This is a genomic window from Kocuria soli (assembly GCF_003797835.1).
GTDB classification, from domain to species: domain Bacteria; phylum Actinomycetota; class Actinomycetes; order Actinomycetales; family Micrococcaceae; genus Kocuria; species Kocuria soli.
Window position 1 is genome coordinate 1 of the sequence record NZ_RKMF01000013.1, and the last position, 57,671, is coordinate 57,671.

Consider the following 57,671-nt stretch of genomic DNA (forward strand, 5'->3'; position numbering starts at 1 on the left):
GTATCACCGGCAGCGAGCGCAGGACACGCTCGGCGGGTTGACGCCCATCGAGTTCGAAGCGAAACTAACCGAGCCGCTCACACTCGCGGCCTAAACCGAATCTGTCATCAGTTCGTTCCTCACGCCCACGCTCCTAAAGAGCAGGGAATACTTAGCCGGGGTATGTTGGGGCTCGGGCGAGTTGCTCCTGGCAGTCGTTCGGACAAGTTCCCCCCCCGATTGGAGGACCGCCATGTATTCGGGGCTGGTGTCTATGGCGTTGGTGGCTATGCTCGTCGTGGTGTTTCTCTATGCCCTGCACCGGCGCACTGCCGTTGCGGCTCGTCTGATCGTCTCTCTGCCCTTCCAATCCGGCTGGATCCCGAATGAGCACGCTCTCTCCCGGTTCCACGTCCGGTGGTACTTGGCTTCTCTGGTGTTTCTTGCCTTCGACGTCGAGATGTTGTTCATGTACCCATGGGCGGTGGTTGTGCTCGAGAAGGGCGCCTCCGCGGTGGCAGAGATGTTCCTGTTCCTGGGTGCCCTGCTCGTCGCCGTGCTGTGGGCGTGGAGGGAAGGAGCCTTCCGATGGGTCTGACCGACGCCCTGGCCAGGTATGCCCTTCGCGCTACCCATGTTCTCGTGGTCGAGGTGCCCGGCGAGTGGCGGACCCGTGTCGGATTGGAACAGCAGATGCTGCGCCGAGGCTGGCGCCCCGCCTGGACACCAGCAGACGCGGACGTGCTTGCCGTGTGCGGCATCCCGGGCCCCGCGCTGGCTGAGAACGTGGGTCAGCTTTGGGAGCAGATGCCCGGCCCGCGTGTGCGCGCCGACATCGGCTCTCTCTCCCACGTGAGCTCCGCCCTCGACGACGCTGCCACCTTGCTGCTCGACACCCCGCACCATCGGGCGGACGCCCAGAACCGACCAGAGAGACCTCAGCTCCCCGAGCCCCACGGCCAAAGTGACGACGACGGCATGGATCACGGCGGCCACGGCCATCACGGGGAGCACCAGAGCGCAGATCACAGCGACATGGGCCATGGTGGCCACGACGGCATGGACCACGGCGGGCATGGTGGGATCGACATGGCCCCGGAAGGGATCCCACTCGCGACAGGAGGTCAGGACCGCGACGGCCTCGAGATGGATGTTCTTCATCTGCCGTGGGGTCCTGTGCTGCCGTTCTGGCCGGCCGGCCTGGTATTACGTTGCGCGTTGCAGGGTGATGTCGTAGTCGAGGCGGGGGCGTCCGTCATTGACGATGCGCACCACCATGGGCCCGGCGAGGGACACCCCGCGCAAGCGCCGTGGGCTGCGGTGCGATGCGACAACGCCATGGCCTTGTTGGCACTGGCCGGGGCCGAGGACGTTGCCGTCCGTGCGCGCCGGGCTCGGGATGCGCTGCTCGACGGTAATGGGGATGCTGCACGAGACGCCGTCACACGGCTGCACCGGGCAGTGCGGCGGTCCCGGTTGCTGCGCTGGTCTTTGCGAGGCGTGCTGCCGCTCACGGCGTCCGACCTGGAAGATCACGGCCTGCCAATGTCCTGCCTCGGGGACGCCCACGACCGCCTGGTGTCGCTCGTAGAGCGGGTGCGGGCCCAGGTGCATGACCGTGGCCCGATGAATCCGTCCGGGACAGGTGCGGTGGTCTGGGACGAGCTACCGCACTTGATGACGGGACTGGAGCTGGCGACTGTGCGCTTGGCGGTGGCCAGTCTTGACCTGGACCCGCTCCCGGGTGCCCGGGAGGTGGCCCGTGCCTGAGGCCGTGGTGATGACCGTGCCCGGTTACTGGGCTGTCCTGGCAGCTGTGCTGCTGGGCGGTCTGGCCGTGTTTGCGGCTGCCCTGGACGCTGGTCTGTCCGACCGGGCGCAGGGCCTCGGCGGTGGCTGGGGGGCGCCTTTGGCCGGCACCGCCCGACTGCTGCGCCAGCGGCGGCGCACCACAGTGGCCGCTGACGCCGTGCTGTGGCGGGTTGGGAACGCTGGGATGCTGATGGGTGCGCTGCTGATGGTGGCTGTGGTGCCCCTGGGATGGTGGGCCCTGGCAGATCTCGATGTGGGCGTGGTGTGGTTCAACGCGGTCGACGTCATGGTCTGGGCACTGGTGTGGTTAGCGGGCTGGGGAGCGAATTCGACCCACAGCCTGGTGGGCGGCTACCGGTTCCTGGCCCACGGGCTGGCCTACGAGCTGCCGCTGATGTTCGCCCTGGTGGCCCCGGCGATCGCGGCCGGTAGCCTGAGCGTCGGGGACGTCGTCGCGGCCCAGGAGGGGCTGTGGTTCGTGGTGTGGATGCCGGTGGCGTTCGTGGTCTTTCTCGTGGGTGTCACGGGTTTTTCCGTGTGGGGGCCGTCCGCCCCGGCTCTGGGCGCTGACATCGCCGGCGGGGTGCTATCCGAGCTTTCGGGGGTGGACCGCCTCGTCTTCCTGGCCGGGCGCTATGCGTTCCTGGCCGCGGGTGCTGCGTTCTCAGTGCCGCTGTTCCTGGGCGGGGGCGCCGGCCCGGTGCTGCCGGGCTGGGCGTGGTCGCTGGTGAAGACCGCGGCGGTGCTGGGCGTGCTGGTGTGGTTGCGACGGAAGCTGCCCGCGCTCCGGCCGGACCGCTTCATGGAGATCGGGTGGGTGGTGATGTTGCCGGCCGCGCTCCTGCAGGACCTGGTCGTTGCTCTCATCGTCGTGGGGAAGGCCTGAGATCATGCTGATCGGTATCGCGTTCTGGGTGCTGGCCGTGGTGGCGGTGGCCGCCGGGGTGGCCGTGTTCGTGGTGGACTCGATGGCCCGGGCCACCTATGCCCTGGCACTGTCCTTCATTGCTGTAGGGGTGCAGATCCTGCTGCTGGGCCAGAGCTATCTGGGGGTCATCACGATCTTGATGATGGTGATGGAGATGGCGGTGATGGCCGTGTACATGGTGATGTTCATGGGCATGAACCCGGCGCTGATGCCCATGGACATGACGCACGGGAAGAAGACCGCCATCGGCGCCTCCGCCGGTGTCTTCGTGCTCCTGGCCGCCGGAGCGCTGTTGATCCCGTGGCCGGAACGACGCGGGGTCCCGCCCGAGGACGTCACCGCCGCCCTGGGTCTGGAGATCATGGGGGAGAAGATGCTGGTCATGGCGGTGATCGGCCCCGTCATGGTGGCCACGATCGTGGCCGGGGTGGTGTTGGCCGCCCACCGCAGCCGCTACGACCGGTTCGGCGACGACCTGCGCCGGCGCCCTGCGGACGATCCTCAGGCCGGGGGTGTGGGTCGATGACGCTCCAGACCGTGCTGGTCGTGGCCGCCGCGCTGTTCGCGGTGGGCCTCTACGGGGCGCTGTCCCAGCAGGTGGTGGTGATGGTGATGATGGGCCTGGAGCTAATGATCAATGGGGTGCTGCTGGCCGCGGCCGGGTTCTGGTGGTTCTTGGCCCCGGACCCGTCCGGGCAGGTGCTGCTGTTGGTGGTGCTGGCGGCGATGACCGTAGAGATGGCTATGGGCTTTGCCGTGGCCACGCTGGTGCACCGTCGTCGGCGCACCGACATGACCGACATGGCTGAGGACCTCGCCCGATGACCGGGGGGCAGGCGGCCCTACTGGCGATGGTGGTGCTCCCCGCTGTGGTCGGCGCCGGACTGTCTTTATCCCGCCGGGCCGAGGCAGCATCGGCACCCATCGCGGTGGCTACTGCCGTGCTGACCACCGCCCTGGGGGTCGTGGCTGCCCTGGCACGCCCGACGCTGGCGGTCCCGTTCGTGGCGGGGGCCGAGTTCGCCCTGGAGGTCGACGCCCTCGCCGCGCTGATCGTACCGATGGTCACCACGGTGACCCTTCTGGTGCTGGTCTTTGCCGCCGGAAACATCCGGTCCTCCCGGGCGCGGTTCCACGGGTTGATGCTGGTCTTCGCCGCCGCGGCGCTGACTACCGCGGCGGCAGCGAGCCTGCCGGCGTTGCTGTTCGCCTGGGAGATCATGGGGGCGACCTCCTACGCCCTGATCGGCTTCTGGTGGCGGGAGCCCCACCGGGTTTCCGCGGGGCTGACCGCCTTTATCACCACCCGCACCGCCGACCTCGGCCTCTACGTGGCGGCGGGGGCGGCACTGGCCGGTGGGGCCGGCATGGCCCTGGCCGACCTGCCGGATGCCGCCGCCCCATGGCGGGATGTGCTCGCCGCCGGGATCTTGGTGGCGGCCTTGGGCAAGGCCGCGCAGTTACCGTTCTCTTTCTGGCTGTCCGGGGCGATGAACGGTCCCAGCCCGGTGAGCGCGCTGCTGCATTCGGCGGCGATGGTGGCGATGGGCGGCTACCTGCTGTTGCGCATGCAGCCGTTGCTGGCCGCGACCGGGTGGGCCGGTCCGGCGGCGGCCTGGATCGGGGTGGTCACCGCGGTACTGCTGGGGGCCGTGGCCTTGGCACAGCGGGAGCTCAAGCAACTGTTGGCCGCCTCCACGGTCGCCCAGATGGGTTTCGTGGTGCTGGCCGCCGGTGTGGGCGCCGTCAGTGGGGGCACGGCCCATCTGGTGGCCCACGCGGCGACCAAGGCGCTGTTGTTCCTGGCGGCCGGGGCGTGGCTGAGCGCATTGGGCACCGAGAAGCTCCATCGGCTGCGGGGGGTGGCCCGTCGCTGGCGGCTGGTGGGCGTCACCGCCACCGTCGGGGCGCTGGCCCTGGCCGGGATCGCCCCGCTGTCGCTGTGGGCGACCAAGGACGCTGTGCTGGCCGGGGCGCTGGAGGCCTCCCCGTGGCTCTATGCCGCCGGACTCCTGGCGGCAGCCCTGTCGGCGGCCTATGCGGGCAAGGCCCTGTGGACGGTCTGGCGACGCGGCGTGCCGGTGCAGGCGCAGCAGGGCGGCACCGGAAAGGTGGGGGTGCTGGAGCAGGCCCCGCTGGTGGTGCTCGCCGTCGGGGCGGCGGTGCTGGGTGTGCTGGCCCTGCCGCCGCTCGGCCCGGTGCTCGCTGAGGCGCTGGGCGGCCACGGCGGGGTGTCCCCGCTGGGGCTGCTGGTCTCGGCCGGGCTCGCCCTGGCCGTGCTGCTAGCCCTGCTGCACTGGCGTGCCCCCGAGCCGGGGTGGGCTCTGCACTGGCTGGGCCTGGAGGCCGCCGCGCACGCCGTGGTCGTCCGCCCCGCCTTCACCGTGGCACACGCCCTGGCGCGGTTCGACGACCATGTGCTCGACCGCGCCGTGCACGCCGTGGCCGGGGCCGTGCCCAGGATCGCCCGGGCAGCTGCACAGGTCGACGATCGGGTCCTCGACCCTGGGATCGAGACCACTGCGGCCGCCGCCGAGGCCACTGGGCGCGCCGCCGCCCAGATCGACGACGCCGGGATCGACGCCACCGTCGAGGGTGTGGCCGCCCGGATCCGCCGGCTCGGACAGCTGGCCCGTGCCCCGCAGACCGGGGCGATCCACCAGTACCTCTTCCAGGCCGTCGCGGTCCTCGCGATCGGCGTCGCCGCCTACTCCGTCTATGCCGTGATGGGATGAGCATGCTCAGTACGATCGTCTTCCTGCCCCTGGCGGCCGCCGCCGTCCTGGCCGCGGTCCCCGCGATCCGGCCCGCCGCCGCTCGCTGGATCTGGGTCACGGTGAGCGTGGCCGAACTGGTGCTCATCGGTGTGCTCTGGGCCAACTACGAGACGCCGGGGGCGAACGAGTTGGCGTTCGAAGAGCAGATGCCCTGGATCCCGGGGGTGGGCAGCAGCTATCACGTGGGCGTGGACGGTCTGTCGTTGCCGTTGCTGGCGATGACCGCGGTGGTCTTTTTGGCCTGCGCCGTCTACGCCTTCCGGGACAACGACCGGCCCCGGGCGCAGGCGGCCCTGTTCCTGTTCCTGCAGGGCGTGAGTCTGGGTGTGTTCGTGGCGGCCGATCTCATCCTGTTCTTCGTCTTCTTCGACCTCTCCATCGTGGGCATGTACTTCGTGATCGCCGGGTGGGGGCACGGCAGCTCCGCCCGTTCGGCCCTGAAATTCTTCCTCTACACGTTCCTGGGCTCCCTTTCCCTGCTGCTGGGTTTCATCGGGCTCTACGTGGCCTCCACCCCGCACACCTTTGACATCCCGGAGCTGGTCGCGGCCACCCCGCTGGACGGGAACCCGCTGGCCGGAGGCTTGGTGCTGGCAGCGATCCTGGTGGGTCTGGCCGTGAAGACCCCCACCGTGCCCTTCCACACCTGGTTGCCGCCCGCGCACACGGACGCCCCGGCCACCGGATCGGCGGTACTGGCCGCGGTGCTGCTGAAAATGGGGACCTACGGGTTCGTGCGCATCGCCATGCCGATGCTGCCGGAGGCCTGGCGGGCGTGGGCATGGGTGATCGTGGCCGTCGGTGTGGTCTCGGTGCTGTACGGGGCGTTCGTGGCTCTGGCCCAGACGAACCTCAAGCGCATGATCGCCTACACCTCGGTTAACCACATGGGCTACATCGTCCTCGCCCTCGGGGCCGTTGGGCTGGTGGTCGACGATGCCGCCCAGGCTCGTTCCGTGGCGGTGACCGGCGCGGTCACCCAGATGGTCAGCCACGGGCTGATCACCGCCGCGCTCTTCCTGCTGGCCGGGGTGATGCAGAAGAGGGCGGGCACCTACGACATGGGTTCCTACGGTGGGCTGGCCGGCCCGGCCCCGCGTTACGCGGCCCTGTTCGCGATCGGGGCCTTCGCATCCCTGGGCCTGCCGGGGTTCTCGGGGTTCATCGCGGAGTTCCAGATCTTCGCCGGCAGTGTGGCCGTCGCCCCAGTCACCGCGATCGCGCTGCTGGGCATCCTCGTCACCGCCGCTCTGTTCCTGCGGGCCCTGCAACGGGTCTTCACCGGACCCACGGAGGGTCGATCCGCCGGATTCGCCGACGTCCGCGCTGAAGAGCTGTGGTCGGTGGTCCCATTGCTGGGTCTATCGGTGCTCATCGGCGTGCTGCCCCGGGTGCTGCTCGATGTGCTCGGGCCGGCCTCGGCGGCGCTGGTCGGCCTGGTGGGGAGGTAGTTCGGTGGAGGCCGGGATGTCCGGGATGCAGATGCGGCCCGAGCTGCTGCTGCCAGAGATCATCGTCTTCGTCGGCGGTCTCGTGGTGCTCCTAGGGGGGTCCTTCCTGCCCCGGGATCGACAGTGGATCGCCCGAGTCCTCGCCGCCGCCGTCCTGCTGGGCGCTACAGGGGCCGCCACGCTTGCCATGGCCGGTTCGACACAGGCCGCGTTCAGTGGCACCTTCGCCGTGGACATCGCCACCAATGCCGCCCGGGTAATCGCCGCTTTCACGACCCTGCTGGTCCTGGGTGTGGCCGCCGGCGAGATCGGCGGCTCCGCCCGGGAGTCCGACACCTACGCGCTATTGCTGTTCGCGACCACCGGGGTCATGGTGCTCGCCGGGGCCACCGACCTGGTGGTGCTGATCGTCGGGTTCCTGCTGGCGAGCATCCCGCTCTACGGGATCGTTGGGCTGGGGGGTGGGGCCGCCGGGGCGGAGGCGGCCCTGAAGACCTACTTGCTGGGCGCGCTCTCCGGGATCCTGCTGATGCTCGGGGTCACCGTGCTCTACGCACTGGCCGGCAGCACAGACTATGCCGCGCTCCGGGAGGCGCTTCCCGCCGCACCGGGCGCAGCCGTGGGGGCCGGTGTGCTGGGTGTGCTTGCGGGCCTGCTCTTCAAGGCCGGCGGGGCGCCCCTACACTTCTGGGTGCCCGACGCCGCCCAGGGTGCCGGGGTCACCGCCGCTACCTTCCTCACCACTGTGCCCAAGGTCGGGGCGATGGTGGCCGTGTACCGGCTCGTGGCCATGCTGCCCGACGGCGACGGGACCTGGCTGCTCATCGCCGCGCTGCTGGCCACCGCCTCAATGTTGCTGGGCAACCTGGCCGCCTACTGGCAAGCCGACCCCCGCCGACTGCTGGGCTGGTCTACGGTCAGCCAGGTCGGCTTCCTGCTGGTGCCCGTGGCCGCCGCCGGGCGCAGTGACCTGGCCCTGCCCTCGCTGCTGTTCTACCTCGCCGCCTACGCGGTCACCAACGTCGCGGCCTTCGCTGTCACGGCCGCCCTGCCCCGGCATCGTGAACTTGGCTCATACCGGGGTCTGGCCCGGTCCCGACCGGGCCTGGCACTGGCGCTGCTTGTGGCGCTGCTGGGACTGGTAGGTACCCCACCGCTGGGGGTGTTCGTCGGCAAGCTCACCACGGCCTCGGCCGCCTGGGATGGTGGTTACACATGGCTGGCACTGATGGTGATGCTCAACAGCGCGCTCAGCCTGTTCTACTACCTGCGCTGGTTCGGCCCAGTCTTCGCCCACCCAGCCGAGGACTCCCCGGGCTTCCCGCCACGCGGCGGGACCGCCGCCTGGCCGGCGGCCACCGCCGGCGTCGCCGCCACCGTGAGCCTGGCCCTGGGTATCCTGGCCGGCCTCCTGTGGGCGGCGCTCGACGGTCCCTTGTTGCCGTAAACCAGATGACGGCCTGCTCCGGCGCCACCGAACCCGGAAAAATCACGCGCCCTCACCCTCACCCGGGGCTGGAATGGGCCACCGAGGTCAGGCCCGCGGGGCGGGTCCGCGCTCAGCGGCGTCGGGCCCGGGAGACCACGTTCACCAGCGCGCTCTGACCAGCGTCGGCTGGACCATCGGCCTTACCGCCCCGCGGGGTGAGCCGGGGCTTTCGCCAGGGGCGGCCTCGACGCCGCAGGACCCTTCCTCGACGTTCCTGACCGCGTGTCTGCCGAACTCGTTGCGCATCGCCGAGAGCATTCTCATGATCGAGTACGACCAGGTCCTTCGGGTACGTCTCCAGCATCGAGCTCACGTGATGAGACATGGTCTCGCTCCGTCTGCCGACCCGAACGGAGCGGGTTGGTAGGCCCCAACCCGCTCCGTTGACCGTAGACAGCGACCGGCGAGAAGCGGAAGGGCGAAGCCATGAAGAGTTCGTGAAGACGCGCGGGCCGGGACGCCGTCCCTCGCGCTTACTCGGCGGGCTGGAGCTCGCTCTCGACGAACCACTTGTGGTTGGTCATCTCCATGCCATCGATCGTGGTATCGACCATGTACACGGTCTCCTGCGTGGAGCTCTCGATCGTCGCCTCCGCGCCGTCCATGCCGGGCATGTGATCGGCATTCAGGACGACCTCGGTGCCCGCCGGAAGCGGCGCCTCACCGGGATCCTCCAGCTCCTCGTGCACGACCCACTTGTGGTCGACGACGGGCTCGCCGCCATCCGTGGGCGTGTAGCTCACCGAGTAGGCCGTCGTGTCGAAGGCACCGGTGATCGTGGCCTCCGATCCGGCCATGCCGGGCATGTGATCGGCGGTGAGGACCACCGTCGAGTCGACCGGGTAGGTGGGTTCGGGCGCGGTCTCGATGCCCTCGGGCGGGGGCCCACCCTCGGGGTTGTGCCCGGCCATACCCCCGGAGCCATGATCCATGCCCATGCCCATGTCCATGCCCGATGACTCGGACGGCGTGGCCGGCGCAGCCGCCGCCTCGGATGCCGTCTGCGTGGGTGCGGGTTGTGCCTCGTCCTGCTCGGCGGTGCCTCCGCAGGCGGTCAGCGCGAGCATGCTCGCGGCCGCGGCCGCGGTGGCGGTGATGCCGGTGGTCCAGCTGGACTTCTTCATCTCGTCTCCTTCATTGATGCTGCTTCGTTGCTGTTCCTTCAGGCGCGGATCGCCCGAAAGCCTCGGTGCCGGCCCGATGAGAACAGGCGGGCGAAGTGTTGAGGGCCATGGTGACGGGCCGGGTCAGGTCTGGTTCCTTGCCCATTCGGCCGCCCCTTCCGCGGTGAGGTCGAGGCCGCGCAGCGTCTGCGCGTTGAACGCGACCACCACCGTGGAGGCGCCCATGAGCAGCGCGCCGACGGCCATGGGCATGACGAACCCGATCGGGGCCAGCACGCCGGCTGCCATCGGCACCGAGATCAGGTTGTAGCCGGCAGCCCACCACAGGTTCTGCACCATCTTGCGGTATGAGGCGCGTGAGAGCCGCACGACCGAGACCACCGCGCGCGGATCCTCGGAGGCGAGGATGATCCCGGCCGAGGCGATCGCGACATCGGTGCCGGCACCGATGGCGAGCCCGACATCGGCCTGGGCCAGAGCCGGAGCATCGTTCACACCGTCGCCGACCATCGCGACCCTCTTGCCCTGTTCCTGCAGCTGGCGGACCCGGGCGTTCTTCTCCTCGGGGCGGACCTGGGCCTCGATGCGGTCGATGCCCAGGTCGCGGCCGACGGCCTCGGCGACGTTGCGGGCATCGCCGGTCAGCATCGCGGTCTCGATCCCCAGCCGGTGCAGGGCTTCGATCGTCTCGCGGGCCGCGGGGCGGACCTCGTCGGCCAAGGCCAGGGCCCCGGCAACGCGGCCCTCGACGAGGACGTGCAGGACGATCCGCCCGTCCTGATCCCATGCATCGGTAGGCAGCGGCTGCGCGCCGGCCTGGCTGAGCAGCGCGGGGCCGCCGACGCGGATCTCGGTGCCCTCGACCGTGGCCGAGACGCCGACCGCGGTCGCGCTGTCGTGGCCGGTGGCCCGCGGCACGTCCAGGCCGCGGTCCTGTGCGGCGGTCACGATCGCCCGCGCCAGGGGGTGCTGGCTCTGCGCCTCGGTCGCGGCTGCCAGGGCCACGAGACGGTTCTCATCCATCCCCGCCGGGGCGTTCGGTGCCAGCGCCACGCCCAGCAGAGCGGGCTCACCGCGGGTGAGGGTGCCGGTCTTGTCGAACACGACGGTGTCGATGCTGCGCATCCCCTCGAGGGCCTGGCGGTCCGAGACGAGGATGCCCTGGCGGGCGGCCCGTCCGGTCGAGATCGAGACGACCAGCGGGATCGCAAGCCCCAGGGCGTGGGGACAGGCGATGACCAGGACGGTGACGACACGGACCAGCGCCATGCCGGGTGTGCCGAGGATCGCCCACACGACGGCAGTGATCGCGGCCGCGATGAGGGCGAACCAGAACAGCAGGTTCGCCGCCTTGTCCGCCAGGCGCTGGGCCCGGGTCGAGGAGGACTGCGCGTCCTCGACCAGACGCCGGATACCGGCCAGCGCCGTGTTCTCGCCGATCTCGGTGACCTCGAGCGTCAAGGGCCGATCGGTGGCCACAGTGCCGGCCACGACCCGGGCTCCCGCACCGCGCGTGACGGGCACCGACTCACCGGTGACCATGGACTCGTCGATATCGGCCTCGCCCTCGACCACCTCACCATCGGCGGGGATGCGCCCGCCCGGGCGCACGAGCACGCGGTCACCGACGGCAAGGTCCGAGGGCGCGACCGTGCGCGTCGAACCGTCAGGGTCAACCACCTCGGCCTCGTCGGGCAGCAGGGCCGCGAGCTCATCGAGCGCACTCGAGGTGCGGGCCAGCGACGCCATCTCGACCCAGTGGCCCAGCAGCATGATCACGACCAGCAGCGCCAGCTCCCACCAGAACTCCAGGTCCGGTGGCAGCAGCCCGAGGTGGCTGCCCCAGGATGCGAAGAACGCCACCGAGATGCCCAGGGCGATCAGGGTCATCATGCCGGGCTTGCGCTGCCGAAGCTCGTCGACCGCGCCCGTCAGGAACGGACGCCCGCCCCAGACGTAGAGCACGGTGCCGAGGATCACGGGGACCCAGGTGATCAGGGCGTTGTCCGGCAGCCGGTAGCCCAGCAGGTGCGCGAAGCTGCCGCTGAGCAGGATCGTGGGGATCGAGATGATTAGGGAGATCCAGAACAGGCGACGGAACATGGCCACATGGTCATGCCCGCCATGACCTCCGTGGTCGCCGTGTCCCTGGTGGCCCGAGTGCTCGTCCTGGGAATCATGGGGGTGTTCGGGGGTGGGGGCCTCGTGCAAGGGCGAGGTCCCACCCTGGTGGTGGGGATGTGGATCCGTCATCGTTGCCTCCTTCATCCCAACAATACCCCCCGGGGGTATGTTTGGCGAGGGGTTTCCCGGGAAGCTGTAATGCTTCCTATCCCCGCTCCGGCCAGCAGGGCGGGCAGGTAGTGGATGGCGGTCAACCCGATCAGAGCCAACTCCCGTGCTGCGTCGATGCCGCTCAGCCGCTTCCGCGATATGGCCGCGCCTTCGGCGCTCACCACCGGGCCAGCCCCCTGATGCGCAGAGGCCTCGCTCATGATCGTCTCCCTGATGTTGTCTTGTTGCGTCGGGCCCACCCTGCGGGTGTCAACCCTGGTCAGCTCGCAGTGCCGGTTATCACAACAGCTGCTGGGTGATCGCTCCCCCGTCCACCGTGCGCAGCACCTGGTTGTCTGCCATTAACAGCGCTTCCACGTCCCCGTCATCGGTGCGGCTGGCGCCCAGGGCGGTGACCTCCCCGATAGGTTCTTGGCTGGAGGTCCAGCTCGCCCCGGCATCGGTGCTGGTCAGCAGGCGCCCGTCGATCCCGGCGGCGACGATGGTGCGGTCATCGGCCCAGGCCACCAACGAGGCCAGCTGGGGGGTGTTCAAGGGGGACCAGCTGGCGCCGTCGTCGGTGGAGCGCAGCACGCCGTTTTCCGTGGTGGCCAGCACCACGCCCGATTCCGGGGACACGGCCAGGGAGGCCGGGGCGGAGGGGATGGAGCGCGTCTGCCAGGTGCGCCCGTCGGGGCTGAACCGAAGCTGCCCGTCGAAGACGACGATCCCGGCGGGGCCGGCAGCCAGGGCGTGGAAATCCGATTCCCCGCCGCGAGAGAGCACGCTCCAGCTCTGCCCGCCGTCGGTGGACTCGGCCAGCCCCAATGGCTCGGGTAGGTCCACACCCGGGCCGGGGTGGCCTGAGGCCAGGTAGCGGCCGTCGGCGGCGATGGTGAAGCCCATCAGATCCACGATGGGCCCGGCCCTGGTCAGGTCCCCGTCCTCGAGACGGTAGAGGCCTTCGTGGGTGGCCAGCAGCACGACCCCGTCGTCCGGGGCGCGCGTGATGGCATGAACATGGGTGATCGCCGTGGCCCCGCCGGCGCCCTCACCGGAGGGGGCTGATGTGGAGGTGTCCGGCTGCGGGGAGCAGGCTGCGACCGCCAGCCCGGTTCCTGTGACCAGGCCTAAGCTGAGGAGAGCCCGTCGGGGCATCAGGGTCATTAGCGATACCTCATCTCGATCATCATTCCGGCCTCGCCGTGGTAGAGGTTGTGGCAGTGGACCATCCAATTCCCGGGGTTGTCGGCTTGCAGTTGCAGGGCCAGGGATTGCATCGGGGCGAGCATGACCGTGTCTTTGCGCAATCCGTTGGGCAGGGCGAAGGTGTGGCCGTGGACGTGCAGCGGGTGGGGCATCATGGTCTGGTTGGTCGCGTCCAGCTGGACGCGTTGGCCTTCTCGGATCATCAGTGGATCGTTCTTGCCGTAGGGGGCGCCGTTGAACCCCCACTGGTACGGGTCCATCTGTCCGGTCATCGCCATAGGCAGGGCCACGTCGATGTCTCGGGTTTCCAACCGGGCGGTCTCGGCCGGTTCCAGGTCGGCGCCGATCAAGGCCGGGCAACGCAGTTCCTTCGGGGTCACCGTCGGGGCTGGGGCGGCGCCGGGGCCGGTGCGGATCAAGGCCAGGGCTTGGCCGTCCTTGCCCATGGGGGCGGCCACGAACGGGAAGACCCCGTCGGCCAGGGTGACGGTGGCGTCGTAGCGTTCACCCATCCCGATGGCCAGCGCGTCCGTCTCCTGCGGCTTCACGGGGAACCCGTCGGTGTGTGTCACCTCCATGCGGTGCCCGTCCAGAGCGACGGTGAAGATGGTGTCGGCGGCGGCGTTGATGATCCGCAGCCGCACCCGGTCCCCCGGTTTGGCGGCCAGCACATCCGGGGCCTCCGGCACCTTGCCGTTGATCAGGTAGTGCGGGTAGGTGACGTCCCCAGCGTCCTGGCCGTAGGGCGAGTCTCCACCGCCCATCATTGCTCCGTGATCCATACCGCCCATGGCCTCCGGGGAGCTCATGTCCATGTCCCCGTGGCCCATTCCGGCCATGCCTCCGTGGCCGGCCTCGTTCCCACTGGAGGAGGTGAGCATCTGGAGCACTTCCTCGGGAGTGCGTCCCGTGCCGTCGAGCCAGTCATCGAGCACGAGCACCCATTCGTGGTCATAGCGCCCTGGTTCTCTGGGGTCGTCGATGATCAGCGGGGCGTACAGAGCCCGGTCCAGTTGGACCCCGACGTGGGGGTGGTAGAAGTAGGTCCCCGGATCCGGTGCGGTGAAGTCGTAGGTGTAGGTGCTCCCGGCGGCGATCGGGTCCTGGGTCAGCCCTGGCACTCCGTCGGCGGCGGCTTCCAGGGCGATGCCATGCCAGTGCACGGTGGTCTCAGCCGGCAACTGGTTCTCAACGGTGATCCGCAGCCGATCCCCGGCCGTGGCCCGGATCAATGGTCCGGGGACCGTGTCACCGTAGGCCCACGTATCGACCGGCAGGCCTCCCAGGTCCAGGGTCGCCGGCTGTGCGACAAGCTTTTTCTCCACCAGGGCCCGGCCGGGACGTGACGGTGCCGCGGAGGAACCCATGGCAGGTGCACCCCCTGCCAGGACACCAGCACTGAGCAGGCCGAAGCCACCAGTCATCAACCGTCTGCGGGAAACCTGAGTCATGATTCCTTTCCGAGGCACAGCAGGGCACGAACGACGACCACCATTCTGGATCCGGGCGCGGGCACAATGACTGGGTTTTTCTTGAAGATTCAGCGAAGACTGCGGAGAGTCAGCGCTCTTGCGGTGACCCGGCCACAGCGTGGGGGCCACACTGGAGGCATGAACCCTGGCACCGATTCCGCGACCCTTCCGGGACGGGTGCTCGTGGTCGACGATGAGAAGCCCCTGGCGCAGATGATCGCGACCTATCTCGTCCGCGCCGGCTACACCGTGGGCCAGGCCCACACCGGTCCCGCCGCCCTTGAAGCAGCCCGAAGCCAGCACCCGGACGTGGTGGTCCTGGATCTGGGACTGCCAGGACTGGACGGGATCGAGGTGTGCCGCGCCCTTCGGTCCTTCTCCGAGTGCTATGTGCTCATGCTCACCGCCCGTGGGGACGAGGACGACAAGCTGGCCGGACTGGAGGTGGGGGCCGATGACTACATCACCAAACCCTTCAGCGTGCGCGAACTCGTCGCCCGGGTCCATGCCGTGCTGCGCCGCCCGCGCACCGTCGCCGTTCGAGAGGCACCACGGGTCTTCGGGGACCTGGCCATCGACCTCGCCGCCCACGAGGCCCGGGTGGCCGGAGACGCTGTCGCGTTGACGCGCACCGAGTTCGACCTCCTGGCAACCCTCTCGGCCGGCCCCGGGCGGGCCTACTCCCGCCGTCAGCTCATCGACATCGTGTGGGATCCGTCCTGGGTGGGCGACGAGCGGATCGTGGACGTGCACATCGGACATCTGCGCCGCAAGCTCATGGACGCACAACCCGATCTTGATTGCATCAGCACAGTCCGCGGTGTCGGTTACCGGATGGCAAGCCGATGAGCGGGCACCGCCCACGGGGGTTGGCCTCCCGGTTCTTCCTGGCTCAGGCCATCGTGGTGATCGCCAGTATCCTTGCCGCGGTCCTCGCCGCATCCTTGGCCGGCCCGGCGATCTTCCACGAACACCTGCTGCGCGCTGGGGCCGGACAGGGTGCCACCCAGCTGATGCATGTGGAACAGGCTTACCGCGACACCAACCTCTGGACCCTGGGGGTGGCCCTGGCCACTGCCCTGGTGTGCGCGCTGGGTGTCACGTGGTTGTTCACCCGCCGCCTCCAGCGCCCGATCGACGCGCTCGCCCAGGCGGCCCAGGCTATGGCCCGCGGTCGCTTTGACACCCGGGTCCCCGCGATGGGCGCCGGCGCGGAGGTGGATGCCCTGGCCGGGGCGTTCAACACCATGGCCGCCCAGTTGGAGCGCACCGAGGACACCCGCCGACGGATGCTCTCCGACCTGGCCCATGAGATGCGCACCCCCATCTCTGTGCTCACCGTGTACCTGGAGGCGCTTCAGGACGGGGTCGCGCACTGGGACGCGACCACCAGCGAGCTCATGGGGGATCAGCTGGCCCGACTCACCCGGTTGGTGGAGGACATCCACGACGTCTCCCGCGCGGAGGAGGGCCGCATCGTCCTGGAGCGCGCCGAACAACCCGTGGTCGAGCTGGTGCGCGCAGCCGCTGAGACCCACCGGGAGGCCTACGCCGCCGAAGGCGTGGCCCTGAACGTCGACGTCGGCGAGGCCGCCGGGGACATCTCGGCCGACCGGCAGCGCATGGGCCAGGTGCTGGGCAATCTGCTCTCCAACGCCCTGCGCCACACCCCACCCGGCGGACAGGTCACGCTCAGCGCCATCCGACAGGTCCCAGGGCGGGTGGCCATCCGTGTCGCCGACACCGGCGACGGCATCAGCCCCGAGCAGCTGCCCCACCTCTTCGAACGCTTCTACCGCGGCGACACCGCCCGCGACCGCGACCACGGTGGCTCCGGGATCGGGCTGACCATCTCCAAGGCCCTGACCGAAGCCCATGGCGGACGCCTCACCGCCGCCTCCCCCGGTGTCGGGCAGGGCGCGGTCTTCACCGTGGAACTACCCACCCATCATCGGACCGGGCCATCCCCGACTACGGAAATCGCACGATGACCCCCGCCTCTAGTGGCCCAGCCGTCCCAGTTCCTACCTCTACCGAGGCTCGTGCCTGTCTCGCGTCACCGACACGCGGCACCCGACCCCTCTACCCGCGCGATCTCCTAGGCGTTTTTCGGGTTGACGACGCTGTCCTCGTCCTCCTCCATGCCGGGCCGCTCCTCGTTTAGCGGCGAGGGGTCCGCCTCCTGAGAAGGATCGGCGTCTTCTTGGAGCTTGCGATCAACGGTGTCGTTGAACTGGTCAGCGCCAGCGGCGGGTTCGCCCCTGTTCTGGGACGTGCCGGCCATGTCCATGCTCGACGGTGCGGCTTGTGATTCGTCCTGGTTCTGCCGGTTCGTGTTGTGAGAGTCGTTCATGGTCTCTCCTTTGGGTTGTGCGCACGTAAGAACTGCTGCGGCGCTGGGGTCATCTGGTCGCACCGCCCGGGATTTGAATCGCCCCGGGTCTGGTGGAGGCTGTGATCCCACGGGAGGATGAGGAGCATGGCAGCACCGAGGAAGTACCCCGACGAGCTTCGGGAGAGAGCCACGAGGATGGCAGTTCAGTCACGGCGCGATCCATCGACGAGGTCGGGAACGTTTCGCCGTGTGGGCGAGCAGCTCGGGATCAATCCTGAGACTCTGAGGAACTGGGTCGTGCAGGCCGAGGTTGACGAGGGGCACCGTCCCGGGACCACGACCAGCGAGTCCCAGCGCCTGGTCGAGCTGGAGAAGGAAGTGCGTGAGCTGCGCAGGGCGAACTCGATCCTGAGGTCAGCCTCGGCTTTTTCGCGGCGGAGCTCGACCGCCCACAGCGTTGATCGTGGAGTACATCGACCAGTACAGGCATGAGTTCGGCGTCGAGCCGATCTGTCGAACGCTGACCGCAGCGGGCACGCAGATCGCGCCGAGCACGTACTACGCGTTCAAGACCCGCCCACCCTCGAAGCGAGCACTACGCGACGAGGAACTGCTGGTCGAGATCCACCGCGTCCATGCGGCGAACTTCGGCGTCTACGGGGCGAAGAAGGTCCACGCCCAGCTGCGCCGCGAGGGCGTCGTCATCGCGCGTTGCACGGTCGAGCGGCTCATGCGCGGCGCGGGGTTGCGAGGGGTCAGCCGGGCCAAGGGCCCGCGCACCACGATCTCCGGTCGTGGCCCGGATAATCGTCCTGACCTGGTCGAACGTGACTTCACCGCGACCGCTCCGAACCAGTTGTGGGTCGCGGACATCACCTACTGCCGCACCTTCGCCGGCTGGGTGTATGCCGCGTTCGTCATCGATGTGTTCTCCCGCCGCGTGGTCGGCTGGCAGCTGTCGAAGTCGCTGCGGACGGACCTCGCGTTGGACGCGCTCGAGATGGGCATCTGGACCCGCGATCACGCAGGCCAGGCCGTCTCCGGGCTCACGCACCACAGCGATAAGGGCGTTCAGTACGTCGCCATCCGCTACACCGAGCGTCTTGCTGAGGCCGGCGCGGCCGCCTCGGTCGGCTCCACCGGCGACTCGTATGACAATGCCCTGGCCGAGGCCTTCAACTCGCTGTTCAAGGCTGAACTGGTCCGCAACCGCGGGCCCTGGAAGAACATCGACGACCTCGAGATCGCGACCGCGGAATACATCGACTGGTTCAATCACCGGCGACTTCACGGCGAGATCGGCATGATCCCGCCCGTCGAGCTCGAGGACACCTACCATCACAACCACCCCGCACCGGCACCCGCCGACGCGGCACTTGCGAGCCTCTAACAAACCCGGGGCGTTTCAGAGAGGATCCCGGCCTGCGAGCACGGCTTCCACGCCGTCCGCCGACTCATCCGCCACCCGGCCCGCCGAGCCTCGTCTGCCAGGTATCGGTATCCGAACGTCGGGTCGTCATCGTGGGCATCCCGCAGTGCGTTGATCCGATACGCACGGAGAACGTCAGCGTTCTGCACAGGATCGTTCCGCCACCGGTAGTAGGGCTGTCTGGCGAGCTTGAGAACCCGGCACGACACCGTCACGGGAATCCCCGATCCGGCAAGCTCAGCAACGAGCGGGTATGTCATTTTGGGGAACCACCAAGGCGCAGATTCGCCTGCGACAGATACGCCGCAGCCCTCCTGAGCACCTCGTTCTCCTGCTCAAGCAGGCGGATCCGCTTCTTCAACTCACGAGCTTCCGCCGCGTCCGCCGCAGTCTGACCTGGGCGGTTGCCGTCCTCGACGTCGGCCTGACGGAGCCAGTTCTGCAACGTCGCTTCACTGATACCGAAATCCGTGGCGATCTGTTTGATGGTGACGCCGCTCTCACGACGCCGAGCGACCGCGACAACATCCTCGCGGAACTCTCTGGGATAGGGACCAGGCATGATGACATCCTCCCCGCCAGCGCCCCTAAGCGCTAACGATCAGTTGTCACCAGTTCGTTCCTCACGCCCCAACGGACCAGAGCCCGTGCCGTCTCCTGACGTGGATAGCCTGCTGGCATGAACCCGAGTGTGAGTTGGGTAGAGACGTCGGATGGCCGCAAACTTCAGACCTTCACGTGGGGCAGCGGTGACGGAGTGGTCGTCTTTGAGGCGGGGTTGGGCGCCGGCGCACGGTCCTGGGGACTGGTCGCCCAGGAACTTCCTGCTCGCGTGAGAGCGGTGGCCTACAACCGAGCCGGGATCGGCGAGAGCACGCCGGATGACCAGCATCCGACGTTGGACAGGCTCGCTGCAGATCTGTCATGCGTCGTCGGTAACCAGGGCAGTCGAGTGGTCCTGGTTGGTCATTCCTGGGGTGGACCAATCGTCCGACGGGCGGCCAGTGGTCCTGCAAAGGAAATAGTGCGCGGAGTGGTGTTGGTCGATCCCTCTGACGAAGGTGCCACGGTCTATTTCACGAAGGGCAACGCGGTGATTACAGCAGTGCAGTCTGCTGTGATGCCGGTCTTGGCACGAATGGGGATTCTGCGGTGTGTACTCAATGCAGTGATCAGGGGCGTTGGCCTGCGTAAGCACCTCAGAGGCGCAGTTGAGGAGTCGACGACGCTCGCCGCAGTGCGAGCCACTGCCGCGGAGGACCGCCAGATTCGTAACGGTCTGAAAATGCTCAGGTGCGATCCTGATGTGATCGATGTGCCGGTCACTGTGATCAGTGGCACGAAGAAGACACGTTGCGGGTCGAGCCGTCAGGAGTTGATCGAAGCACATCGGCGTTCCGCGGGGCTCTACCCACGTGGGCGTCACGTAGAGGCCCATAACTCTCAGCACTTCATTCCACTGACTGACCCTGAGCTGGTGGGTTCAGAGGTCTTGAGGATTCTCGAATCCCCGACTTGATCGTGACCATTTCGGGCCGGAGGTGCTGGTGCGTTGCTGCCGACGCCGCGGGCCTGGAGTGAGCACTGTGAGCAGCCCCGTACGAGGTAAGTGCTTGTGGGCCTGTCGTTGATGCCCATCCCTGGAGCGTGGTTGCGCAGCTACTCTGCTGCGCGGATGGGGCTTCGAACCCGACCGCTGGTCCGGGCGCTCCCGGCTCGGCAAAAAGGCCAGCCAGGTCAATCTCGTATTGGGGATCATGCTGCACGCGATTGACCGCACCCTGACGCTGAACGAGGCCAACGTCATCCCCAACATGATCTGATGACCTGACGGTATAGGTTGGTCATTGCATGCGAGGTGGCGCTTCCTTCACATTCAACCGTTATTTATTCGAGGTTGCGAGTAAACGTTGTTCTATTCACCAATGCGCCCCGGATCCAACCAATGATGGCCAGCACGACCCCGAGCCCAATGAGAACGGCTCCCGGACTCGTGTCTGTGGCGCGGGGATCCAGGAGGAACAGAGCCAGGGCAACGAATAACCCGACGATGACAAAAAATCTACCCGTCTGTACCAGGTCTGATTTTGTCTGCTTCTGATTTTTCGTTCCGGTGGTCATTTCACCGCCCTCTCAGCGGAGCTGCAATTGGGCACGTTGCCAGTGATGTGCTGAACCGTGTCCCACCCCCTCACCGCACCCGAACCTCCGCCTGCAACATGTACGGCGCCGCGGACACCAAACTCGGGAACCGCTTGCGCAGTCGACTGACCTCCGCCCGCACGGCGACGTCGGAAATGCCCGGCTTGGGCCACGCGGCGATCGCCAGTTCGGTGGGCGTCATGGCCCCGTGCGCCCCGGCTAGCGTCAGGATGATGGCCGTGTGGCGGCCGCTGAGGTGGTGCGTCGTCGTACGGTCCCCGAGCTCGATCTCCAGGGTGGACGCGGCCGGGTCCAGGACATAGGCGTGGTCGGCGTGGGTGGGGCTGACCTGGGTGATCAGCACGACGTCGCCCAGGTTGTCCACCTCGCACAACCCCACCCCGGGCACCACTTGACGACCACTCCGCAAGGGCGCCTTGTCCGTGCCCAGCGAGATCCGTTCCGTCGGCACCACGTGACTGGCACCCAGCACCCACCCGTGGCGATCGCACAGCAGCCACGGAACCTGCAGGTCGGCCACCAGATGCCAGGACCGGGTCCGCAACCGCTCCAGCTCTCGCAGATGCGCGTTGCGCAGGGACAACTCCACCTGCGCAGTCACGGACTTGATGAGGCCAAGGATCGCCGGATGCGCCTCGTCCAAGGGCCCGGAGATGTCCAGCACCCCGATGGTCTGCCCACTCGCGGGATCGTGCAGCGGAGCCGCAGCGCAGGACCACAGGTGCTGGTCCAGGCACCAGTGCTCGGGGCCGTGGACCTGGATGGGGCGGCCCAGACGCGTGGCCATGTCGATGGCATTGGTGCCCACGCTGTTCTCACCCCACCGGGCACCGGGGACAAAGCCGATGCCGTCGGCGGCCTGCAACACGTTCCAGTCACCGAACCGCCTGGTCACCCGCGCATCGGCGGTGGCAAAGACCCCCACCAGCCCGGAGTCGGCCAGGGTGGGGCCCAGGATCGAGCCGACCAGCTTCTCGAGTCCACCCGCCGTGGTCCCGTAGGTGGTGACCATGGCGGCACGGGCATCGGCGGCCGCGGTCTCGTCGACGTCGGGGTCCTGACGCTCCACGGGAACCCCGATGCGCTGCATGCGATTCCAGGAGTGTTCGATGACCGGCCGCGGCCGGGCGGGCAGGGGCCGACCGGCCAGGCGGGCCTGGTGCACCTCGGACAGCACGTGCGCGTAATCGACGGGGTCCACGTCGGAGAAGAACGCGGGCTCCAGCCGTGCCTGCTGCACCATGGCGACCTCCTGGAAATGTGATGGGGGCCACGTTGAGTTTATCGGCGGGGGTCTGTGGGAGGCCAGGGAACGTTGCATGCCGTTGCAATCGGGCGTCTGCCGTTGTGAGCCGGGCCGCACGGGCGTCATACGCACCTCTCCGGCGCGAGTCCAGGGGCACATCCCTATGGTTCAGGGACTCGCGGCCGCGAGCGCCATGCCGAGGGCGGCCGTGCATCACAAAGAAGTGAGGTCTGGACATGGAGTTGTCAGAGTTGTCAAAAGAGCAGCTGCTGGATGCCTACCGGAAGATGTCCGAAATCCGGGCATTCGAGGACCGGCTGCACAAGGAGAACACCGGAGGTGACATCCCCGGGTTCATCCACCTGTACGCAGGTGAGGAGGCCATCGCCGTCGGCGTGTGCGAGCACCTGACCCCGGCGGACAAGATCGCCTCCACCCACCGCGGTCACGGCCACTGCATCGCCAAGGGCAGTGACATCGAGGGAATGATGCTCGAGATCTTCGGGCGCAAGGAAGGCCTGTGTCACGGCAAGGGCGGCTCCATGCACATTGCCGACCTGGCCACGGGCATGCTCGGTGCCAACGGCATCGTGGGTGGCGGCCCGCCCATCACCATCGGCGCCGCGCTGACCGCCAAGTACAAGGGCGACGGCAACGTGGCCGTGTCCTTTACGGGCGACGGCGGCTCCAACCAGGGCCTTGTGCTCGAGGCGATGAACATGGCGGTGGTGCTCAACCTCCCCGTGGTCTTCGTGTTCGAGAACAACGGAATGGGCGAGGCCACGGGTGCAGAGTTCGCCGTCGGTGCTCCAAGCATTGCCAAGCGTGCCGAGGGCTTCGGACTACCGGCCGTGACCGTGGACGGCACCGACTTCTTCGCGGTCCACGAAGCCGCGGGAGAAGCCATCGAACGAGCCCGCACGGGCGGCGGCCCCTCCGTCATCGAGGCCAAGTGCAACCGCTTCTACGGCCACTTCGAAGGTGACCAAGCGCTCTACCGCACCCCCGAACAGCTCGAAGAGCTCAAGGCCAAGACCGATCCGCTGTCGATCTTCCGGGACCGCACGGACGGCGTCCTCGACCCGGCCGAGCTGGCCCTGATCGATTCCGAAAGCGAACAACGTGTGGACGCCGCCGTCGCCACGGCCCGCGCCGCCGCCCTGCCCGACCCCTCCGACGTGGACACCGACGTCTACGTCTCGTACTGATTCGTACCCGACCGGTACTGACAGGAGCTATTCGTCATGACGAAAATGAGTTTTCGCGAAGGCATCCGCGCGGCCATGGCCGATGCGATGCGCGAAGATCCCGACGTGGTTCTCATCGGTGAGGACCTGCGCGGTGGCAAGGGAGGAATCAACCCGGACAAATCGATCGAGGCCTTCGGCGGCGTCTTCGGAGTCACCCAGGGACTGTGGACCGAGTTCGGTGACGACCGCGTCATCGACACCCCCATCACGGAGTCGGCGATCGTCGGCATGGCAGCCGGCGCTGCCGTGACCGGTCTGCGGCCCGTGGCCGAGTTGATGTTCATGGACTTCTTCGGCGTGGCCTACGACATGATCTACAACCAGGCCGCGAAGTTCCGCTACATGTTCGGCGGCAAGGCACGGACCCCGTTGGTGGTCCGCGGCATCATCGGCGCCGGTGTGGGGGCGGCGGGGCAGCACTCCAACTCCCCGTACAACATCTTCACCTCGACCGCCGGCATCAAGGTGGTCGTCCCCTCCAACGCCTACGACGCGCGCGGCCTGCTGCTGCAGTCCATTCGCGACGACGACCCCGTCCTGTTCTGCGAACACAAGACTCTCTACGACGTCAAAGTGGACGTCCCGGAGTCCGCCTACGCGATCCCGCTGGGCGTTGCCGCCTACCCGCGTGAGGGCACGGACGTGACCGTGGTGGCGCTGGCCAAGGCCGCCGTCGACTCGATCCAGGTTGCGGACAAGCTGGCCGCCGAAGGGATCTCGGTCGAGGTCGTGGATCCCCGCACCACCTCCCCGTTGGACGAGGACGGGATTCTGGAGTCCGTGGCCTCCACCGGCCGCCTGGTCATCGTGGACGAGTCCGCGGCGCGCTGCGGTTTCGCCCACGACGTCGCCGCCCTGGTGGCCTCCAAGGGCTTCGACACCCTCAAGGCGCCGATCCAGATGGTCATCCCGCCGCACACCCCGGTCCCGTTCTCCACCCCGCTCGAGCAGGCGTGGATCCCCGGCCCGGAGAAGATCGAGGCGGCCATCCGCGCGGTTGTGGAGGCTTGAGATGGCACCGATCTACGGACTAGAGATCCCCAAATGGGGAATGACCATGGACGAGGGTGTGGTCACCGAATGGCTGGTGGGCGACGGCGCGGAGGTGACCGCCGGACAACCGGTGGTCTCCGTGGAGTCCTCCAAGCTGGCCGGTGAGATCGAGGCGCAGGGTGCCGGCGTGATGCGACGGCAGTTGGGCCAGCTGGGGGAGACCTACGTGGTGGGCACCCTGATCGGGGTCATCGCCGACGCGGACGTGTCCGACGCCGAGATCGACGACTTCGTCACCGGTCACGGTGCGGCGGCCGGTGGTGGCAGTGGCAGCGGCGGAGGAGCCGCCGTCGGTGCCGCGACGGACAGCGAAGGCGAGCCCCTGGGTGCAACAGAGACCCCGGCGAACACGGCCGCCCCGCAAGGCGACAGCGCCACGTCCCGCACCCCAGCACCGGCAGCGACGGCGGCAGCCACCTCACCCACGGTGCCCGCTCCGGCGGAGGACACGGGCGCCGACCGGATCCCCGAGCAACTGCGCGGCAGCGATGACGGGGAGATCCCCGCGACGCCGCACGCCCTGAAGCTCGCACAGGAACACGGGATCGCCCTGTCCAAGATCACCCCCACGGGTCGTGGCGGGCGCGTGAGCGTCCGCGACATCCAGGAGGCGGTGTCCGCCGCCGGTGGCCAGGTGAGCTTCGGCAACGACCGCCCGAAGGTGGGCAGACTGCCCGTCACGGGGGACGACTCCGCGGTGGCGGCAACGCCCATCGCGCGCCGCCTGGCGGCCGAGAACGGGATCAACCTGAACGGGATCCGGCCCTCGGGTAGGGGTGGGCGGGTCACCCGCGAGGACGTTCTGGGCCATCTGGCTCGGACCACCGGTTCGGCCGGTGGGACGGCACAGCCCGTGGCGCAGGAACCTGCCCGGGCGGCCGCGGCGCCGTCGTCGTCGGAAAGCGGCACCGGGAACAACACTGGGAACAAGGGGACGCAGATCCCCCTGACCCAGATGCGCAAGGTGATCGCCGGGCGGCTGCAGGAGAGCTACCAGCAGTCCCCGCACTTCCGGGTCACCACCCACGCCGACATCGACGAGCTGCTGAGCATCCGCAAGCAGATCAACGCCGGCCGGGACGACGCACGGGTGACGGTCAACGACCTGGTGGTCGGCGCCGCGGCCCAGGCGTTGTTGCGGGTGCCGGAGGTCAACGCGCAGTACGACCCCGCCGCCCAGGTGGTCACGCAGTTCGAGCACGTGGACCTGTCCGTCGCCGTTTCCACGGGGGAGGGGCTGATCACGCCGATCGTTCGCAATGCGGACCAGAAGAAGATCACCGCCATCTCCGCCGAGATGACGGACCTGGCCACCCGTGCCAAGGCCGGAACGCTGGGGCCGGACGAGTTCCAAGGCGGCACGTTCACGGTCTCCAACCTGGGAATGTTTGGTGTCTCGCACTTCGACGCGATCATCAATCCGCCCCAGGTGGCCATCCTGGCGGTCGGCGCGGGACAGCGTCAGTTCGTCCCGGACGACGACGGCGCCCCCGTGGCTCGCACCCGCTTGCCGCTGACCCTTTCGGCCGATCACCGCGTGGTCGACGGCGCCACCGCAGCCCGGTTCTGCCGGGAACTGCAGCGCATCCTCGAATCCCCCAGCCTGATCTTCGCCTGAAGGGGGACGCGATGAATGAACCCAAACAGTTCGACGTCGTGGTCGTCGGGGCGGGCCCCGGTGGTTACCCCGCGGCGATCAGGGCGGCGCAAACGGGATTGCAGACGGCCGTGGTGGAGCGCGGTGACTTGGGAGGGATCTGCCTCAACTGGGGCTGTATCCCCACCAAGAGCCTGTTGCACGCGGCCGAGTTGGCCCGGACCTCCCGGCACAGTGCGAACTTCGGGGTGCAGTACCCCGCCCCGGAGATCGACCTGGCCGGGGCGGTTGCGGCGTCGCGGTCCGTGGCCGGACAACTGGCCGGCGGTGTGGGTGCGCTGCTGGCCGGCAACGGTGTGGAGGTGTTCCGGGGTTCGGCCCGGTTGGCGGACAAGGGCGAGGTCAACGTCACCGACGACGACGGCCGGGTGACCCGGTTGTCGGCCGACCACGTCGTGCTGGCCACGGGTGCCGCGCCGCGCTCGCTGCCGGGGATCGACCTGTCCGATCCCGGTGTCTGGTCCTACCGTGAGGCGCTGGCACCGGAGACGTTGCCGGAGTCCCTTCTGGTCATCGGTTCGGGCGCCATCGGGTCCGAATTCGCCTCCGTCTACTCGGCGTTGGGATCGCAGGTGACGCTTCTGGAGGCGGCCGACCGGTTGCTTCCGGCGGAGGCGCCGTCGGTGTCCCAGGTCCTGGCGAGCGAGCTCGGCAAGCAGGGCATCACCACGGCAACCGGGGTGAAGATCACCTCCGTGACCCGCACCGGTGAAGGGCCGGGGTCGATGGTGACCACCTGGGAGGACTCCAACGGAGCCGCCCAGGAGACCACCTCCGATGCCGTGCTGCTGGCGGTAGGCGTCAAGGCGAACACCGCCGACCTGGGGCTGGAGCCGTACGACATCCTGCGCCCGGACGGCTCCGTGATCACCGACGACGTCGGCCGCACGGGCGTGTGGGGACTCTACGCGATCGGAGACGTGGCCGGTGGCCCGTGTCTGGCCCACAAGGCCACCACGGAAGCCGTACGGTGCATCGACGCGCTCGCGGGCGTCCGCCGGGTTCCCGAACCGGAGGACTGGCGGGACTGGGTGCCCAAGTGCACGTACACCTCCCCGGAGGTGGCCAGCATCGGCATCACCGCCGCCGCAGCCCGGGCCAAGGGCCTCAACGTCAAGTCCGGCCGGGTGCCCATGTCCGAGAACGGGCGGGCGCTGGGCGCGGGGGAGACCGTGGGCTTTGCCGAGGTCACGATCGACACGGACACCGGTCACATCCTGGGTGCCACCCTGGTGGGTGCCGGAGTCACGGAGTTGATCGGGATGCTCAGCGTGGCCCACGCCGCCGGGATGACCGCCGAGGAGTTCGCGCGGTCCGTCATCCCGCACCCCACGCGATCGGAGGCCGTGCACGAGGCGGTTCTCAAGGCCCTCGGGAGACCGATCAACAGTCTGTGACGGTGGTCGGTGCCCGAGAGCCGGCGACGGCGGCCCCGGAGTTCCGCTCCGGGGCCGCCGTGTGTCCGGGACGCGCCGTCGTCGGGAAAAACCTGGCGACTTCCCGACGTCTGCACACCCAGCTGACCTGCTGAAACACCGCAATCCCAAAAGTAGCCACAAGGCCCCACGGAAAACCTCGGGCAACCGTCGCCATCTGAGGCGACTGAACGTCTACTGTTCAATCGCGCCTAAGTCCTCGGTGCGGTACGGATCCGGTGGGGCCAACTTGCGGGTGGGCCTCGGTCCTGAGTGACCTTCGTTGTCCGGTGAGGTGTGCCATGCGCAGAACTTAGGCCTAACGTATGACTGCGCCGTGTGGCGCCCGCCCCTGATCAACGGAGAGAAGAGGGACGCAATGAGTGACCCGACGACGGCCACCAGGATCGATTTCATCGCTCCCCTGACCGGCGTGTTGGTGCCGATCGAAGAGGTACCGGACCCCGTGTTCGCGCAGAAGATGATGGGCGAGGGGTTCTCCATCGACCCCCTGGCCGGTCAGCTCGTGGCCCCGGTGGCCGGTGAGGTGGTGGACGTCCAACAGTCCGGCCACGCCGTGACCGTCCGCTCGGAAGACGGCCTGGACGTGCTCATGCACATCGGCCTGGACACCGTCGCCCTTCAGGGGCAGGGCTTCACCCCGCTGGTCGAACAGGGCCAGCGTGTGACCGTGGGCCAACCGCTCATCGACTTCGAACTGGACTTCCTGGCCACCCGCGCCAAGAGCCTCCTGACCCAGATCGTGATCGCCAACTCTGATCGGGTGGACTCCCTGTCGCCCAAGTCCGGGCTGGTCAAGGCCGGCCAGGACGTGGCCGCCGAGGTCGTCCTGGCGGGCGAATCCACCAACGACGGCGCCGCGGGTTCCACCGCCGCCGGGGTCGCGGCGGGTGCCGGGGCAGGCGTAGCTGCTGGTGCGGCCGCTGGAGCCGCTTCCGCCGGTGGGTCGGACACCGCGATCGCCGAGGTCATCATCCCCAACCCCACGGGTATGCACGCGCGCCCCGCGGCCAACCTGGTCAACGTGGCCAAGGACTTCGAGTCCGACATCCAATTGGACAAGGAGGACGAGTCCGGCAGCGCCAAGAGCATCGTCTCCATCCTGGCCATGGCCCTCGCCTTCGGCGACAAGATGACGATCACCGCCACCGGCCCGGATGCCCAGCAGGCCGTGACCGCGCTGACCGAGGCCATCAACGGTGGCCTGGGCGAAGACGTCGGAACCCTGCCGTCCGGCACTGCGGACACCCTGGCCACCCCCGCCGTCGAAGAGCCCTCGCAGGCCGAGCCGGTGCACGTCACGGATGAGCCCCGCTCGGGCGACCCGAACGTCCTGCTCGGCGTGACCGCCTCGCCGGGTCTGGGCATCGGCCGTGTGGTGCAGATGCGTCAGACGGAGATCCAGGTCCAGGAGACCGGGGAGGACCCCGGCCAGGAGCGCGCCAAGCTCGACGCGGCGATCCAGACCTCAATCAACGAACTCGGCGCACTCCAGCAGCGCCTGGTGAACGAAGGCTCCGAGGACAAGGCCGAGATCTTCGGCGCGCACCAGGAGATCCTGCGCGACCCCGAACTGGTCAACCAGGCCCAGACCGGGATCGACCAGGGCAAGTCGGCGGCCTTCGCCTGGCGGGAGTCCTACACGGGCTTCGCCACCCAGCTGGAAGGTCTGCAGAACGAGGTGCTGGCAGGGCGTGCTGCGGACATGCGCGACGTCGGTCAGCGCGTGCTCGAGACCCTGACCGGGCAGCACCGCGAACAGGCCGAACTGGCCGAGGGCACCATCCTGGTGGCCGAGGACCTGACCCCGTCCGACACGGCACAGCTGGACCGCTCCAAGGTCGTGGGCTTTGCGACCACGCAGGGTGGTGCCTCCTCCCACGTGGCGATCATCGCCCGCTCCATGGACATCCCCGCCGTCGCCGGCATCGAGGCCCGCGCGCTGGACATCGCGGAGGGCTCCCGCGTGGTGCTCGACGGCACGGCCGGCAAGCTCCAGGTGAACCTTTCCGACGAGGAGATCGCCGGGATCGAGGCGCGGCAGCAGCGCATGGCCGAGCGCAAGGCCGTCGAGGACGCAGCCAAGGACGAACCCGCCGTGACCACGGACGGGCACCAGGTCGCCGTCGTCGCCAACATCGGCGGTGCCGACGACGCACGGGAGGCCATGCAGCACGGCGCCGAGGGTGTGGGTCTGCTGCGCTCCGAGTTCGTGTTCATGGAGCGCCCGACCGCGCCCACGGAGCAGGAACAGGCCGACGTGTACGCGGAGTGCTCGCGGGCCCTCAAGCCGGGTCAGCCCCTGGTCCTGCGCACGCTCGACGTCGGCGGCGACAAGCCCTTGAGCTACCTCCCGATCCCCAAGGAGGAGAACCCGTTCCTGGGTCTGCGCGGTGTGCGTGTGGGCCTTGAGCAGCCCGAGGTTCTGCGCACCCAGCTGCGCGCGATCTTCGCGGCCGCTGGCGCCGGCGCCGAACTGCACGTCATGTTCCCCATGATCGCCACGATCGCGGACTGGCGTGCCGCCAAGGCCATCTTCGACGAGGAGAAGGCCGCCTCCGGCATCACCACCAAGGTCTCCTGCGGCATCATGATGGAGGTCCCCTCCGTGGCCGTGATGGCCCAGCAGTTCGCCGCCGAGGAAGGCTGTGACTTCTTCAGCGTGGGCACCAACGACCTCACCAGCTACACGCTGGCGATGGACCGCGGCCACCCCAAGCTGGCCGCGCAGGTGGACCCCTGCAACCCCGCCGTCCTGACCCTGATCGGGCAGGCCGCCGCCGCGCTGCACGCCCAGGGCAAGTGGCTCGGCGTCTGCGGTGGCGTGGCCTCCGATCCCCAGGCCGTCCCGATTCTCGTTGGGCTCGGTGTCGACGAGCTCAGCGCCTCCATCCCGGCGATCCCCTCCGTGAAAGCGAAGGTCCGGGAGTACTCACTCGAGCAGTGCAAGGAATTGGCGGCCCAGGCCGTCACCTGCTCGACCCCCGAAGAGGTTCGCTCACTGGTCCCCATGGACCAGGACTGAATCACCGGCCGCCAACCGGTGACAAAACCCCAGAGCGAAGACTGACAAGGATCCCTCCCCATGAGTAATTCAGCACAGCAGATCGTCGACGCCGTCGGCGGTCCGGACAACATCTCGAGCCTGACGCACTGCGCCACGCGTCTGCGTTTCCAGCTCAACGACGCGAGCGTGGTCGATGCCAAGACCGTGGACTCCATCGACGGCGTCATGGGCTCCGTGCCCCAGGCCGGTGAGCGCTACCAGGTGATCATCGGTGGCGCCGTGCAGTCCGTGTACAACGAGATCAACGCCCTGCCTGCGATGGCCAACCGCGGCGGTGGCGGCGGAGAATCCGCCGACGACGTGAAGGCTGCCGCCCGTGCCAAGGGCCCGCGCGGCAAGTTCTCCTGGTTGGACAACTTCTTCGAGTTCCTCTCCGACTCCTTCCGCCCGATCCTGGGTGCCCTGCTGGGCGCCTCCCTGTTCATCACGTTCATGGCGCTCATGGGCACCCTGGGCGTGATCGGCAACTGGGCGGACCCGCGAACCGACCTGGACCCGTCCTGGCAGTTCGTGAACTTCATGTGGCAGTCGGTGTTCGTCTTCCTGCCCCTGATGGTCGCCTACAACGCAACCAAGAAGTTGGGCGCTGACCCGTGGGTCGGCTTCGCCGTCATGGCCCTGGTGATGCTGCCGGGCTTCGCCGCCCTGGGGGAGTCCCCCGCTGCGTACCAGGCCAACGTCGCAGGCAGTGACGTGACGCTGGTCGACGTGTTCGGCATCCCGCTGACCATCTTCAACTACGGCTCCCAGGTGTTCCCGCCGCTGCTCATGGCTGCGGTGCTCGGGCCGTTGAGCAAGGGCTTGAAGAAGATCATCCCGGCCAACGTGCAGTTGATCTTCGTGCCCTTCCTGTCGATGCTGATCATGCTGCCACTGACCGCGTTCCTGATCGGCCCCATCGGCGTGTTCGCAGGTGCCGGTCTGGCCAACGTGCTGCAGTCCGTGAACGCGTTCTCGCCGTTCATCTTCGCGATCATCATCCCGCTGGCCTACCCGTTCATGGTGCCGCTGGGTCTGCACTGGCCGATCAACGCGATCATGCTGCTGAACATCCAGACCCTGGGCTTCGACTACATCCAGGGCCCCATGGGCGCGTGGAACTTCGCCTGCTTCGGCGCCACCGCCGGCGTTCTCTTCCTGGCCATCAAGGACAAGGAAGTGCAGATGCGCCAGACGGCGACGGGTGCGCTCGCGGCCGGTCTGCTGGGTGGTATCTCCGAACCGTCCCTGTACGGCATTCACCTGCGCTTCAAGCGCATCTACCCGCTCATGCTGGTGGGCTGTGCCGTGGGTGGTCTGGTCCAGGGCTTCGGCGGCGGTCAGGTGCACACCAACGCGTTCGTGTTCACCTCCCTGCTGACCATCCCGGCCTTCGACCGCATTGGCCTGTACACCCTGTCCATCGGTGCCGCGTTCCTGGTGGCCATGCTCCTGGTGATCTTCCTGGACTACCGCACCCCGGAACAGCGCGCCGAGTCCAAGGCCGCCAAGGCCGCACTCGAAGGTGGCGACACCTCCGGTGCCGCGGCTGCCGGTGGTGCCGCTGCGGGTGGTTCGACCGCCGCGGGCGTCGCCGCTACCCGCTCCACCGACGCCGGGGCCGGCTCGAACGGAACCGGTGCGAACGGAACCGGTGCCGCGGATCCCAAGGACGTCGTCTCCGACGAGGACCAGGCCAAGGCGAGCCAGTGGCTGGCCGCCTTGGGCGGTCCGGAGAACGTCTCCCAGGCAGACGCCGCCGCCGAAACCCGGCTGCGGGTCCAGGTCAAGGACTCCACCAAGGTCGACGAGGCGGCCCTGAACGCCGCGGGTCTGCCCGGAGCCGTTCAGGTCTCCCCGGACCTGTGGCACCTGGTGGTCGGCTCGAACGCCAACCAGTACGCCACGGCGATGGGCGCCAAGCTCGGCAAGCAGCCCGTGGGCTGACAACCTGGCGGCTTGACCGCCTGACGTACGAGGGCCGGTGACCACGTTCCGACGTGGTCACCGGCCCTCTTTCGTGCCGCCCGTCCTTGTGCGGCTGTCTTGTTCGTATGCCGTGTGCGGCTGCGACGGGGGGTGCCTCAGGTACGGGCCGCGACGACGTCGTCGGTGTTGGTCGGGCGGGAGCGTTCGAGTCGGAACGCGAACAGCAGAATTCCGGCGCCGGCCAGAGCCATGGCGGCACCCACCAACGACGGCGTGCGGTAGCCGAGCCCAGCGGTGAGGACCAACCCGCCGAGCCAAGCACCCAGGGCGTTGGCCACGTTCAGCGATGCATGGTTCATGGCCGCGCCCAGCGTGACGGCGTCCCCGGCCACGTCCATGAGGCGCAGCTGGAGGTTGGTCACCAGGATCGACCCGATGGCGGTGATCAGGAACAGCACCGGCAGCGCCCACCACCCGCGGGGGATGACCAGCCAGAACAGGAGCATGGCGACGGCGGAGCCCGCCGAGCCGAGCAGCAGGGACTTGGCGATCGACCACCGGGCCAGTTCACCGGCCAGCCAGGTCCCCACCGTCATGCCCAGACCGAAGGCCAACAGGAACAGGGGGACGCTGGAGGCGGACAGCCCTCCGACGTCGGTAACCGTGGTGGCGATGTAGGAGTAGATCGCGAACAGACCGCCGAATCCCACAGCGCCCGCGGCCATGGTCAGCCAGACCTGGCTGCGGCGGAAGAAGTCCCGGGCCTCGGAGAGTCCCTTGGCGTCACGGTCGGCGGGGGTGGCCGGGACGAAGATCATGACCAGGACCACCGTCAGTACGGAGATCGCGGCCGCCAGGACGTAGGTGGACCGCCATCCGAAGGTCTGGCCCATCCAGGTGGCGGTGGGCACGCCCACGATGTTGGCCACGGACAGTCCGATCATCACGCCGGCCACCGCGCGCCCACGGTACTGCGGGGCCACCAAACCGGCTGCGACTAGGGACGCCACCCCGAAATATGCCCCGTGCGGCATACCGTCGAAGAACCGGGCCAGCGTGAAGAATGCGTAATTGGTGGCCAGGCCGCTCAGGATGTTGAAGACGGCGTACACCCCCATGAGGGACAACAGCAGCCCCTTGCGTGGCAGGCGCGCACCGAAGATCGACAGCACGGGGACGCCGACCACCACGCCCAGCGCATAAGCGGAAATCGCGTGCGCCGCCTGGGGTTCGGGCACGCCCAGGGACTCCGCGATCTGCGGGAGGACGCCCATGGTCATGAACTCGGTGGTGCCGATCGCGAATCCACCGACCGACAGGGCGATGATCGCAACGACCGCCCAGGCGGTCTGGTTTCCACCGGGGTGTGCGCCGTCGTAGGTGGTGCGGGCACTGGGCGGTGAGGGGGAGGAGGTGCGGGCCACGGAACATCCCATCACTGGTCGATCGGTCGGGTGCGTGCCCGGACGTGAACTGCAGTGGACGTCACGCCGGGCCAGCGGAAGAACACACGGGCGCGGGTGGTTGTTCCGAACATGTCCGTCCTCGTATTCCTGCACGCCCATCCCGACGACGAGTCCTCGGGAACCTCGGGCACCATGGCCAAGGCCGTTGCCGAGGGTCACCGCGTCGTTGAAATCATCGCCACCAACGGCGACCACGGCACCCCGCCACCCGCGCCGAAGAACGGTGAACCGGTGCTGGGTGTGGTTGAGCACCGGCGACTGGAGGCTGCTGCGGCCGCGCGGGAGATCGGGATCCACCGCGTCGAATGGCTCGGGTACACGGATTCCGGCATGACCGGGTGGGAGCAGAACTCCGCCAACCGCTCCTTCATGGGGGCCGACGTGGACGAGGCCGCCGCCAAGGTGGCCGCGATACTGGACCAGGAGAGCGCGGACGTACTGGTCGGATACGACTGGCACGGGAATTACGGCCACCCCGATCATGTGAAAGTACACGCCGTGGCCCACAGAGCCGCCGAGTTGGCCGCCACGCGGCCGCGCCTGCTGGAGACCAGCATGAATCGGGACGAGATGCGTCGACGTTTCGAGGCCGCGGTGGCCGCCGGTGCGGACCCGGAGACCCTCTTCGACCCCGAACACCCCGGCGACGACGGCAACGGGCTCGGTCTCCCGGAATCAGAGTTGCATTGGGCGGTTGAGTTGGACGGCGAGTTGCTGGCCGTCAAACGCCGCGCCCTGGGCTGTCACTCGTCTCAGGAGGACGTGCAGAACTTGCTGTCCTTGCCGCAGGACCAGTTCGAGGCTGCGTTCGGCACCGAGCACTACCGGGAGGCGGGACGTCCGGACGGAATGTTGCGGGAGTGGCCCTTCTGAGCTGAGCCTGACGGCCGTGTTTAACTGCCCTGACACCATATCCACCTGAACACCGAGGTGAAGGGGCAAGTTCATGAACAAAGACGTTCTGGGGCCGCTACCGGGCATTGATCCCAACGAACCGCAGGAGCGGTTGCGTGGATGGAAGATCGTGGGTCCGGGCCTGGTCGTGGCTGCGACCGGCGTCGGCGCTGCGGACCTGGTGGCCACGCTGGCTGCGGGCTCACGCTACGGGTACGCCCTGCTGTGGGCCGTGATCGTGGGAACGATCATGAAGATCGTGCTGGTCGAAGGTGCCGGGCGGTACTCGCTGTCCACCGGGCGCACCATCTTTGAGGGATGGCGCTCACTCGGTCGGTGGACCACGTGGTACTTCGGCCCCTACATCATGATCTGGGGGTTCGTGTACGGCGCGACGGCGATGTCCTCCTCCGCTCTGCCGCTCGCGGCGCTGTTCCCGTGGCTGCCCCTGTGGGTATGGGCGATCCTGTCCGGGCTGATCGGCCTGGCGCTCGTGTGGTTCGGACGGTATGCCGCGGTCGAGAAGGTCACCGCCGCGCTGGTGGGAATCATGTTCGTCGTGGTCGTGGGGCTCGCGATCCTGGCATTGCCCAACATTCCGAACATGATCACCGGGCTGGTCCCGGTCATTCCGGAAGGTGGGCTGGTCTACACACTGGCGCTGGCCGGAGGTATCGGCGGCACCATCACGCTGGCCGCCTACGGGTACTGGTTGCGGGAGAAGGGCTGGGCCACTCCGCGCTGGATGCGGGTCATGCAGCTGGACAACACCACGGCATATGTCGTCACCGGCATATTTGTTCTGGCCATGCTGGTGGTGGGCGCGGAGGTGCTCTACACGGCCGGACTGACGGTTTCGGCCAGCGACAGCGGCCTGCTCGATCTGGACGAGGTCCTGCGTGATCGGTACGGCGATTTCATCGGTGTCATGTTCCTGGTCGGCTTCTGGGCGGCGTCCTTCTCCTCCGTGGTAGGCGTTTGGTCAGGGGTGTCCCTCATGTTCGCTGACTTCTGGGGCAACATGCGCAACAAGCCCGCCGGGCACCCGGACACCCGCCCCGGCGGGAAGTACACCAAGTTCTACCTGCTCTGGTTGACGTTCCCACCCATGCTCCTGCTGCTTCTGGAGCGGCCGATCTTCTTGATCTTGCTCTACGGGGTTCTTGGCGCGCTGTTCATGCCGTTCCTCGCCATCACCCTGCTGGGGTTGCTCAACACGGACCGTGTGCCCAAGAACTGGCGCAACGGCTGGTTCACCAACCTGGTCTTGGCCGTCTGCGCGATCCTGTTCATCATCCTGGGCGTTTACCAGACCTGGGACACCATTCAGGACGTTCTGGGCGCAGGGGGCTGACCGGCCCTCTTCCGCCGCCTCCTCCCGCCGACTTCGGGGTTGTTCCGCCTATAGGGCCGAATAGGCGGAACAACCCCGAAATCGGCGCGGGAATGTAGGCCCGGACATACGAAGCGGCCCCGCACCTCCGGAAGAGGTGCGGGGCCGCTGTGATCGCGTCAAATCACGACAGCGAGATCAGGCCTGGTTGTTGTCCGTGCCCTTGATCTGCTCCTTGATGTCCGCAGCGGTGTTCTTGGCGTCGTCCTTGACGGACTTGGCGGCGTCCACCGGGGACTTGGCGTCCTTGGCGTCGTCGACCTTCACACCGGAGCCCGCGGCAACGGTGGTGTTGGGGTCAACCGGGGACGCGGTCACGCGCGGGGACGTGGAGGCCGGGGTCTTCCAGGGATCCTGGACCGGGCGGGACGCCTTGAACGCGGCAGCACCGGCGACGGCACCAGCCGCAACCAGCCCGAGGATCAGCCAGCCCTTGCCGGACTTCTGGGCCTTCTTCTGCTGCTTGGCGTAGTCCTTGGCAACCTTGGCGGCAGCCTTCTTTGCCTTGGTGACGGCCTTCTTGTCGCCGGTCAGACGGGCCACAATGGCCTCCAGCTGCTCCGGGGTGTCAGCGTTGGCGAACTTGCCGGCCAGCTGCGCGGCGGCAGCGTTGTAACGCGCGGAAGCAGCATCCCGGCCCTCGCCGTAGACCTTGGCGGCCCGCTCGGAAGCCTGGGACGCCTTGACCTTGGCCACAGCGGGGGCAGCTGCGGCTGCGGCCTTGGCAACCGCCGGGCTTGCGCCGACCTTTGCCTTGGCTGCAGCGCCCTGTGCCCGGCCGATGCCGTCCTGGACGTAGGGGCTGGCAGCGTGGACGCCGCCGGCCAGGGTTGCGGCGCCTGACTTGGCGCTCTGCTGCAGGGTCGGGGCGACGGCGCCGATCTCCTTGGCGATCCAGTCACCGGCATCGACGATGCGGTTCTCGATGGCGCTGTGCTGGGACTTGGCCTTCTTCTGGGCCTTGGACTTGAACAAGCTCATGGAAGCTCCCTCCTAGGGTGACGAGTCTCCTGTGCCAGCATACGGCCACACGTGTACTCAAGCACGATAGAAAGCCTACTTACCCCGTAATGACGGCCCGGATCAGCGCAATTTTCACTGTGCGCTGAACAGTTCGGGGCCTCGACCGTCACCAGTTCGCACGCGTAATCGTGCGTGCCATACTGAGCGTCATGACTGCTATTGCCACCGCCAAGGCGACAATCCACACTAACCACGGCGACATCGTGGTGAACCTCTTCGGCAACCACGCTCCCAAGACCGTGAAGAACTTCATCGGCCTGGCCGACGGGTCCCAGGAGTGGGTGCACCCGCAGACCGGCGAGAAGGGTGAAGGCCCCCTCTACAAGGACGTCATCTTCCACCGCATCATCAAGGACTTCATGATCCAGGGCGGTGACCCCCTGGGTCAGGGTGTTGGCGGCCCCGGCTACATGTTCGACGACGAGATCCACCCCGAGCTGTCCTTCAGCAAGCCCTACCTGCTGGCCATGGCCAACGCGGGCAAGCGCGGAGGCAAGGGAACCAACGGCTCCCAGTTCTTCATCACCACCATCGCCACCGAATGGCTCAACGGCAAGCACACCATCTTCGGTGAGGTCGCCGATGATGCCTCCCGCAAGGTGGTCGACGAGCTCAACAACGTCACCACCGGCGGCATGGACCGCCCGGTGGAGGACTGCGTGATCACCTCGATCGACATCGAGCAGCTCTGACCCACACCGACGTCGCGCATGCGCATCACGGAGGGCCCCGCCGAGCATCGGCGGGGCCCTCCGTGATTCCCGGTACCTCAGAAGGACACCCATGAACCAGTACACCTCCGGTCCTGATCCCGACGACGACGCCGCCCACCGCCCCGTCCCGTACGAAACGGCTCACGGTCGGCCCCACCACGCCGAACACACCGGGACGTCCGGCCCTGCCGAGCGTCAGGCCCCCGTCCGTCCCCGCAACCCGATGGTCGTCACCTGGACGTTGATCTGGACCAACGTGGCCGTCTACGCCCTGATGTGGATCCTGAACCTCACGGGGATCGACGCGACCTACTGGCTGGGCCTGGCACCGGCCGTGGCCTTTACGGAACCGTGGCGCATCCTGACCAGCGGGTTCGCGCATTCGATGACCAATCCCACGCATCTGCTCCTGAACATGTACACGCTGTGGATCTTCGGTCGGATGCTGGAAGGGGGACTGGGGCGTGGCCGGTTCCTGAGCGTCTACGTCGCATCACTGCTGGGTGGCGCTGCCGCCGTCGTCCTGCTGTCCCCGGAGTACTCGCTGACGGTGGGTGCCTCCGGCGCCATCTTCGGTCTGTTCGGGGCCGTACTGGCCGTGACGCTGTGGGGGCCGCGCCAGTTCCGGTCGAACCTGACCACCATCCTGGTCCTGATCGGGCTCAACGTGGTGTTCGGGTTCCTGGTCCCCGGGATTTCCTGGCAGGGACACCTGGGCGGGCTGGTGACCGGTTTGGTCGTCACGGGCATCTTCCTGGCCCGTTCCAGGCGAAACCCGCGGAGTGCCGGAGGCAGGCCTCAAGCCACCGAACAGGGGCGCTGACGGCGTCTGCGTACCCGCCGTCCACAGGCTTCATCCACACCCGTGGACAAGTTCCACACGTGTAATTCCACATGTGTGAACAACCCTGTGGGCAGTGTCCTGACGCGGATCCCGCCGTTTGACCGAGTTCATGGTTCACGATGTGCACAATGTTCTCCACACCTGTGGACAACCTTCTGCACGGGGTGGGGATCGGGCAGCCGTGCGTTTCGATCAAGTCAACAGCACGTTCGGGGCTGGGCGGACGGGCCGGGCGCTAGGTTGAGATCTAACATGCGCACACGAGCGCACGGTCCCACGGCAAAGGCGGCGATGGTGACAACCCCGGATTTCCCAGGCACTTCGAACAGCACTCCTCAGCAGGACGACGGCGGCCCCGCAGCGGGTGTCGCACCCGGCGGACCCAGCCGGGGAGGGGAGGAAGATGCGCTGACCTTTCACCACGTGACCCTGGGCCAACGCGTCCTGTTCGGCTCCGGCAAGGCGGCCGAAAACATTGCCCAGGAACTCGATCGGCTGGACGCGCGCCGCGTCATGGTCATCAGCAGCGCGCGGGACGCCCAGACCTCCGAGCGCCTGGTCCCTGACAACCGAGTCTCTGTGCGGTGGACCGACGTCGCCCAACACGTTCCCGCTGACCTCGCCGAGCGGGCGCGGGGTCGTGCACGGGAGGGCCAGGCTGACCTGTTGGTGGCCATCGGAGGCGGATCGGCCATCGGTCTGGGCAAGGCCGTGGCACTGACCTCCCGCCTCCCGCTGATCGCGGTGCCCACCACCTACGCCGGCTCCGAGGCCACGGACATGTGGGGTATCACCGAGGACCGGACCAAGACCACGGGCAATGCGCCTCAGGTCCTCCCGGTCAGCGTGGTGTACGACGCGGACCTGTCCATGACCCTTCCCGTGGACCTTGCCGTCAGTTCCGGCCTCAACGCCCTGGCACATTGAGTGGATTCGTTGTGGGCCCCGCGGGCTGATCCGATCAACCAGGCGCTGGCGTTGTAGGGAGCCCGCGCGCTGGCTCGCGCATTGCCGGGGATCACGGCTGATGCGGGCGCGCGGCACCCGCGGGAGCAGGCGCTGTACGGCTGCTACCTGGCCGCGGTGGCCTTCGCCTCCGCGGGGTCGGGGCTGCACCACAAGATCTGTCACACGCTGGGCGGCACCTTCGGCCTGCCGCACGCCCAGACCCACGCCGTCGTCCTGCCCTACGTCCTGGCGCTCAACGGCCCGGGGACCCCGGAGGTCATGGGGCGCCTGGCCACCGCGTTGGGAGCCACCGACGACAAGGACAGCGGTACGGGCGGCGGCACGGGCGACAGGAACGACGACGCCGGCCCGGCGACCGCCCTGACCCGACTGCTCGACCTGCGCGCAGCTGTCCATGCCCCGGATGCGCTCGAGCCCCTGGGCCTGGTGGCCACCGAAGTGTCCGAGGCCGTATGTCGGGTGGCCGCGGTGGTGCCGCCGTCGAACCCCGTGACGGTTGGCGAGTCCGATCTGGAACGCCTGCTCACGGATGCTCAACGGGGCGACCTGCCGCGCTCGCCGTACCGCCTGGACGGGTGACGCCCTGAGCGCAGGGCGGGCGCGGTCCCGGACAGGGCCGCCACCTCAGACCGGGGGATGACGCTCCGGGCGGTCACGGACGGAGGGCATGCGACCCCGGCATGAGGTGGTGCGGCCGGAGTCCATCCCGGCGGGCGATGTGCCGGGCAGGGGCCAACGAGCACTGTGGAGCCATGACTCATCCACAGTTGCAAGCCGTCAATCTCAGTCAGTTCTACGGGCCCACCGCAGCCCTCGATCACCTGGACCTCATCATTCATCGGGGCCAGTCCGTGGCCATCATGGGCCCGTCCGGTTCCGGGAAGACCACGTTGCTCCACGCCCTGGCAGGCATCGACGTTCCGCAGGACGGGGAGGTGTACTTCCACGGCGCCACCGGAGCAGAGGCAGTGCACGTCATGAGCGCGGAACAGCGTGCCGAACTGCGTCTCAAGCATTTCGGTTTCGTGTTCCAGGCGGGGCTCATGCTCACGGAGCTGACCGTGGTGGAGAACGTGGCCCTGCCGCTCATGCTCTCGGGCGTGGATCGCGCCAGTGCCTACCAAACAGCCTCGGCCTGGTTGAACCGACTGGGGTTGGAGGGCATGGGGGACCGGCGTCTGGGACAGCTTTCAGGCGGGCAGGCCCAACGCGTAGCCATCGCCCGTGCCCAGGTGTGCGGGCCGGAGGTGATCTTCGCGGATGAACCCACGGGCGCCCTGGACTCCGTGACCTCCGCGGAAGTCCTGCAGGCGCTGCTGGAGTCCACGGCCGAACGCGGCGCGACCCTGGTGGTGGTCACCCATGACGAGCACGTGGCGGCCCGGTGCGCGCGCACCATCCGGCTGCGCGACGGCCGCATCGTCGCCGATTCAGAAGCGGCCGATTCAGAGGCTGCTGACTTGAACGTACCCCGCGCCGGCGCGGCCCGGACGACGAGCGAGCGAGTGGCCCCGTGAAAGCCCTGACGACCGTCCACCCGGGTCGACTCCCCAAAGCCCCGCTGCCCGTTCTGACGCTGTTCGCCCGCAAGAGCGCGGCCGATCACCGGTCCTGGGCGTTGCCCGTGACGGCCTACGCACTGGTCAGCGGCCTGCTGGTCTCCGTGATCGCCGGCGTGGTCATGTACTGGCAGTTCCAGTTCACAGCTCCAGGCATGGTCTCCACCTATCGGATCCTCTCCGCGGTGGCCTTGTTCATCCTGGCGCTGCCGCTGATCAACCTGGCCTCCGCGGCAGCCAGACTCTCCACCCGCCGCAAGGACTCCAGGCTCTCCGGGCTCAGGCTGCTGGGGGCGCCCCGCCGAACCCTCTCGGCTTTGATCCTGGGGGAGGCGGTTACCCAGGCCACCCTGGGTGTTGTGATCGGAGGTGGGCTCTACGCCCTGCTGATCCCCGTCCTGGGTCTGCTGCACGTCGACGGACGTCAGATCGGCGCGGGGGCCATGGTGCTGCCCGTTCCGGTGATTCTGCTCTGCTGGGCCCTGCTGATCCTCCTGGCAGGCGTGAGCTCCGCCGTCGGCCTGCGCAGAATCTCCATCTCCCCGCTGGCTGTCCGCACTCGACGGGACGTGCCGAAGATGCACTGGCTGCGAGCGGTCGTCCCCGTGATCGCCCTGGTGGCCGTCGTGCTCCTGTGGCGGGAGTCCCTGAGCCTCCCGGAGATCGGGGTGGCCCTGGTGGGCAGTGCCGTGCTGTTCGGCGTGCCCATGATGGCGATGGCCTTCGCGGGGCCCTGGATCGTGGCCCGTTCCGGACGGCGGATGCACCGCAAAGCAAAGTCACCCGAGCACCTGGTGGCCGCGCGCATGATCCTGTCCGACCCGCGGGCCGCCTGGCGCCAGCTACAGTCCGTGGTCCTGCTGGCCTTCGTGGCCGTGACGGTGGGAGGCGGGCTCGCGGTCATGGCCCAGACTTCGGGCCAGCCGGGCGTCGAGCACCTGGTCGCGGACATGAGGACGGGTGCGGTGCTGACCGTCCTGTTCGGCTTCTTCACGGTGGCCTGCGCGGTCATGATCGACCAGACCGCCGCCGTCGCGGACCGACGGGACGTGTGGCGGAACCTGGACCTCGTGGGCATGCCCTTCGGCAGCGTCGATCGGGTCCGTCGCATGGCGGTCACCCGCCCCATGCGCGCTCTTTTGATCGTGGCGCTGGTCAGCGCCGTGGTGGTGCAGGCCCCGGTCCTGGGCGTCGGCCTGGTGTTGTCACCCACCAGCGTGGGCGCGGCTGCCGTCGTCCTTGGGCTGGGGATTCTCATGGTGCCTCTCGCGGTTCTGCTCACGCGGTCCTCCCTCACGACGGCGGTCCGTGAGCCCGTGGGTCAGGTCCTGTGACCTTGACTCCGGCCTGGCAACGCATGGCAACTCGACCAGAGCTTGATCGATGTCAAGGCCCACGATGGGTAGCGGTCGTAGCGTCCAGTCCGGCTGGCAAATGACGGCCTGTCACCAATCGTCGGGTGCGAACCCGAGGAAGAAGGATCCATGCTCTCGGAGAAGTCCAAGCCGCTGATCGAGGCCACCGCGCCGGTGATCGTCGAGCGTCTGCCGGAGATCGCGCCCAAGTTCTACCAGTCGATGTTCGAGGCGCACCCCGAACTGCTCGACGGTGTGTTCAGCCGCGCGAACCAGAAGTCCGGCGCTCAGCCGCTGACCTTGGCCGGTTCCGTGATCGCCTTCGCTCAGCACTTGCTGACCCACCCGGACTCCTACCCGGACGAACTGCTCTCCCGCGTGGCCCACAAGCACACCTCCTTGGGCATCGTGGAGCCGCAGTACCAGATCGTGCATGACCACCTGCTGGGTGCGATCGCCGCGGACCTCGGTGACGCCCTCACACCCGAGATCGGCGAAGCCTGGGACGAGGTCTACTGGCTCATGGCCGAGGCCCTGCTCAAGCTCGAGCGTGGCCTGTACGCGAGCCAGGCCAACGACGTCATCTTCGCGCCGTTCCGCTTGGCCGAGCGGACCGAGACCGGCGGCGGCACCGTGGTGTTCACCTTCGAGCCGGCCGACGACACCCCCATGACCCCCGCCATTGCCGGCCAGTACGTGAGCGTCAAGGTGCGCATGTCCGACGGCATCGAACAGCCCCGTCAGTTCACCCTGATCCCCGGCCAGGAGGGCACGCGCCGGATCGCGGTCAAGAAGGACATGGACGGTGAGGTCACGCCCGTTCTGCACGAACTCCCGGTCGGTACCGAGCTGCCCATCTCCAACCCGTACGGCGACGTGGTGCTCACGGACTCGGAGGCCCCGTTGGTCTTCCTGTCCGCCGGAATCGGTGTGACGCCCATGGTGTCCTTCCTGGACAACCTGGCCACGGAGGGTTCCACCCGGGAAGTCCGTGCCATCCGCGTGGATCCGACCGACGCGGACGCCCCACTGCTGTCCGAACAGCAGGAGGCCGTGGCCAAGCTGAGCAACGGCTCCCTGGAGCGGTGGACCACCAAGTCCCTGGAAGGCGACCACACGGGCCGCCCGGACTTCGCTGAGCTCAACGTCTCCCCGGACTCACACGTGTACCTGTGCGGGCGCCTGGGATTCATGCAGGACGCACGTTCCGCCCTGGTGGCGGCCGGCGTTCCGGGCCAGAACATCCGCTACGAGATCTTCGGCCCCGACCTGTGGATGCTGCACGACGACGCCGCACGTGTCCAGGCGGCCTGACGCCGACCGGTCCGAAGGCCTGAAACCGGAGGACCGATCATCCGTGGAGTGAACCGACTGACCGGTGAGTTGTCCCGCCCATGCACGCTCGTGGGTGGAGGAACTCACCGGTCGATCGTTTTACGGTGCGGGTCGTTCAGACCCGTGTGGTCGGCGGGCTCCATGAGCCGCGACGTGACGTAGCCGATCACGATGCCCCAGAAGGCCGCGTGAATGTTGAACAGGTCCAGTCCGGACACGGTGACGACGAACGTCACCAGGGCACCGAAGGTGAACTTGTGGGCGAACGCGGCAACGAACGCGTTCTGCAATGCCTTGATCATGGCCAGCCCGCCCAGGGCCAGGATGAAGGCCTCCGGCGTCGCGAGCATGAATCGGGTGTAGGCCGGTGCGAACAAGGCGCACACCAGGGACAACACCCCGTAGGTCAGGGCGGCCGTGTACTGCCGCTCGCGCTCGCCGGAGGTCGTGTACTGCCGCTCGCGCTCGCCGGAGGTCGTGAGCAGAGCGTTGGTGGGGCCGGTGACGCACGCGCTGACCGCACCCACCGCGGCGTTGAGCACGGAAAAGGCACCCGAGGCCACGGCGAACATGTTGATGGGCGGTTGGTGCCCCGCTGAACGCAGCACCGCGATTCCCTGCCCGTTCTGCACCACCAGCACCGTGATGGCCAGGGGAATGAGCAGTTCTAGCTGGGCCGCCACCGTGAATTCGGGGGCCGTGAACTGCGGCTGGGCCAGAACGGGGCCCGCGGCGTCGAACGTGAACTGCCCGCTGAGGACCACCACGGACACCCCCACCAGCAGCGTGGCCAGAACCGGTGGGACGGCCTTGCCGAGTCGGGGAACCGCTGAGAACAGGACGAACGTGGCCACCATGGGAAGCGCGATCAGGGGAGCCTCCGTGGAGGAACTCACGATGTCCGTCCCGAACCGCAGGAACACCGCGGCGACCATGGCCATGATGATCGGCATGGGGATGAAGGCCATGGCCTTGCGCACCACCCCGGAGGCGCCCAACGCCAGGACCAGGACGCCCGTGGTGAAGAAGGCCCCCACCACCTCTGCGAAGCTCAAGTGCTGGAGGGAGGGACCCAGGAGCACGGTCCCGGGGATGGACCACGCGAAACCCAGGGGCTGGCGATAGATCAGCGACATGACCACCGTTGCCAAACCTGCCGAGAGGAAGATCCCGAACACCCAGGAGGCGAGCTCCCCGTCGCTGAGGCCACCGGCGGCACCCACCGCCAATGTCACGGCAATCGGACCGGACGCTGAGAAGACCAGGCCGATCAGCCCGTTGATGCCGTAGACCGGCGCCCAGTCGCGCAAGACGGCCCGCGGCCCGGCAGGGCGTACCCCGGGCCGTTCCAGGATCGGTTCGCGCTGATCGGCTTGCATTCTCACCCTTCCGGAGACCGCGGCCACCCGGTGGGTGGTGCGACGACGGCCACGGTGCCGCCGCTCGGTCAGTTCACCAGACCGGGCGGACTCGGGGAAGCGAGGCGGACCCCAGTCTTCGGCCCCGGGTCGCCACCAGGCGGGTCCGGAAACACCGGGATTGATACCTGAGAACAGAAGAAACCTGCGTGAATCAGTACGATCCACGCAGGTTTCTCTGTCGCCTTTCTCTGTCGCCCTTATCCGCCGTTGGGAGGTCAGGCTCCGGGTGCCCCCATGGGCGCGCCCCCGCCACCGGCAGGCATCGAGCCGCCCGTGGGCTCCGTCCCGGTGTCCACACCGGCGGTCAGGGCCACCTTGTAGCCCTTGGACACGTTGCCGGTCACCGTGGCCAGCTGGCTCGCGCCGCCGTCGTCACCGAAGACGTTGTCGGAGTCCAAGGTGATCTGGGAGAGATTGGTTACCGACTGCTCGTAGCCCGTGGTCGCGTAGACCGTGTCGCACACGTCCTGCGGCAGGGCCACCTGGGAGGTGGAGATCGCGTTGGTCGAGTCCGTGATCGAGGCTTCGTCCGGGTAGACCTCGAAGTGGATGTGCGGCCAGCGTCCCGAGTAGGTCGCGGGGAAGATGCTGGTGAACGTGACCTTGCCCTGACCGTCGGTTATCTGCACGCCGCGCAGGTAGTTCTCCTCGGCGATGCTCTCCGAGTACATCGAGTACTCGCCGTCGCGGTTGCAGTGCCACACGTAGACCGCGGCGCCCTTCATGGGAGCGTTGCCGTTGGCCATGTCCGCGATGGTCAGCTCCAGGGTCATGGGGACACCCTCGGCCGTGCCCGTGGGGCCGTTGAAGCTCGAACGGATGTCACTGCGGACCACCCCGGACTCTTCCAGGACGTCGGCACCGTTGGAACCGTCACCGGGGTAGGGGCCGGCCGTCTCGTCCGGGATCTCGGAATCGACGTCCACCGTGGCATCCGCGGAGGCAGACTCCGTGGCAGACCCCGTGGCGGATCCGGTCGCGGTGGCGCTCGCCGAGGAGCTGCTGCCGGACGACGACGTCGGAGCGCACGCGGCCAGCCCGAAGGCGGCGGCTCCCAGGCCCATCGCCGACAGGACGCTGCGCCGGTTGACCAGGGTCTGGATGTCGAAGCCCAGGCCCTGGTCGACCACTTCCTCGTCCTGCCGAGGAAGCTCGCGGCCCTGGTAGGTGTGCTTGCCGTCGACCACCTGCATCTCGATGCCGAAGGGGTCGGTGTAGGTCTCCGGCTCCTGCTCCTCCGGGGTGGCCGGGTGCTCCGCGGCGGTCTGGATCTCCTGGGACGGGTGGGACTTTCGGAACAGCACGGGTGCGCCTCCTGCTCTGGGTCATGGTCTGAGCCGCGCGGAGTGACACCCGGCGGCCCGGTCTGAGACTCAAGGTAGGGGCGCACCCTGTGGTGGCGGGTGCGTCAACCTGTGATCAGGCTGTGCCTGTGGGGGCGCGTCAGCCGGGTGGGGGCCTCAGCCCTGCATCTGACGAACTTCCACCGCCTGGCGGCAGGCAGCCGAGGCCTGAGCACCCAGGTCCTGGGCCTCCTGTGCATCGGTGGCCTCCAGGATCCAGAAGCCGCCCAGCTGGACGGGGGCACCGCTTGCGGTCCCGTCGGTCACGGTGGTCTCTCCCGACGTGGCATCCACGAGCTTGGCGGCCGTGGCCGGCTGCTCGAGTGCGCCGATGAACACGATGCGCTGTTCGTCCTGCATCTTCTGGTTGAAGGCCATCACGGCTCCGTGGAGTTCCTCCATGCTCACGCCTTCGGGCAGGCCGGCGTCGTCGGTGTGGTTCACGGAGATGAAGAACTGGGGCATGGTGTTTCCTTTGTGCTGGCCGGTCCTTCTTCCGAACCAGACGTGGTCGGGACGGAGGATGCGATCGAGGCGCTGTGCGGCGAATCCGGACGAGAGTTTAGGACCTGGTAGCACGTGCTGACCATGCCGGATGCGGTGGTCGCCGTGCCACGATGCACCAGGTGCAGATCCGCGGGAAGCGCCCCGAACAGCGGAATGCCCGAGCCGATCAGAACCGGGACGTAATTGACCACCACCTGCGTGACCAGCCCGGCGGCCAGGAAACTCTGAACCGTCCTGCCGCCGTCGACGTACACGTGCCGCGCCCCGCGATCATCCAGCAGTGCCACCGCGTCCTCGAAGTCACGCGCCACCAGGACACCGTGCGGCTGAGCGTCACCGAGGGTCGAGCTCAGCACGATCACCTGAAGGGGGTCGTAGGGCCAGAACCCCATCTCCAGCACCTTCTGGAAGGTGAGCCGACCCATGACCATGTGATCCGCGGATGCCAGGAGGGAGTCGAAGTCCGGGACATCCGGATGCGCCCGGGCGGCGGCGTGTTCGACGGCGGGGTGGTCCTCCAACCAGGCGATGTCATGGTCCGTGCGGGCGATGAATCCGTCGACGCTCAGACCGGCGAAGACGGTGGCGTCCCAGGTGTGTGCAGGCATGCAGCCATGGTGGCCCGGGCCACCGACAACGCAAGCCGGGTCACGTTGCCGTGGTTCACCCCGAGACCATCAACTTGACCGCGATCAGCAGCATCACCAGCCCCACGCCGATGTCGATCGCCTTCCACGTGCCCGGGCGATCCAACGGCTTGGCCAGGGCTCGCGCGCCGACGCCCAAGACCGTGAACCACAGCACCGAGCCGGTGGCGGCACCCAGGGCGAACACCCACCGCAGAGCTCCCTGCTGATTCGCCAGGTTGCCCAACATGACCACGGTGTCGAGGTACACGTGCGGGTTGAGGAAGGTCAGGGCCAGGGTGGTCGCCAGAACAGTCCCCGCGGACTTGGCGGCGGTTGCGCCTCCGGCCTGGGAGAGGGACGCGTTGCCGAAGGCCGACCGGAAGGACTGGAGCGCGAACCAGATCAGATAGGCGGCCCCGCCCCATCGCAGGACCACCAACGCCCACGGGAACCGTTCCACGATGGTTCCGATCCCCAGGGTCCCGACGCCGATCAACAGGGCGTCGGCCGCGATACACACGGCGACGACGATGCCCACGTGCTCCCGCCTGATGCCTTGACGCAGCACCCAGGCGTTCTGCGCGCCGATGGCGACGATCAGCGCAAGTCCGGCGAACATTCCGGTCAGAAAGATTCCCATGGGGAAGAACGTTAGGCCGACGGCAACCGGTGGTACAGCGAAAGATTCTTCGCTAGAAAAAGAATTGCTTAAGATCATGCTGCGGGCCGTGCGGAACTCGTGCGGAACTCCACGGAGCGGCCGCACAAGGAGGCACACGATGGACATCGAACAGCTGCGCACGTTGGTCACGGTGGTGGACGAAGGAACCTTCGACCGGGCCGCGGCGCGCCTGCACGTGTCCGCCCCGGCGGTGAGCCAGCGCATCAAGGCGCTCGAGACCCAGACGGGGCACGTGCTGGTTCAGCGCGTTGTCCCGGTCCGGCTCACGGAGCCCGGGACCGAGGTGTTGCGGCTGGCGCGCCAGGTCCTCGCCCTCCACAACGACGCCATGGAACACCTGGGTCTGGGCGGTGACCCGAACGGCCCGGGAGCGGCAACGGGGCGGCGGCAATTGCCCGTGGCCGTCAATGCCGATTCCCTGGCCACGTGGTTCCGGCCGGTGCTCGCGGAGGTGGGATCCGCCGTCGTCGCTCCCGGACAGGTACCCGTCACGGTGCGGTTGAGCGTGGAGGATCAGGACCACTCACTCGCGTTGCTGCAGGCCGGGACCGTGGCGGCTGCCGTGACCACGTCCGAGCGGACGGTCACGGGGTGCCGGAGCATCGCGCTCGGGGAGATGGTCTACGAACCCTGCCTGTCCGCCACCCTCCTGGACCGGCTGACGGACCAGGCCGACGGGAGGGGAGGGGACAAGGGCAGCACGGACTCGGCGTTGGACCTGAGCGTGGTGCCCGTGGTCGTGTTCAACGACAAGGACGACCTCCAACACCATCAGCTCCGGAGGGTCCAGGCGGACGGTGCCGCCCCCGAACACCGGGTTCCGTCATCGGAGGCTTTCATCCGTGCCGTGGCCGACGGGCTGGGCTGGGGGATGGTGCCGCGCCTGCAAATGGCCCGGTCACCGTTCGCGGCCGTGACCGAGGACTTTGCGCGGGTTCCCGGTTTGGAGGACGACACCGTGACCCTCTTCCTGCAACGCTGGAAGACGCCGCTGCCCGCCCTGGACCGGCTCGAGGCCAGCGTCCGCAAGTACGCCGACATGTACCTGTGACCGGGTGCTCGGCGGGGGTGCCGGGTGGGATGATCGGGTCATGACACAGAACGCCCAGACCACGGAATCCACGGACCTCCCCGAGGGCCCCACCGTCTCCGTCGAATGGTTGGCCGCGAACCTGGACCGGGTGGTGGTCGTGGACGCCTCGGCCATGGACCACCGAGGTGCGGACACGGGGATCCCCGGCGCCCGGCGTTTCGATCTGGACGGGGAGATGTCCGCCGATTCCGCTCTCCCGCACACCATGCTCCCGGCCGGTGACTTCGCGCAGCGCCTGGGTCGGCTGGGTATCGGGCAGGACAGCGTGGTGGTCGCCTATGATCGGGCCGGCATGTTCTCCTCCGCACGGGCCTGGTGGATGCTGCGCGCCACGGGGGTCAGTACGCCCTACGTCCTGGACGGCGGCCTGCCCGCGTGGGTGGCCGCCGGGCATCCGGAGGCGCCGTTGGACCTGGACCCGGAGCCCGTTGCCGCCCCCGACGTGCGCATCACCGACGGTGCGTTCATCGACGACGCCGACGTCGCGGCCCGGTTGCAGGACACCGAGCAAGCCGTGGTGGATGTCCGTAGCGCGGAGCGCTTCGCCGGGACCGCCCCCGAACCCCGTCCGGGCCTTCGGGGTGGGCACATGCCCGGTGCCGTGAACGTGCCCTTCTCCGAACTGGCCCCCGGTGGGTTCCTGCTCGATCCGCAGCGACTGCGCGACAGGCTCGCCGGCGCGGTCGGTGACCGGCAGCGTCTGACCTTCAGCTGCGGCTCCGGGATCACGGCCTGCGTGGGTGCGCTGGCCGCCGTCGCGGCAGGACGCAAGCAGGTCTCGGTCTACGACGGTTCCTGGGCCGACTGGGGTCGGGCCGACCACGACCCCGACGAGCGCCCCGTGGTCACGGGTGCCTGAGGCCTCCGACGTCGCACAGCCACAACCGTCTCCCGAATCCGCTCGCCCGACTCGCCGTAATCTCCTGCGCGCCGCGGGTGTGACGGTGCTGGGAGCGGGTGCCGCCGCTGCTCTCACCACGCCGGTCGGCACCGGCTCCGTCGATTCCGGGCAGGTCTCGGGTCATCGCAGAGCGGGGCGGCCCGTGGACAGGGGCCGTTTGACCTGGGGTGATGATGAAGAACGTCAGACGGGGTGGCTCTTCGTCCCCGATCCCACCGAATGGTCTCGGGGAGAGATCGATCCCGCCTACCCCGTCGCCGTCGTGGTGCACGGAGGGTCCTGGCACGATGCCTCCTCGCCGAGCTACATGGCCGACATCGCCCAGGACCTTGCCCGGTACGGACTAGCCGTCTGGGCCCCGACCTATCGGGGTCTGGACGGGCCCGGAGGCTGGCCCGAGACCTTTCAGGACGTGTCGGACGCCATCGACTTCGTTCCGCAGCTTGCCGAACAGGGCCGGTTCAGACCGCAGCGGGATAACGTTCACCTCCTGGGGCACAGTGCGGGCGGGCACCTGGCGACCTGGGCCGCCGGGAGGTCCGAGCTCCCCGCGGGTGCACCGGGTGCCGATCCCGTGATCGAGGCCCGCAGCGTCACCTCCATGGCCGGCCTCTACGACCTCAGCCTGGCCGAGAACTTTGAAGGCGGCGATCTGATCAGGGACCTCCTGGGCGGGGTCACGCCGGAGGAGGACCCTGAACGCTACGACATTGCCTCCCCGATCGACCGGCTGCCCCTGGGGATCCCGGTCAACGTCCTGCACGGCACGGAGGACCAGGTCATCCCACTCGAAGCGGTCGAGGGCTACTTCCAGGCCTTGCGCGATTCCGGGAACCCCGGGGCGCGGGAGATCCTGCCCGGTGTGGGACACGACGACTGGTCCGATCTGCACGGGGACCCCTGGGCCCGGGCGCGCAAGGCCTTCCTGGACTCCGTGTTCCCCACGGGGACCGAATCCGGCGTCGGGGCCATGGGGGTTGGTTGACGTGCGGCGACGACCTTCAGATCAGGAACATGCCGGCCGATCACTGCCCGGGTTCACCCGCAGGGCCTTGTTCCGTGCCGCCTGGCTGGCCGGGTTGGCGGGAGGTGCGCTCGCGGGGTCGAGCGTGGTGCTCCCTCGGCAGGCGCACTCGATGGTCGTGGCGGGGCGGCAACGGTCGGGGACTCCCGTGGAGATCGAGAAGATCCGATGGGGCGAGGACCCTGAACGTCAGTCGGGACAGTTGTACCTCCCGGATCCCATTGTCTGGTCCGGGGGAGACCGGCGCCCCACGTATCCCGTCATGGTGTTCTTCCACGGTGGCGGCTGGACGGACACCTCCGGTCCCGAGTACTGCCAGGCCGCAGCCAGGGATTTGGCCTGCTACGGGGTCGCGGTGTGGATGCCCACGTACCGGGGCACCCCTTCTCCCGGTGGTTGGCCCATGACCTTCGACGACGCCGCCGACGGTCTGGACTTCGTGAGGGAACTGGGAGCCCACGCCGACTTCACCCCGAATCTGGAGCGGGTGCACGTCACCGGGCACAGCGCGGGCGGCCAGTTGGCCGCGTGGGTCAGTGCCCGCAACGCTTTCCCCGCGGGAACACCCGGCGCGGGGTCGGGGCCGAGTGGGGACCGCGTGCGTGTGCGCAGCGTGACCGCACTCTCCGCTGTCCTGGACCTCGACAAGGCCGTCACGGAGGACGACGACCACTGGGCGTTGGACGTCATGGGCGGCCGCCCGGACGAACACCCCGACCGCTACCGCCGCGTCTCACCCCTCCGGGGGCTGCCGTCGTCGGTCCCCGTCAACGTCCTCCACGGACGTGCCGACTCCACTGTTCCGGTCAACACCCTGCGTGACTACCTCAAGCGGCACGCGCAGACCGGCAACACGGGGCGGGTGATCCTGCTGGACGGAGCCGAACACAACGACTTCGTGGCGCTCCGCAACCGCGCGTGGGCCGTGGCCCGGGAGGTGTGTCTGTCCAGCGTGGGAACTCAGGAGGACCGGGCGCGGACCGGGGCGACCCCCTAGACTGCCTTCCCGTGGACACGGGCAGCAGCAGGGCAGCGGGCGCAGCACAGCGCGCGGTCCGCCGTGCCTTCGCGCCGTTCGGGTACTCGGGGTACCCACGGCTGGCCGTCGCCATGCTGTCGATGGTGCTCGGTCAGGGCACCTGGGCTCTCTCCACCGTCTTCCAGGTCATGCACGACGGCGGCGACCCGGTGGCGTTGTCCACGGTCACCGCGATCGGCTCGTGCGGATTGATCGTGTTCGCCCTGTTGGGCGGGGTCGCGGCTGATCGCCTGCCTCCGCACCGAGTCCTGTTGGGCGTCTCACTCACCCTGACGGTGGTGGTGAGCACGGTCTCCGTGCTCAGTGCCACGGGTGTGCTGACCACCTGGCAGTTGGCCGGTGCAGCTTTTCTGATCTTTGCCGGCGTGGGGATGTTCTACCCGTCCTACTCGGCGTCCTTGCCGCGTCTGCTTCCACCGGACAAGCTGCTGGCGGCCAACGGCGTGGAAGGCTCCGCCAGGCCGCTGTTGCAAACGGCTGCCGGCCCCGCCGTGGCCGGATTCCTGGCTGCGGCCTGGGGCCCCTGGTCCGGTTTCGCGGCGGTGGCGGTGTGCGGCGTGATCTCCGTGGTCACGTTGCTCGGTTTGGAAGTCCCCGAGTTGGAGCACCAGGACTCCGGCAGTGGGCAGGACGATGCGAACCCGGCCGGTCCCGACACCGGCTCCGTCAAGATCTCCGGTATCGGCGTGGAGGCCGTCGGCGCGCCCGTGGAACCGGCCGCTGCTCCCAGCGGCGCCTTCGGCAAGGTCCTGAGCGACCTGAAGGAAGGTGTGGGTTACACGATTCGGACCCCGTGGCTGCTCGGTACCTTGCTGTTCGCCGTGGTTGCGATCTTCTTCTTCCTGGGGCCCCTGGAGGTGCTCCTGCCGTTCGTCGTCCGGGATGCCCTCGGCGGCGGGGAGGCGGAATTCGGTCTGCTGCTGGCCGTCACGGGCACGGCCTCGGCCGTCGGAGCCATGACCACCGCGGGACTGCCCTACCCGCGCAGGTATCTCACCGTGATCGTGCTCGTGTGGGGATTCGGGACCCTGCCGCTGGCCTTCGTGGGATTCACCGAGTCCTGGGCGGTCATGGTCCTGATCCTGCTGGTCGTGGGGGCATCGGACGGCATCGGCCAGGTGCTGTGGGGCACGCTGCTTCAGCGGCGTGTTCCCGGGCGCATGCTCGGGCGGGTGTCCAGCCTGGACTTCTTCGTGTCCCTGCTGTTGCTCCCGGCGTCCATGGCCGTGGCGGGTCCGTTGTCGGTGGTGGTCCCGATCCCCGTGATCTTCGTGATCGCCGCGACGGCGCCGGCCGTTGCCGCCGTCGTCGTGTGGTGGGTGGCACGAATGGGCCGTGACGAACTCACCAATCCCCTACGCAGCTGACGGCCGACGGCGGTGGGTGCGACGACGTCGGGCGAGCGGTCCTCAGTCGTGCATGTCCTCGAGTTCCACGCCCTTGGTCTCGCGCACCGCCTTGATCACGAAGAAGATCGAGGCGAAGGCGAAGAACGCGTAGAGGCCGTAGGCCAGAACCAGCGAGATCTCCGAAATGGCGGGGAACGTGACCGTGACCAGCCAGTTGGCGATCCACTGGATGAAGCCCGCCACGGCCAGCGCGGCACCGCGAATCCGGTTGGGGAACATCTCACCCAGCAGGACCCACATCACGGGGCCCCAGGAGATGCCGAAGAAGATCACGTACAGGTTCGCCGCCACCAGGGCGATCGGTCCGGCAACGTCGCCCAGAACGGGCCCTGCGTCGGTGACCGTGGCAGTGGCGAAGACGCCAGCCATGGTGCCCAGTGTCAGGGCCATACCCACCGAACCGATGAGCAGGAGCCGCTTCCGGCCGATCTTGTCCACCAACAGGATCGCCACCAGGGTGACCACCACGTTGGTCACGGAGGTGATCGTGGAGATCGTGAAGGCATCGCTCTCCTGGAAGCCGACCGACTCCCAGAGCTGGTTGGAGTAGTAGAAGATCACGTTGATCCCGACCAGCTGCTGCAGCGCAGCCAGTCCGATGCCGATCCACATGATCGGTTTCAGACCGAGCGCCTTGCCCGCCAGGTCCGAGAGCTTCGGCTTGTGTTCGGTGTCCAGAGTGCGGTCGATGATGGACAGGCGGTGCTGCGCCGGTCCTTCGCCCTGGAGGTGGGTCATGACGGCCATGGCCTCGTCCCGGCGACCCTGCTGGACCAGCCACCGCGGAGACTCCGGGATCAGGAAGGCCCCCACCAGGTAGACCAGGGCGGGGACGGCGCAAAGGAGGAACATCCAGCGCCAGGCCGGCAGACCCGCGAGCCAGGTGGCGTCGGAGGAACCTGCCAGGGCCACGATGATGCGGTTGGCGATCTGGGAGGCGAAGATCCCGAGCACGATGCCCAGCTGCTGCAGAGAACCCAGGCGCCCGCGAATGTCCGCGGGGGCGATCTCGGCAATGTAGGCCGGGGCGATGATCGAGGCCACGCCCACGCCGACGCCGCCGACCACGCGCCAGAACACCAGCCAGTAGAAGCCACCCTGATCTGCGCCGAAGAACGGATCGATGCCGCAGAAGATTGCGGAGAACAGGAAGAGGATCGCGGCGATGCGCATCACGCGCACACGGCCGATCTTGTCCGCCAAGCGACCACCGAGAGCTGCACCTGCCGCAGCTCCCAGGAGGGCCGAGGCCACGGCACTGCCGAGTGCGGTGGCACCGACGCCGAAATACTCGCGCATGGCCGAGGTCGCGCCGTTGATCACCGCTGAGTCGTAGCCGAACAGGAATCCGCCGATTGCGGCGACGATCGTGATCCGCAGAACGGCCGCCGTGTTGGCGGTGTGCGCCGCAACGGAGGTGGGAGACGTGTACGTGGACATATCGGGCTCCTTCGCCACAAGGACGGCCGTCGCGGCTGGTGTGGCCCGGGGCACGTCCTGAAGATTCCTGTCAGGCTAGAACTCAGTGCGCTGCGTGTCCATTCGTGACCCGCTCGCGTCCGGGTGCAGCTGGGGGTTTCAGCCTGTGGCTGGTTGGTGGCCTGCGTCCTCGAAGGGGGCCGGTGGGGATCGGACCTGTGATCTGATGCTGATCTCTTGAAACTCTTGCCTCTGTGTTGAGGCGCGTCGTGATGCGTCACTAAAATCGGTGAAACACCTCATGTTGATTCGGGGACCTGTCCCACATATTGGTGACAGGTCCCGGGCGAGGCCGGATTGGGAACCGGGTTCGTGACACGGGGACGGGCCCGCCGGGCAGCGGGCCTTGCCGAACACGCCGTCAACGGCGTGACACAAGGGGGACGAGTGCACGAGGAAGGCCGCGAAGCGGACGACGACGGCAAAGCCAATGGCCGGCATCGTGATCCAGGGGCACGTGTCCTCTGGGGTCCCAAGGGTGCCGTCTCTGCGGCGGGAGTGCCGCTTTACATCACGCTTGCCGCCGGTGTGCTGGTGGCGGGAGCCATCACCACGGTCGCGCCGAGCACCACCGCCGAGACGACGACCTCGGACCTGCAGTCCACCCAGCAGGACAATGACGACGTGGGTCGAGACGCGGCTCTCAGGTCCACACCGCGTACCACCATCACAGCCCGCCCGGGCATGACCTCGAACAGTTACGGGGACCCCGGGCCGACCTTCAACAGCTTTGGTGAACCGCCCTACCTGCTGGTCGCTCCCACCGGAGCTTTGCGAACCGAAGCCGGTGTGCGACACATGGGCAAATGTATTTGGGCGACATTCACGGTTGACGGCCAACGGCTCTGGTTCCCCCCCTCCGGGAATGCGGGTGCGGGGCTCGGTGCAGATCACATCGTGCCCCCGGTGCCCTCCGTGTTCTGGCCCGCCCCGGCCTTGTCCTCGATGGCTCCTGCCCCGATCAGCGGTGTGGAGCCTGAGCCGGACACAACTTCACCGTCCGACCCGGTTACCGCTGTCTCCGCGCCCTCCACCGGCCTTCCTGCGCGCTTTCCCATGGTCCCCACAGGGGTCATTGCCGTGTCCGAGGGCCTGGTGGACGCGAGTCCGAACGTTTCACCGAACGGTGACGGCGCCGCCGGTGTGCCTAGACCCGTGGAAGAAGTCCCCTACGTTTTGGGCCGTTCGTCCGCGATGACGGGTGCGGATCTCGCGGGATCCGGAGATCCGGACCAGGACCCTGCGACCGATGCTTACAGCCTGGATGACTCCGGCGCTGACGATTCCTTGCCGGAACCGACGGAGGTCGAGGAATCGGAGACTTCCCCGCCGGCCGTCACTCCAACCGAGCCTGCTACCCCAACCGAGCCTGCTACCCCAACCGAGCCTGCTACCCCAACCGAACCTGCTACCCCAACCGAACCGGAAGCCACAGAGGAACCGGAAGTCCCACAGGAAACCGAGACACCGGTCGAATCGGAGGGGGCGGCGGAAACCAAGGCTCCGGGAGAATTCACCGAGCCGACCCCGCCCACAGAATCGACGGCCACAGTCGAACCGGTTGTATCGGACCAGCCGTCGGATCAACCCGAACCGTCGGGTCAACCCGTGCCATCGGATCAAGCTGAACCGTCAGATCCAGCCGAGTCCCCTGAGCCGTCCCAACCTGCTGAACCCGCTACCCGTGAAGAGCCTGCTACGCCAGCAGAGCCCGCTGAGCCATCCAGGACGCAGGCATCCCCGGCAACTCCCGGCCAGGACGGCGGCCCGGCAACTCTCGCAACTTCCGCCGGTTCGTCAGTGCCTGTGGTGCCCGTCGTCGATTAACTGTTTGACTGAGAAACATTCACACCCGATGCAACAGAAGCGGTCACAACCGTGTCTGACCTGAGGTGCACACTGGGTGGTTCCTAAAAATATTCCCCGTTTGTTGTTCAACCTCGACGTGGCGTTCAGAGATTCTCCCAAGTGATGCCACAATCGAAGAATGTCTTTCCCGGCGCAGTACACTTCCCCCTCGCCGGACCGAACGACATGGCGGTTGCCGCAGCTGGAGCACTGGGTGGTCGTCCCGCTGATCGTCATTCTGACGATCGGAACCCTGGGACGAGTCATCAGTTTCACGCCACCGGTCGGAGCCGCTGAGTCGCAGGTCCTCGCGGCCCTCGAACCCGTGCGTTCTTCCATCATGCTGGCGGCAGCAGGCGTCGTGCACGGAATCTTCAGTGCCCCCATGGTCTTCGCACTCATCGCCGCCCTCACCGCCTGGCTGGTCGTCATCCGCCGTTCCGCGCGGGACGCTGCGGGCTTCGCCGTCACGGCCGTGGTGGGCGCCATGGTCTGCTTCATGGTGCAGCAGATCGTCGGTCGCCCCGCTCCCGTGGTCCCCGGCGAAACCTTGACCGCCGCCGAGACCTTGGCGTCCATGCCCGCGGGTGCGGTGTGCGGGGCGATCGTGGTGACCTTGGCGTTGCTGGTCTCCGCCCGGCAGCACGCCCGCGCGGTCTTCACGTTGACCGCCGGAGGCACGGTCA

48 protein-coding genes and 1 other annotated feature (1 of these 49 running past the window's edge) are annotated in these 57,671 nt (G+C 68.1%); of the genes, 33 read left to right on the top strand and 15 right to left on the bottom strand.

What is annotated here, in order from left to right; translation table 11 throughout:
* Window positions 1–253: 253 nt before the first annotated feature.
* The 8 genes from EDL96_RS10130 to EDL96_RS10165 are packed head-to-tail and all read left to right on the top strand — an operon-like array spanning window position 254 to window position 8,394.
* The gene (locus EDL96_RS10130) at window positions 254–577 is read left to right on the top strand and encodes an NADH-quinone oxidoreductase subunit A (RefSeq protein WP_233568834.1); all 324 of its coding nucleotides are present in this window, start codon (window positions 254–256) and stop codon (window positions 575–577) included.
* Window positions 568–1,749 carry a hypothetical protein gene (locus tag EDL96_RS13780; RefSeq protein ID WP_233568835.1) on the top strand — a complete coding sequence of 394 codons (1,182 nt, stop codon included), beginning with the start codon at window positions 568–570 and terminating at the stop codon, window positions 1,747–1,749. Before EDL96_RS10130 ends, EDL96_RS13780 begins: the two co-directional genes overlap by 10 nt.
* Entirely contained in the window at window positions 1,742–2,677 is a 936-nt protein-coding gene (locus EDL96_RS10140) for a complex I subunit 1 family protein (RefSeq protein WP_123825764.1), read from the top strand. Before EDL96_RS13780 ends, EDL96_RS10140 begins: the two co-directional genes overlap by 8 nt.
* Window positions 2,678–2,681: 4 nt before the next feature.
* Window positions 2,682–3,245, top strand: a complete 564-nt coding sequence (locus tag EDL96_RS10145) for an NADH-quinone oxidoreductase subunit J (RefSeq protein WP_123825766.1) — start codon at window positions 2,682–2,684, stop codon at window positions 3,243–3,245.
* A complete protein-coding gene (locus EDL96_RS10150; RefSeq protein ID WP_123825768.1) occupies window positions 3,242–3,544 on the top strand; it encodes an NADH-quinone oxidoreductase subunit NuoK in 303 nt (100 codons plus the stop codon). The genes EDL96_RS10145 and EDL96_RS10150 overlap by 4 nt, the downstream gene beginning before the upstream one ends.
* Window positions 3,541–5,454, top strand: a complete 1,914-nt coding sequence (locus EDL96_RS10155) for a proton-conducting transporter transmembrane domain-containing protein (protein ID WP_123825770.1) — start codon at window positions 3,541–3,543, stop codon at window positions 5,452–5,454. Before EDL96_RS10150 ends, EDL96_RS10155 begins: the two co-directional genes overlap by 4 nt.
* 2 nt (window positions 5,455–5,456) lie before the next feature.
* A complete protein-coding gene (locus tag EDL96_RS10160; RefSeq protein ID WP_123825928.1) occupies window positions 5,457–6,947 on the top strand; it encodes a complex I subunit 4 family protein in 1,491 nt (496 codons plus the stop codon).
* A gap of 16 nt (window positions 6,948–6,963) precedes the next feature.
* Window positions 6,964–8,394, top strand: coding sequence for an NADH-quinone oxidoreductase subunit N (locus tag EDL96_RS10165; protein WP_233568836.1), 1,431 nt, complete (start codon window positions 6,964–6,966; stop codon window positions 8,392–8,394).
* Window positions 8,395–8,909: 515 nt separating this feature from the next.
* Here the strand turns inward: EDL96_RS10165 and EDL96_RS10170 are convergent.
* The 4 genes from EDL96_RS10170 to EDL96_RS10190 form a co-directional block, all read right to left on the bottom strand.
* Window positions 8,910–9,560 (bottom strand): YdhK family protein, encoded by a 651-nt coding sequence (locus EDL96_RS10170; RefSeq protein WP_233568837.1) that lies wholly within the window; start codon window positions 9,558–9,560, stop codon window positions 8,910–8,912.
* 123 nt (window positions 9,561–9,683) lie between these two features.
* Window positions 9,684–11,813, bottom strand: a complete 2,130-nt coding sequence (locus tag EDL96_RS10175) for a copper-translocating P-type ATPase (RefSeq protein WP_123825772.1) — start codon at window positions 11,811–11,813, stop codon at window positions 9,684–9,686.
* 321 nt (window positions 11,814–12,134) lie between these two features.
* A complete protein-coding gene (locus EDL96_RS10185; protein WP_123825776.1) occupies window positions 12,135–13,001 on the bottom strand; it encodes a F510_1955 family glycosylhydrolase in 867 nt (288 codons plus the stop codon).
* The gene (locus EDL96_RS10190) at window positions 13,001–14,494 is read right to left on the bottom strand and encodes a multicopper oxidase family protein (protein ID WP_123825778.1); all 1,494 of its coding nucleotides are present in this window, start codon (window positions 14,492–14,494) and stop codon (window positions 13,001–13,003) included. The genes EDL96_RS10185 and EDL96_RS10190 overlap by 1 nt, the downstream gene beginning before the upstream one ends.
* 159 nt (window positions 14,495–14,653) lie before the next feature.
* On the opposite strand from EDL96_RS10190, the gene EDL96_RS10195 reads away from it, so the two are divergent.
* Window positions 14,654–15,364 carry a response regulator transcription factor gene (locus EDL96_RS10195; RefSeq protein WP_123825780.1) on the top strand — a complete coding sequence of 237 codons (711 nt, stop codon included), beginning with the start codon at window positions 14,654–14,656 and terminating at the stop codon, window positions 15,362–15,364.
* Window positions 15,361–16,506 carry a sensor histidine kinase gene (locus tag EDL96_RS10200; protein WP_123825782.1) on the top strand — a complete coding sequence of 382 codons (1,146 nt, stop codon included), beginning with the start codon at window positions 15,361–15,363 and terminating at the stop codon, window positions 16,504–16,506. Before EDL96_RS10195 ends, EDL96_RS10200 begins: the two co-directional genes overlap by 4 nt.
* A 107-nt stretch (window positions 16,507–16,613) precedes the next feature.
* Here the strand turns inward: EDL96_RS10200 and EDL96_RS10205 are convergent, their stop codons facing one another.
* Window positions 16,614–16,868 (bottom strand): hypothetical protein, encoded by a 255-nt coding sequence (locus EDL96_RS10205; RefSeq protein WP_123825784.1) that lies wholly within the window; start codon window positions 16,866–16,868, stop codon window positions 16,614–16,616.
* Between the two features lie 126 nt (window positions 16,869–16,994).
* Between EDL96_RS10205 and EDL96_RS10210 the strand changes: the two genes are divergently transcribed.
* A protein-coding gene (locus tag EDL96_RS10210; RefSeq protein WP_233568838.1) for an IS3 family transposase occupies window positions 16,995–18,240 on the top strand; the annotation gives its coding sequence in 2 pieces (ribosomal slippage) (window positions 16,995–17,281 and window positions 17,280–18,240; 1,248 coding nt in all).
* Window positions 17,272–17,400: a sequence feature (AL1L pseudoknot), on the top strand. (Overlaps the previous gene by 129 nt.)
* Before the next feature lie 295 nt (window positions 18,241–18,535).
* On the opposite strand, the gene EDL96_RS13475 is transcribed toward EDL96_RS10210, so the two are convergent.
* On the bottom strand, window positions 18,536–18,841 hold the full coding sequence (locus tag EDL96_RS13475) for an IS3 family transposase (protein WP_028496727.1): 306 nt from the start codon (window positions 18,839–18,841) through the stop codon (window positions 18,536–18,538).
* Window positions 18,842–18,958: 117 nt separating this feature from the next.
* Between EDL96_RS13475 and EDL96_RS10225 the strand changes: the two genes are divergently transcribed.
* A complete protein-coding gene (locus EDL96_RS10225) occupies window positions 18,959–19,798 on the top strand; it encodes an alpha/beta fold hydrolase (RefSeq protein ID WP_123825786.1) in 840 nt (279 codons plus the stop codon).
* A gap of 672 nt (window positions 19,799–20,470) precedes the next feature.
* On the opposite strand, the gene EDL96_RS10230 is transcribed toward EDL96_RS10225, so the two are convergent.
* Window positions 20,471–21,685, bottom strand: coding sequence for a GAF domain-containing protein (locus EDL96_RS10230; RefSeq protein ID WP_158609583.1), 1,215 nt, complete (start codon window positions 21,683–21,685; stop codon window positions 20,471–20,473).
* Window positions 21,686–21,939: 254 nt separating this feature from the next.
* On the opposite strand from EDL96_RS10230, the gene EDL96_RS10235 reads away from it, so the two are divergent.
* From EDL96_RS10235 to EDL96_RS10260, 6 genes are all read left to right on the top strand, one after another.
* On the top strand, window positions 21,940–22,896 hold the full coding sequence (locus EDL96_RS10235) for a thiamine pyrophosphate-dependent dehydrogenase E1 component subunit alpha (RefSeq protein WP_280720467.1): 957 nt from the start codon (window positions 21,940–21,942) through the stop codon (window positions 22,894–22,896).
* 36 nt (window positions 22,897–22,932) lie between these two features.
* Window positions 22,933–23,949: an alpha-ketoacid dehydrogenase subunit beta gene (locus EDL96_RS10240; RefSeq protein WP_123825790.1), complete on the top strand. Its 1,017-nt coding sequence runs from the start codon at window positions 22,933–22,935 to the stop codon at window positions 23,947–23,949.
* Between the two features lies 1 nt (window position 23,950).
* Window positions 23,951–25,609: a 2-oxo acid dehydrogenase subunit E2 gene (locus EDL96_RS10245; protein WP_123825792.1), complete on the top strand. Its 1,659-nt coding sequence runs from the start codon at window positions 23,951–23,953 to the stop codon at window positions 25,607–25,609.
* An 11-nt stretch (window positions 25,610–25,620) separates the two neighbouring features.
* Window positions 25,621–27,045 carry a dihydrolipoyl dehydrogenase gene (gene lpdA, locus EDL96_RS10250; protein ID WP_123825794.1) on the top strand — a complete coding sequence of 475 codons (1,425 nt, stop codon included), beginning with the start codon at window positions 25,621–25,623 and terminating at the stop codon, window positions 27,043–27,045.
* 397 nt (window positions 27,046–27,442) lie between these two features.
* Window positions 27,443–30,109, top strand: coding sequence for a phosphoenolpyruvate--protein phosphotransferase (ptsP, locus tag EDL96_RS10255; RefSeq protein ID WP_123825796.1), 2,667 nt, complete (start codon window positions 27,443–27,445; stop codon window positions 30,107–30,109).
* 60 nt (window positions 30,110–30,169) lie between these two features.
* Window positions 30,170–32,077: a PTS transporter subunit EIIB gene (locus tag EDL96_RS10260; protein ID WP_123825798.1), complete on the top strand. Its 1,908-nt coding sequence runs from the start codon at window positions 30,170–30,172 to the stop codon at window positions 32,075–32,077.
* Window positions 32,078–32,214: 137 nt separating this feature from the next.
* Here EDL96_RS10260 and EDL96_RS10265 read toward each other — a convergent pair whose 3' ends face one another.
* Window positions 32,215–33,483: an MFS transporter gene (locus EDL96_RS10265; protein ID WP_233568839.1), complete on the bottom strand. Its 1,269-nt coding sequence runs from the start codon at window positions 33,481–33,483 to the stop codon at window positions 32,215–32,217.
* A gap of 111 nt (window positions 33,484–33,594) precedes the next feature.
* On the opposite strand from EDL96_RS10265, the gene EDL96_RS10270 reads away from it, so the two are divergent.
* Both EDL96_RS10270 and EDL96_RS10275 read left to right on the top strand, forming a co-directional pair.
* Window positions 33,595–34,398 carry a PIG-L deacetylase family protein gene (locus EDL96_RS10270; RefSeq protein WP_123825802.1) on the top strand — a complete coding sequence of 268 codons (804 nt, stop codon included), beginning with the start codon at window positions 33,595–33,597 and terminating at the stop codon, window positions 34,396–34,398.
* Between the two features lie 73 nt (window positions 34,399–34,471).
* Entirely contained in the window at window positions 34,472–35,773 is a 1,302-nt protein-coding gene (locus EDL96_RS10275) for an Nramp family divalent metal transporter (protein WP_123825804.1), read from the top strand.
* 177 nt (window positions 35,774–35,950) lie between these two features.
* On the opposite strand, the gene EDL96_RS10280 is transcribed toward EDL96_RS10275, so the two are convergent.
* Window positions 35,951–36,793, bottom strand: coding sequence for a hypothetical protein (locus tag EDL96_RS10280; RefSeq protein WP_123825806.1), 843 nt, complete (start codon window positions 36,791–36,793; stop codon window positions 35,951–35,953).
* A gap of 191 nt (window positions 36,794–36,984) precedes the next feature.
* Between EDL96_RS10280 and EDL96_RS10285 the strand changes: the two genes are divergently transcribed.
* From EDL96_RS10285 to EDL96_RS10310, 7 genes are all read left to right on the top strand, one after another.
* Complete coding sequence (locus EDL96_RS10285) at window positions 36,985–37,527, top strand: peptidylprolyl isomerase (protein ID WP_123825808.1); 543 nt, start codon at window positions 36,985–36,987, stop codon at window positions 37,525–37,527.
* A gap of 91 nt (window positions 37,528–37,618) precedes the next feature.
* Entirely contained in the window at window positions 37,619–38,371 is a 753-nt protein-coding gene (locus EDL96_RS10290; protein ID WP_233568840.1) for a rhomboid family intramembrane serine protease, read from the top strand.
* Window positions 38,372–38,683: 312 nt separating this feature from the next.
* Window positions 38,684–39,319 carry an iron-containing alcohol dehydrogenase gene (locus tag EDL96_RS14080; protein ID WP_456073103.1) on the top strand — a complete coding sequence of 212 codons (636 nt, stop codon included), beginning with the start codon at window positions 38,684–38,686 and terminating at the stop codon, window positions 39,317–39,319.
* Window positions 39,320–39,388: 69 nt separating this feature from the next.
* Entirely contained in the window at window positions 39,389–39,940 is a 552-nt protein-coding gene (locus tag EDL96_RS14085; RefSeq protein ID WP_456073105.1) for a hypothetical protein, read from the top strand.
* Between the two features lie 173 nt (window positions 39,941–40,113).
* A complete protein-coding gene (locus tag EDL96_RS10300) occupies window positions 40,114–40,878 on the top strand; it encodes an ABC transporter ATP-binding protein (protein ID WP_123825810.1) in 765 nt (254 codons plus the stop codon).
* A complete protein-coding gene (locus EDL96_RS10305; RefSeq protein ID WP_123825812.1) occupies window positions 40,875–42,254 on the top strand; it encodes an FtsX-like permease family protein in 1,380 nt (459 codons plus the stop codon). Before EDL96_RS10300 ends, EDL96_RS10305 begins: the two co-directional genes overlap by 4 nt.
* Window positions 42,255–42,404: 150 nt before the next feature.
* The gene (locus tag EDL96_RS10310; RefSeq protein ID WP_123825814.1) at window positions 42,405–43,589 is read left to right on the top strand and encodes a globin domain-containing protein; all 1,185 of its coding nucleotides are present in this window, start codon (window positions 42,405–42,407) and stop codon (window positions 43,587–43,589) included.
* Between the two features lie 104 nt (window positions 43,590–43,693).
* Here EDL96_RS10310 and EDL96_RS10315 read toward each other — a convergent pair whose 3' ends face one another.
* From EDL96_RS10315 to EDL96_RS10335, 5 genes are all read right to left on the bottom strand, one after another.
* Window positions 43,694–44,989 (bottom strand): benzoate/H(+) symporter BenE family transporter, encoded by a 1,296-nt coding sequence (locus EDL96_RS10315; RefSeq protein ID WP_123825816.1) that lies wholly within the window; start codon window positions 44,987–44,989, stop codon window positions 43,694–43,696.
* A gap of 257 nt (window positions 44,990–45,246) precedes the next feature.
* Window positions 45,247–46,224: an intradiol ring-cleavage dioxygenase gene (locus tag EDL96_RS10320; RefSeq protein ID WP_123825938.1), complete on the bottom strand. Its 978-nt coding sequence runs from the start codon at window positions 46,222–46,224 to the stop codon at window positions 45,247–45,249.
* A gap of 267 nt (window positions 46,225–46,491) precedes the next feature.
* Window positions 46,492–46,839, bottom strand: a complete 348-nt coding sequence (locus EDL96_RS10325; RefSeq protein ID WP_123825818.1) for a YciI family protein — start codon at window positions 46,837–46,839, stop codon at window positions 46,492–46,494.
* Window positions 46,815–47,489 carry a dihydrofolate reductase family protein gene (locus EDL96_RS10330; RefSeq protein ID WP_123825820.1) on the bottom strand — a complete coding sequence of 225 codons (675 nt, stop codon included), beginning with the start codon at window positions 47,487–47,489 and terminating at the stop codon, window positions 46,815–46,817. Before EDL96_RS10330 ends, EDL96_RS10325 begins: the two co-directional genes overlap by 25 nt.
* A gap of 55 nt (window positions 47,490–47,544) precedes the next feature.
* Window positions 47,545–48,150, bottom strand: coding sequence for a LysE/ArgO family amino acid transporter (locus EDL96_RS10335; protein ID WP_233568841.1), 606 nt, complete (start codon window positions 48,148–48,150; stop codon window positions 47,545–47,547).
* Between the two features lie 139 nt (window positions 48,151–48,289).
* Between EDL96_RS10335 and EDL96_RS10340 the strand changes: the two genes are divergently transcribed.
* From EDL96_RS10340 to EDL96_RS10360, 5 genes are all read left to right on the top strand, one after another.
* A complete protein-coding gene (locus EDL96_RS10340) occupies window positions 48,290–49,243 on the top strand; it encodes an ArgP/LysG family DNA-binding transcriptional regulator (protein WP_123825822.1) in 954 nt (317 codons plus the stop codon).
* A 40-nt stretch (window positions 49,244–49,283) separates the two neighbouring features.
* A complete protein-coding gene (locus tag EDL96_RS10345) occupies window positions 49,284–50,144 on the top strand; it encodes a sulfurtransferase (protein WP_123825824.1) in 861 nt (286 codons plus the stop codon).
* Window positions 50,137–51,171 carry an alpha/beta hydrolase family protein gene (locus tag EDL96_RS10350; protein ID WP_158609585.1) on the top strand — a complete coding sequence of 345 codons (1,035 nt, stop codon included), beginning with the start codon at window positions 50,137–50,139 and terminating at the stop codon, window positions 51,169–51,171. The genes EDL96_RS10345 and EDL96_RS10350 overlap by 8 nt, the downstream gene beginning before the upstream one ends.
* Window positions 51,172–51,238: 67 nt before the next feature.
* Entirely contained in the window at window positions 51,239–52,207 is a 969-nt protein-coding gene (locus EDL96_RS10355) for an alpha/beta hydrolase family protein (RefSeq protein WP_123825828.1), read from the top strand.
* 11 nt (window positions 52,208–52,218) lie between these two features.
* The gene (locus tag EDL96_RS10360; RefSeq protein ID WP_123825830.1) at window positions 52,219–53,616 is read left to right on the top strand and encodes an MFS transporter; all 1,398 of its coding nucleotides are present in this window, start codon (window positions 52,219–52,221) and stop codon (window positions 53,614–53,616) included.
* 42 nt (window positions 53,617–53,658) lie between these two features.
* Here the strand turns inward: EDL96_RS10360 and EDL96_RS10365 are convergent, their stop codons facing one another.
* The gene (locus EDL96_RS10365) at window positions 53,659–55,098 is read right to left on the bottom strand and encodes a sugar porter family MFS transporter (protein WP_123825832.1); all 1,440 of its coding nucleotides are present in this window, start codon (window positions 55,096–55,098) and stop codon (window positions 53,659–53,661) included.
* Between the two features lie 2,026 nt (window positions 55,099–57,124).
* Between EDL96_RS10365 and EDL96_RS10370 the strand changes: the two genes are divergently transcribed.
* Window positions 57,125–57,671, top strand: the 5' portion of a protein-coding gene (locus EDL96_RS10370; RefSeq protein ID WP_123825834.1) for a hypothetical protein. It continues 374 nt past the right edge of the window; the window shows 547 of its 921 coding nt (coding positions 1–547); it begins with the start codon at window positions 57,125–57,127; its stop codon lies off the right edge, out of view.

Excerpts from the sequence above, each read along its gene's own strand:
- EDL96_RS10225 (WP_123825786.1), top strand. The coding sequence starts at position 18,959 with ATGAACCCGAGTGTGAGTTGGGTAGAGACGTCGGATGGCCGCAAACTT.
- EDL96_RS10160 (WP_123825928.1), top strand. The coding sequence starts at position 5,457 with ATGCTCAGTACGATCGTCTTCCTGCCCCTGGCGGCCGCCGCCGTCCTG.
- EDL96_RS10240 (WP_123825790.1), top strand. The coding sequence starts at position 22,933 with ATGACGAAAATGAGTTTTCGCGAAGGCATCCGCGCGGCCATGGCCGAT.
- ptsP (WP_123825796.1), top strand. The coding sequence starts at position 27,443 with ATGAGTGACCCGACGACGGCCACCAGGATCGATTTCATCGCTCCCCTG.
- EDL96_RS10170 (WP_233568837.1), bottom strand. The coding sequence starts at position 9,560 with ATGAAGAAGTCCAGCTGGACCACCGGCATCACCGCCACCGCGGCCGCG.
- EDL96_RS13780 (WP_233568835.1), top strand. The coding sequence starts at position 568 with ATGGGTCTGACCGACGCCCTGGCCAGGTATGCCCTTCGCGCTACCCAT.
- EDL96_RS10130 (WP_233568834.1), top strand. The coding sequence starts at position 254 with ATGGCGTTGGTGGCTATGCTCGTCGTGGTGTTTCTCTATGCCCTGCAC.
- EDL96_RS10270 (WP_123825802.1), top strand. The coding sequence starts at position 33,595 with ATGTCCGTCCTCGTATTCCTGCACGCCCATCCCGACGACGAGTCCTCG.
- EDL96_RS10145 (WP_123825766.1), top strand. The coding sequence starts at position 2,682 with ATGCTGATCGGTATCGCGTTCTGGGTGCTGGCCGTGGTGGCGGTGGCC.
- EDL96_RS10200 (WP_123825782.1), top strand. The coding sequence starts at position 15,361 with ATGAGCGGGCACCGCCCACGGGGGTTGGCCTCCCGGTTCTTCCTGGCT.
- EDL96_RS10280 (WP_123825806.1), bottom strand. The coding sequence starts at position 36,793 with ATGAGCTTGTTCAAGTCCAAGGCCCAGAAGAAGGCCAAGTCCCAGCAC.
- EDL96_RS13475 (WP_028496727.1), bottom strand. The coding sequence starts at position 18,841 with ATGCCTGGTCCCTATCCCAGAGAGTTCCGCGAGGATGTTGTCGCGGTC.
- EDL96_RS10315 (WP_123825816.1), bottom strand. The coding sequence starts at position 44,989 with ATGCAAGCCGATCAGCGCGAACCGATCCTGGAACGGCCCGGGGTACGC.
- EDL96_RS10205 (WP_123825784.1), bottom strand. The coding sequence starts at position 16,868 with ATGAACGACTCTCACAACACGAACCGGCAGAACCAGGACGAATCACAA.
- EDL96_RS10310 (WP_123825814.1), top strand. The coding sequence starts at position 42,405 with ATGCTCTCGGAGAAGTCCAAGCCGCTGATCGAGGCCACCGCGCCGGTG.
- EDL96_RS10175 (WP_123825772.1), bottom strand. The coding sequence starts at position 11,813 with ATGACGGATCCACATCCCCACCACCAGGGTGGGACCTCGCCCTTGCAC.
- EDL96_RS10285 (WP_123825808.1), top strand. The coding sequence starts at position 36,985 with ATGACTGCTATTGCCACCGCCAAGGCGACAATCCACACTAACCACGGC.
- EDL96_RS10190 (WP_123825778.1), bottom strand. The coding sequence starts at position 14,494 with ATGACTCAGGTTTCCCGCAGACGGTTGATGACTGGTGGCTTCGGCCTG.
- EDL96_RS10300 (WP_123825810.1), top strand. The coding sequence starts at position 40,114 with ATGACTCATCCACAGTTGCAAGCCGTCAATCTCAGTCAGTTCTACGGG.
- EDL96_RS10150 (WP_123825768.1), top strand. The coding sequence starts at position 3,242 with ATGACGCTCCAGACCGTGCTGGTCGTGGCCGCCGCGCTGTTCGCGGTG.
- EDL96_RS10320 (WP_123825938.1), bottom strand. The coding sequence starts at position 46,224 with ATGCAGGTGGTCGACGGCAAGCACACCTACCAGGGCCGCGAGCTTCCT.
- EDL96_RS10260 (WP_123825798.1), top strand. The coding sequence starts at position 30,170 with ATGAGTAATTCAGCACAGCAGATCGTCGACGCCGTCGGCGGTCCGGAC.
- EDL96_RS10290 (WP_233568840.1), top strand. The coding sequence starts at position 37,619 with ATGAACCAGTACACCTCCGGTCCTGATCCCGACGACGACGCCGCCCAC.
- EDL96_RS14080 (WP_456073103.1), top strand. The coding sequence starts at position 38,684 with ATGGTGACAACCCCGGATTTCCCAGGCACTTCGAACAGCACTCCTCAG.
- EDL96_RS10330 (WP_123825820.1), bottom strand. The coding sequence starts at position 47,489 with ATGCCTGCACACACCTGGGACGCCACCGTCTTCGCCGGTCTGAGCGTC.
- EDL96_RS10195 (WP_123825780.1), top strand. The coding sequence starts at position 14,654 with ATGAACCCTGGCACCGATTCCGCGACCCTTCCGGGACGGGTGCTCGTG.
- EDL96_RS10345 (WP_123825824.1), top strand. The coding sequence starts at position 49,284 with ATGACACAGAACGCCCAGACCACGGAATCCACGGACCTCCCCGAGGGC.
- EDL96_RS10365 (WP_123825832.1), bottom strand. The coding sequence starts at position 55,098 with ATGTCCACGTACACGTCTCCCACCTCCGTTGCGGCGCACACCGCCAAC.
- EDL96_RS10245 (WP_123825792.1), top strand. The coding sequence starts at position 23,951 with ATGGCACCGATCTACGGACTAGAGATCCCCAAATGGGGAATGACCATG.
- EDL96_RS10325 (WP_123825818.1), bottom strand. The coding sequence starts at position 46,839 with ATGCCCCAGTTCTTCATCTCCGTGAACCACACCGACGACGCCGGCCTG.
- EDL96_RS10185 (WP_123825776.1), bottom strand. The coding sequence starts at position 13,001 with ATGACCCTGATGCCCCGACGGGCTCTCCTCAGCTTAGGCCTGGTCACA.
- EDL96_RS10275 (WP_123825804.1), top strand. The coding sequence starts at position 34,472 with ATGAACAAAGACGTTCTGGGGCCGCTACCGGGCATTGATCCCAACGAA.
- lpdA (WP_123825794.1), top strand. The coding sequence starts at position 25,621 with ATGAATGAACCCAAACAGTTCGACGTCGTGGTCGTCGGGGCGGGCCCC.
- EDL96_RS10165 (WP_233568836.1), top strand. The coding sequence starts at position 6,964 with ATGTCCGGGATGCAGATGCGGCCCGAGCTGCTGCTGCCAGAGATCATC.
- EDL96_RS10230 (WP_158609583.1), bottom strand. The coding sequence starts at position 21,685 with ATGGTGCAGCAGGCACGGCTGGAGCCCGCGTTCTTCTCCGACGTGGAC.
- EDL96_RS10155 (WP_123825770.1), top strand. The coding sequence starts at position 3,541 with ATGACCGGGGGGCAGGCGGCCCTACTGGCGATGGTGGTGCTCCCCGCT.
- EDL96_RS10340 (WP_123825822.1), top strand. The coding sequence starts at position 48,290 with ATGGACATCGAACAGCTGCGCACGTTGGTCACGGTGGTGGACGAAGGA.
- EDL96_RS10335 (WP_233568841.1), bottom strand. The coding sequence starts at position 48,150 with ATGGGAATCTTTCTGACCGGAATGTTCGCCGGACTTGCGCTGATCGTC.